This window comes from Aldersonia kunmingensis, from assembly GCF_001646865.1.
In the GTDB taxonomy this organism is placed as follows: Bacteria; Actinomycetota; Actinomycetes; order Mycobacteriales; family Mycobacteriaceae; genus Aldersonia; species Aldersonia kunmingensis.
Map to the genome: position 1 here is coordinate 1 of NZ_LRRB01000013.1, position 49,803 is coordinate 49,803.

At 66.0% G+C, this 49,803-nt stretch carries 44 protein-coding genes and 1 pseudogene; 25 read left to right on the forward strand and 20 right to left on the reverse strand.

All coding sequences use genetic code 11. The annotated features are described in order from the left end of the window. A partial coding sequence (locus tag A8G08_RS01380) for an FAD-dependent oxidoreductase (protein WP_157108353.1) occupies positions 1-616 on the reverse strand: 616 nt, incomplete at its 3' end. Between the two features lie 50 nt (positions 617-666). On the opposite strand from A8G08_RS01380, the gene A8G08_RS01385 reads away from it, so the two are divergent. Both A8G08_RS01385 and A8G08_RS01390 read left to right on the forward strand, forming a co-directional pair. Beyond that, positions 667-2,715 carry a PEP/pyruvate-binding domain-containing protein gene (locus tag A8G08_RS01385; protein ID WP_068269260.1) on the forward strand — a complete coding sequence of 683 codons (2,049 nt, stop codon included), beginning with the start codon at positions 667-669 and terminating at the stop codon, positions 2,713-2,715. Positions 2,716-2,738: 23 nt separating this feature from the next. Continuing rightward, the gene (locus A8G08_RS01390) at positions 2,739-3,164 is read left to right on the forward strand and encodes a limonene-1,2-epoxide hydrolase family protein (RefSeq protein WP_068269261.1); all 426 of its coding nucleotides are present in this window, start codon (positions 2,739-2,741) and stop codon (positions 3,162-3,164) included. A gap of 4 nt (positions 3,165-3,168) precedes the next feature. On the opposite strand, the gene A8G08_RS01395 is transcribed toward A8G08_RS01390, so the two are convergent. Next, positions 3,169-4,230: an NAD(P)H-dependent amine dehydrogenase family protein gene (locus A8G08_RS01395; protein WP_068269329.1), complete on the reverse strand. Its 1,062-nt coding sequence runs from the start codon at positions 4,228-4,230 to the stop codon at positions 3,169-3,171. 199 nt (positions 4,231-4,429) lie between these two features. Here A8G08_RS01395 and A8G08_RS01400 point away from each other — a divergent pair, with 199 nt between their 5' ends. The 4 genes from A8G08_RS01400 to A8G08_RS01415 all read left to right on the forward strand — a co-directional run bounded on the left by A8G08_RS01400 (position 4,430) and on the right by A8G08_RS01415 (position 7,393). Then, a complete protein-coding gene (locus A8G08_RS01400; RefSeq protein WP_084435856.1) occupies positions 4,430-5,275 on the forward strand; it encodes a DNA/RNA non-specific endonuclease in 846 nt (281 codons plus the stop codon). Between the two features lie 18 nt (positions 5,276-5,293). Then, positions 5,294-5,767, forward strand: a complete 474-nt coding sequence (locus A8G08_RS01405) for an SRPBCC family protein (RefSeq protein WP_068269263.1) — start codon at positions 5,294-5,296, stop codon at positions 5,765-5,767. 142 nt (positions 5,768-5,909) lie between these two features. Next, positions 5,910-7,124, forward strand: a complete 1,215-nt coding sequence (locus A8G08_RS01410; RefSeq protein ID WP_068269265.1) for a S8 family peptidase — start codon at positions 5,910-5,912, stop codon at positions 7,122-7,124. A 26-nt stretch (positions 7,125-7,150) separates the two neighbouring features. Next, positions 7,151-7,393, forward strand: a complete 243-nt coding sequence (locus A8G08_RS01415; RefSeq protein ID WP_068269267.1) for a hypothetical protein — start codon at positions 7,151-7,153, stop codon at positions 7,391-7,393. A 3-nt stretch (positions 7,394-7,396) separates the two neighbouring features. On the opposite strand, the gene A8G08_RS01420 is transcribed toward A8G08_RS01415, so the two are convergent. The 5 genes from A8G08_RS01420 to A8G08_RS01440 form a co-directional block, all read right to left on the reverse strand. After that, entirely contained in the window at positions 7,397-8,326 is a 930-nt protein-coding gene (locus A8G08_RS01420; RefSeq protein ID WP_068269269.1) for an LLM class F420-dependent oxidoreductase, read from the reverse strand. 68 nt (positions 8,327-8,394) lie between these two features. Beyond that, entirely contained in the window at positions 8,395-9,366 is a 972-nt protein-coding gene (locus A8G08_RS01425) for an Acg family FMN-binding oxidoreductase (protein WP_068269331.1), read from the reverse strand. Between the two features lie 102 nt (positions 9,367-9,468). Next, on the reverse strand, positions 9,469-10,827 hold the full coding sequence (locus A8G08_RS01430; protein ID WP_068269271.1) for a TrpB-like pyridoxal phosphate-dependent enzyme: 1,359 nt from the start codon (positions 10,825-10,827) through the stop codon (positions 9,469-9,471). A 13-nt stretch (positions 10,828-10,840) separates the two neighbouring features. Beyond that, positions 10,841-11,320, reverse strand: coding sequence for a peroxynitrite isomerase (locus A8G08_RS01435; RefSeq protein ID WP_068269273.1), 480 nt, complete (start codon positions 11,318-11,320; stop codon positions 10,841-10,843). A gap of 38 nt (positions 11,321-11,358) precedes the next feature. Further along, positions 11,359-12,420: an NAD(P)H-dependent amine dehydrogenase family protein gene (locus A8G08_RS01440; RefSeq protein ID WP_068269275.1), complete on the reverse strand. Its 1,062-nt coding sequence runs from the start codon at positions 12,418-12,420 to the stop codon at positions 11,359-11,361. A gap of 128 nt (positions 12,421-12,548) precedes the next feature. On the opposite strand from A8G08_RS01440, the gene A8G08_RS01445 reads away from it, so the two are divergent. The 3 genes from A8G08_RS01445 to A8G08_RS01455 are packed head-to-tail and all read left to right on the forward strand — an operon-like array spanning position 12,549 to position 14,731. Beyond that, positions 12,549-13,154: a TetR/AcrR family transcriptional regulator gene (locus A8G08_RS01445; RefSeq protein WP_169823247.1), complete on the forward strand. Its 606-nt coding sequence runs from the start codon at positions 12,549-12,551 to the stop codon at positions 13,152-13,154. Continuing rightward, complete coding sequence (locus A8G08_RS01450) at positions 13,151-13,912, forward strand: maleylpyruvate isomerase family mycothiol-dependent enzyme (RefSeq protein WP_068269279.1); 762 nt, start codon at positions 13,151-13,153, stop codon at positions 13,910-13,912. Before A8G08_RS01445 ends, A8G08_RS01450 begins: the two co-directional genes overlap by 4 nt. A 15-nt stretch (positions 13,913-13,927) precedes the next feature. Continuing rightward, positions 13,928-14,731 carry an oxygen-binding di-iron domain-containing protein gene (locus A8G08_RS01455; RefSeq protein WP_068269281.1) on the forward strand — a complete coding sequence of 268 codons (804 nt, stop codon included), beginning with the start codon at positions 13,928-13,930 and terminating at the stop codon, positions 14,729-14,731. 128 nt (positions 14,732-14,859) lie between these two features. Here the strand turns inward: A8G08_RS01455 and A8G08_RS27740 are convergent, their stop codons facing one another. The 3 genes from A8G08_RS27740 to A8G08_RS01470 form a co-directional block, all read right to left on the reverse strand. Next, complete coding sequence (locus tag A8G08_RS27740; protein ID WP_245672560.1) at positions 14,860-15,492, reverse strand: SHOCT domain-containing protein; 633 nt, start codon at positions 15,490-15,492, stop codon at positions 14,860-14,862. A gap of 392 nt (positions 15,493-15,884) precedes the next feature. Then, positions 15,885-17,234: a permease prefix domain 1-containing protein gene (locus tag A8G08_RS01465; RefSeq protein ID WP_068269284.1), complete on the reverse strand. Its 1,350-nt coding sequence runs from the start codon at positions 17,232-17,234 to the stop codon at positions 15,885-15,887. After that, positions 17,234-17,596, reverse strand: coding sequence for a PadR family transcriptional regulator (locus tag A8G08_RS01470; protein WP_068269286.1), 363 nt, complete (start codon positions 17,594-17,596; stop codon positions 17,234-17,236). The genes A8G08_RS01465 and A8G08_RS01470 overlap by 1 nt, the downstream gene beginning before the upstream one ends. Before the next feature lie 215 nt (positions 17,597-17,811). On the opposite strand from A8G08_RS01470, the gene A8G08_RS01475 reads away from it, so the two are divergent. Beyond that, positions 17,812-19,194 (forward strand): DUF2252 domain-containing protein, encoded by a 1,383-nt coding sequence (locus A8G08_RS01475; protein ID WP_068269288.1) that lies wholly within the window; start codon positions 17,812-17,814, stop codon positions 19,192-19,194. An 88-nt stretch (positions 19,195-19,282) separates the two neighbouring features. Then, positions 19,283-19,906: a VOC family protein gene (locus tag A8G08_RS01480; protein WP_068269289.1), complete on the forward strand. Its 624-nt coding sequence runs from the start codon at positions 19,283-19,285 to the stop codon at positions 19,904-19,906. A 63-nt stretch (positions 19,907-19,969) separates the two neighbouring features. On the opposite strand, the gene A8G08_RS01485 is transcribed toward A8G08_RS01480, so the two are convergent. Beyond that, positions 19,970-20,617: a fasciclin domain-containing protein gene (locus A8G08_RS01485; RefSeq protein WP_084435859.1), complete on the reverse strand. Its 648-nt coding sequence runs from the start codon at positions 20,615-20,617 to the stop codon at positions 19,970-19,972. Between the two features lie 208 nt (positions 20,618-20,825). On the opposite strand from A8G08_RS01485, the gene A8G08_RS01490 reads away from it, so the two are divergent. The 5 genes from A8G08_RS01490 to lon all read left to right on the forward strand — a co-directional run bounded on the left by A8G08_RS01490 (position 20,826) and on the right by lon (position 27,458). After that, positions 20,826-22,400, forward strand: a complete 1,575-nt coding sequence (locus tag A8G08_RS01490) for a molybdopterin-dependent oxidoreductase (RefSeq protein ID WP_068269292.1) — start codon at positions 20,826-20,828, stop codon at positions 22,398-22,400. A gap of 73 nt (positions 22,401-22,473) precedes the next feature. Next, a complete protein-coding gene (locus tag A8G08_RS01495) occupies positions 22,474-23,487 on the forward strand; it encodes a phosphotransferase family protein (protein WP_068269294.1) in 1,014 nt (337 codons plus the stop codon). A gap of 24 nt (positions 23,488-23,511) precedes the next feature. Next, positions 23,512-24,342 carry an alpha/beta hydrolase gene (locus A8G08_RS01500; protein WP_068269296.1) on the forward strand — a complete coding sequence of 277 codons (831 nt, stop codon included), beginning with the start codon at positions 23,512-23,514 and terminating at the stop codon, positions 24,340-24,342. Between the two features lie 110 nt (positions 24,343-24,452). After that, positions 24,453-25,007, forward strand: coding sequence for a DUF6578 domain-containing protein (locus tag A8G08_RS01505; protein WP_245672552.1), 555 nt, complete (start codon positions 24,453-24,455; stop codon positions 25,005-25,007). Positions 25,008-25,103: 96 nt separating this feature from the next. Then, entirely contained in the window at positions 25,104-27,458 is a 2,355-nt protein-coding gene (gene lon / locus A8G08_RS01510) for an endopeptidase La (protein WP_157108354.1), read from the forward strand. 80 nt (positions 27,459-27,538) lie between these two features. Here lon and A8G08_RS01515 read toward each other — a convergent pair whose 3' ends face one another. Then, positions 27,539-27,904: a hypothetical protein gene (locus A8G08_RS01515; protein ID WP_245672554.1), complete on the reverse strand. Its 366-nt coding sequence runs from the start codon at positions 27,902-27,904 to the stop codon at positions 27,539-27,541. Between the two features lie 123 nt (positions 27,905-28,027). Here A8G08_RS01515 and A8G08_RS01520 point away from each other — a divergent pair, with 123 nt between their 5' ends. Together A8G08_RS01520 and A8G08_RS01525 are read left to right on the forward strand one after the other, a co-directional pair. Then, positions 28,028-29,296: a sensor histidine kinase gene (locus A8G08_RS01520; protein ID WP_245672556.1), complete on the forward strand. Its 1,269-nt coding sequence runs from the start codon at positions 28,028-28,030 to the stop codon at positions 29,294-29,296. Beyond that, positions 29,293-29,994 carry a response regulator transcription factor gene (locus A8G08_RS01525; protein WP_068269298.1) on the forward strand — a complete coding sequence of 234 codons (702 nt, stop codon included), beginning with the start codon at positions 29,293-29,295 and terminating at the stop codon, positions 29,992-29,994. Before A8G08_RS01520 ends, A8G08_RS01525 begins: the two co-directional genes overlap by 4 nt. On the opposite strand, the gene A8G08_RS01530 is transcribed toward A8G08_RS01525, so the two are convergent. Beyond that, a complete protein-coding gene (locus tag A8G08_RS01530) occupies positions 29,995-30,852 on the reverse strand; it encodes an SGNH/GDSL hydrolase family protein (protein ID WP_068269300.1) in 858 nt (285 codons plus the stop codon). A 140-nt stretch (positions 30,853-30,992) separates the two neighbouring features. Here A8G08_RS01530 and A8G08_RS01535 point away from each other — a divergent pair, with 140 nt between their 5' ends. Further along, positions 30,993-31,988, forward strand: coding sequence for an oxidoreductase (locus tag A8G08_RS01535; protein WP_068269301.1), 996 nt, complete (start codon positions 30,993-30,995; stop codon positions 31,986-31,988). Positions 31,989-32,014: 26 nt separating this feature from the next. Here the strand turns inward: A8G08_RS01535 and A8G08_RS01540 are convergent, their stop codons facing one another. Continuing rightward, the gene (locus A8G08_RS01540; protein ID WP_068269303.1) at positions 32,015-33,910 is read right to left on the reverse strand and encodes an ABC transporter ATP-binding protein; all 1,896 of its coding nucleotides are present in this window, start codon (positions 33,908-33,910) and stop codon (positions 32,015-32,017) included. 99 nt (positions 33,911-34,009) lie between these two features. Between A8G08_RS01540 and A8G08_RS01545 the strand changes: the two genes are divergently transcribed. From A8G08_RS01545 to A8G08_RS01560, 4 genes are all read left to right on the forward strand, one after another. After that, positions 34,010-36,772: an FAD-binding and (Fe-S)-binding domain-containing protein gene (locus A8G08_RS01545; protein WP_068269305.1), complete on the forward strand. Its 2,763-nt coding sequence runs from the start codon at positions 34,010-34,012 to the stop codon at positions 36,770-36,772. A 308-nt stretch (positions 36,773-37,080) separates the two neighbouring features. Next, on the forward strand, positions 37,081-38,076 hold the full coding sequence (locus A8G08_RS01550) for a pirin family protein (RefSeq protein WP_068269308.1): 996 nt from the start codon (positions 37,081-37,083) through the stop codon (positions 38,074-38,076). A 21-nt stretch (positions 38,077-38,097) separates the two neighbouring features. After that, entirely contained in the window at positions 38,098-39,060 is a 963-nt protein-coding gene (locus tag A8G08_RS01555) for a DUF389 domain-containing protein (protein ID WP_068269311.1), read from the forward strand. Positions 39,061-39,073: 13 nt separating this feature from the next. Then, the gene (locus tag A8G08_RS01560; RefSeq protein ID WP_068269313.1) at positions 39,074-40,009 is read left to right on the forward strand and encodes a DNA-3-methyladenine glycosylase family protein; all 936 of its coding nucleotides are present in this window, start codon (positions 39,074-39,076) and stop codon (positions 40,007-40,009) included. A gap of 40 nt (positions 40,010-40,049) precedes the next feature. Here A8G08_RS01560 and A8G08_RS01565 read toward each other — a convergent pair whose 3' ends face one another. Continuing rightward, positions 40,050-40,811 carry an SDR family oxidoreductase gene (locus A8G08_RS01565; RefSeq protein ID WP_068269315.1) on the reverse strand — a complete coding sequence of 254 codons (762 nt, stop codon included), beginning with the start codon at positions 40,809-40,811 and terminating at the stop codon, positions 40,050-40,052. Positions 40,812-40,902: 91 nt separating this feature from the next. After that, a complete protein-coding gene (locus A8G08_RS01570) occupies positions 40,903-43,095 on the reverse strand; it encodes a serine/threonine-protein kinase (protein ID WP_068269316.1) in 2,193 nt (730 codons plus the stop codon). Positions 43,096-43,533: 438 nt separating this feature from the next. Between A8G08_RS01570 and A8G08_RS01575 the strand changes: the two genes are divergently transcribed. Beyond that, positions 43,534-44,760, forward strand: coding sequence for a S1 family peptidase (locus A8G08_RS01575; RefSeq protein WP_084435861.1), 1,227 nt, complete (start codon positions 43,534-43,536; stop codon positions 44,758-44,760). A gap of 40 nt (positions 44,761-44,800) precedes the next feature. Here A8G08_RS01575 and A8G08_RS01580 read toward each other — a convergent pair whose 3' ends face one another. Further along, the gene (locus tag A8G08_RS01580; protein WP_068269320.1) at positions 44,801-45,622 is read right to left on the reverse strand and encodes a serine/threonine-protein kinase; all 822 of its coding nucleotides are present in this window, start codon (positions 45,620-45,622) and stop codon (positions 44,801-44,803) included. A gap of 82 nt (positions 45,623-45,704) precedes the next feature. On the opposite strand from A8G08_RS01580, the gene A8G08_RS01585 reads away from it, so the two are divergent. Further along, positions 45,705-47,768 carry a cation:proton antiporter gene (locus A8G08_RS01585; protein ID WP_068269321.1) on the forward strand — a complete coding sequence of 688 codons (2,064 nt, stop codon included), beginning with the start codon at positions 45,705-45,707 and terminating at the stop codon, positions 47,766-47,768. On the opposite strand, the gene A8G08_RS01590 is transcribed toward A8G08_RS01585, so the two are convergent. The 3 genes and pseudogenes from A8G08_RS01590 to A8G08_RS01600 form a co-directional block, all read right to left on the reverse strand. After that, the gene (locus A8G08_RS01590; protein WP_245672558.1) at positions 47,710-48,870 is read right to left on the reverse strand and encodes an FHA domain-containing protein; all 1,161 of its coding nucleotides are present in this window, start codon (positions 48,868-48,870) and stop codon (positions 47,710-47,712) included. The genes A8G08_RS01585 and A8G08_RS01590 overlap by 59 nt on opposite strands. A gap of 8 nt (positions 48,871-48,878) precedes the next feature. Next, positions 48,879-49,322, reverse strand: coding sequence for a hypothetical protein (locus tag A8G08_RS01595; protein ID WP_068269325.1), 444 nt, complete (start codon positions 49,320-49,322; stop codon positions 48,879-48,881). Position 49,323: 1 nt separating this feature from the next. Further along, positions 49,324-49,803 (reverse strand): annotated as a pseudogene (locus A8G08_RS01600) (hypothetical protein); the annotation flags it as partial.

Sequence of the window (49,803 nt, forward strand, 5' to 3'; positions counted from 1 at the left end):
AGCCGATCGGCCTGCAGCCCACGCAGACCACCAGTTGCTTCGCCTGCCACGAGCCCGTCGGGCCGGACACCTCCACCCGGTCCCCGGTCTCGGCAATCGCGGTGACCTCGCTGTGCAGCGCTATCTGCCCGCCCGCCGCGGTCACCTGCTCAGCCAACCTGTCGGTAATCCCCCGGTAGTCGACGATCCCGGTGCTCGGCACGAACAGTGCGCCCAGGCCGGCCACCGCGGGTTCGCGGCGCGCCAGCTCGGCACGATCGACAACCTCGACGTCGAGCTGGTTGTGCTTCGAGCGCTCGTACAGCGCCGTCATCCGCTCCATCTCGATCGGGCTGGTTGCCACCAGCAGCTTCCCGCACTCCTCGAAGGGGATGCCGTGCTCGGCCGCGAACTCCTTGGTAGCCGCGGCACCGCGCCGACAGAGCTCGGCCTTGAGGCTGCCCGGCTGGTAGTAGATGCCCGAGTGGATGACGCCGCTGTTGTGACCGGTCTGCTGCCTGCCGAGCGCGTCGCCCTTCTCCAGCAGCACCAGCGCTGCGCCGGGCCGCTCCGCGAGGATGCGTACGGCGGTCGCGACGCCCACAATCCCGCCGCCGATCACGCAGTAGTCATACATTCGCATCATCCTGCCAGCGCGCCTAGGCATACCCGTGCAACGATCACGTCATGCTCACGACCGATTCGGGCGAGATCATCCAGCGCATCGATACCCGGGCAGAGTTCGATGCGCTGTTCCAAACGGGAGCGACCGTCACTGCCGGAGCGCTCACCGAACTCAAGTTCTTGATCGATCGCACCGAGAAACAGCTGTACTTCCTCCCCCCGGAGTTCGCGTTCCACTTCGACTTCTATCAGCGAGCCCTGAACGGTCCGCTCGACAACGCCGAGTTCAACCAGCGCGCCTACAACCGGCCCGATCGGGATTTCATCCCCGGCACGGTGACCTCTTACGACAGCTTCGTTGACCCGGCCACCGGGAAACGCGGCCAGATCTGCTTCAGCTACTGGCCGACGGACAAGTTCGACGTCACGCTTCTTTCCCAGACCCGCGACATCCTGCGCGGCGGACTGGCGTTCCTCCCGCCCGGCAGCGATCTCGCGTTCCGGCCGGGTGGCCCGATCCAGCAACGGATTGTCAACGAGCTGCGCGCTCAGATCGTCGCGGCCGGGCTGACCGTGCGCACCAACCTGGAGATCTCGCGCGGGCTCGGCTATATCGCACTGTCCGTGGGGACCGCCGTCGGCAAACTCGTCATCGTCGAACCCGGTGCCGCGGTACCAGTGCTGTCGCGTACCGAGGCTGTCGCATTCCTCGGCGATGTCCCCGCCGACGCACCTCCGGTCGCGGCTATCTTCACGACCACCGTGCAGACCTACAACTCACATCTCGGGATCAAGTATCGCCAGGACGACACCCCGTACTTCTACAAGTCCTTCACGGCGGCCGAGCTCGATTCGCTGCGCGGGTTGGCCGGCAAGTTCGTCTCGGTGGTCACCGACGTCAAGGACGCCAGTGTCGTGGAGGCGACCTCGGAGCAGGCAAAGGAATACATCGATCGCGTCAAGCCGAAAGGCCGGGTTCGCTTGTCTCCCAACCTCGGTGAGAACAGCGCACGCGGCTACGCCGATCTCGCCGAGCGCGTCGTCGGGCCCGAAGGCGGGTGGGAAGCCGCCGCTCTCGCCGCATATGGCCGCAAGACGTGTGGCGTGGTCGAGCTGTCTCGGTTGCATCTTGCAGGCACCTTCGCACTCACCGAACCCGGTGCGCCGCAAGTGATAGCACCCGCCGAGACGATCGGCATTCCGGCGAACTGGTACGTCCGGTTCATGCGCAAAGCCGTCGACGGCAAGGGCCGCAAGTTCGCCGATCGCGCCCACGACATGATCGGAGACTCGCGTTTCAACGACCCGGTCTGGCGGACCCGCGCGCTGGCCAAGCTTCGCAAGGCCATGGTCGAGGCGGAGCTGCCCAAGAGCCTCCGAAAGAACCTGCTCGAGCAGGTCGTGCGCCCCTATCTCGACCTGCACCCGTACGCACGCAGCGCGCGGCTGCGCTCCTCGTCGCCCGTGGTGGAGGATTCCGGCGGTGCCTTACCTAACATGGCCGGCGCATTCGACTCGGACACCGCGCGCTGGAAGCCCGGAACGAAGGCGGATAAGACGGCAGAGAACTGCCTATCGGCCATCGCGGCTTCGCTTCAGTACGTCTGGGCATCGGTGTGGAACGACCGCGCACTGGCCGAATTGACCTGGCACAATGTCGATCTCGATGTCGGTTCAGTGACGATGGCCGTGCTTGTCACGCCGAACGAGGACAACGAACTCGCCAACGGAGTGGTGCGGGTCAACCGTGATCTCGCAGGATTCTTCTCGATCACCGGCGAGACCCAGTTCGGCGAGAACCTGGTGACCAATCCGGAGGCAGGCGCGACGCCGGATACCTGGATCGACGGCAACTACGACGTTCTCGACGGCGTCGAACGGCAGGACATCTCCTACGAGCGGGAGAGCAACCTGCATCCGGGCGACCCAAAGCGCCCGCATGCCTTCACCGACAACGAGATTCGCGCGGTGTACGAGGCAATGCGCAAACTCCGGCCCCATTTCGCCGAACTCGACGGCCGTGCGCCCGAGGATTACCTCGATGAATGCGAAGTGAAGATCACGTCCGCCGGCCGGGTTCTGATCAAGCAGGAAAGATGTTGGGTCGATTGACCTTTCGGATGTGAGGTGCACACATGAGTGAATCGGTCGATCTACCGCAGGATTCGATCACCGTTGTCCGCGAGTTCCTACACGCGCTGGAGATGGGCGAGATCGACGAGGCGCTCGAACTCGTCGATCCCGACCTGGTGTGGCGCAACACCGGCTGGCCGGTGATCCGCGGCCGCGAGCGGGTGCGCTGGCTGCTCACCCGGCAGTTTGCACTGCAAGTCCAGCTGTCCGCGCGAATCACCCACATCGCCGAAGACGTCGGGTCGGTGCTCGTGGAGCGGATCGACGACCTGCGCTTCCGGCGCATCGAGGCGTCGTTCTTCGTGTGGGCCCGGTTCGACATCGTCGACGGCCGGATCGTCGGGTGGCATGACCGCTACAGCATCGGCTCGGTGCTGGTGAACGTCGTCATCGGCGCGGCGCGGTCACTTCTGAAGCCGCGCCGCTGACCGGTCACGCCTTCCCGGAGAGCTTCTTGTCCGCCCGCCCGCTCATGACCGGCAAATCGAGGTAGCTCTTGATACCCGGCTCCGCCTCGCAGACGTAGGGGACGGAGTTCACCAGGTGGTTCGCGGTAGCCACGATGCCCGGATTTCGGATAAGGCCCTCTTCGGGCGTCTCCGGCTGCAATCCCTTGATACGCACCGAGATCGACGGATCACCGTGCAGCTCCACTTCGAAGCGCTCGCCCTCTGCGCCGAGCTCCCACGGCGGGTCGAGGTGTTCCTCACCCATCAGCCAGTTGACGGCAACGCTCGCGACAATATCGTCGCCGACCACGGCATCCCACTGGAACCGTTGCGCCGCAACCTGTCCCGGTTTGATCGGACCGATCGGCGAATCGATATCGGCAGTCGCGACCGCGACCTGAAGGTTCGGCCGGATCTCCGCGTTCGGGTCGAAACCGAGCGCCTCGACAATCATCCGGAGCGACTGGGCGAAGCCGGCGCCGAGCAACCCGAGCATCGGGCCCGACATCGCCTCATCGGGCGTCGCACCGAACTGCATGATCGAGCGCACCACGTCCGGCGCGTTGTAGCTGCGGATATCGGAGAATTCCTCGGCCCGCACGAACGTCACCGACGAGGACAGCGACGAGAAGACCATCGGGATGAGGTCGGTGATTCCGCCGGGGTCGAGCCCGGTGCCGTGCAGGGACACCCCTGCCTCGACGGCTGTCGCCTCGATTCGGGCATCTCGCTCGCTGGGCAGGAACCAGCCGAGCGGTGTGACGACGTTCTTCCCCGACGCCAGCAGCGCCGCGACTTCCTTCTTGTCCGCAACGAGCGGGGAGTAGACGACGCAATCCGCGTCGAGACTCAGCAACTCGTCGGTGTCCTTGGTCGCGGCGACGCCGAGCGGCCCGATGCCGACGATCTCGCCGACATCGCGGCCCGCCTTGTCATCGCTGTAGACCTTGCAGCCGACGAGCTCGAGCTCCGGATGCGCCACGATGGCACGTACGGCGGCCTGCCCGACCCCTCCGGTTGCCCACTGAATGACTCGATAGACCACCACTGACCTCCTCGTCGGCAGGCGCCACCCGCTAGCGCCATGCTAGAACACGTTCTAGTCGCAAAGGTGTGATCGGCACAACCCCCAGGTAGCGCCCGGATGCGCCGCGCGATTTCGAGTAGTGCGCTACTCACGCCCCGCGCGACGGCGGCTCGCACACTTTTCCTACCCGATACGCACGCCAACCGGGAGGAACGCCATGACCACCGTCGACATCGCCGCGATCTCGATCGATCCGGACTACTCCACGCGCGCCGGCTACGACCCGAAGTTCCTCGCCGTGACACTGCCGCTACCCGCCCCCGCGGCGTCATTGTCCGGGTTTGTTTCCGCCGAGCTGCGCTACCACCACTTCAGCGTCGTCATGCACCGCAAACGCCGGATGGCGCTGTTCACGGCGGTGAACATCGACGGCGGCCAAGCGCAGCAGCTCGCCCGCGAGCCGGACCGCTGGATCCGCGACCCACGCATCGCGGCGGACGAACAAACCGACGAAGCGCTCTACCGGCAAAACGACCTGGATCGAGGCCATCTGGTGCGTCGGCTCGACCCGGCCTGGGGACCGGCCGCGAAGGCTGCGAACGACGACACCTTCCACTTCACCAACTGCACTCCGCAGCATCACGAATTCAACGCCGGAGCCACGCTGTGGGTCGGCCTGGAAGATTACGTACTGCGGAACACCGATACCCACGATCTGAAGGTCAGCGTGCTGACAGGGCCAGTGCTCGCCGACGGCGATGTGCCCTATCGCGGCATCGAATTGCCCCGCCAGTTCTGGAAGGTGGTGTCGGTGGTCAAGGAGGACGGCACCCTGTCCTCGACCGGCTATCTGCTCAGCCAGGAAGCACTGCTCGACGAATTCACAATGGGCCCAGCGGAATTCACCTTCGGCGCGTACCACACTTACCAGGTACCTGTGCGCCGGATTGCAGAGCTGACCCACCTCGATCTCGGCGTCCATATCTCAGCCGACCCGCTCGAAACAATCGCGTTCAGCGGCTCCGCGCGCGAATTGTTGCGCGAGCAGGACGTATTCGTCTGACGGGTCTACCATCGGGACATGGCCTCGCCCCGAACCCTCGAAGAGTCGCGCGCCATTTCGCTTCCGCTCGCTGACGCGTACCACGGCACTATCGTTTTCCCGCTACCGGAATTGTTTCGGCACCGAAGCGGGCCGATTCCGCCGATCAAGGAGATCCGCGACCAGGACGGCGAATGGGGCACGGTCGGCCAAACCCGGACGATCCTGCTGCAGGGTGGCGGAAGCGTACGCGAGGAGTTGACGAGCGTCGACGCGCCGAACTCGTTCGGTTACCGCCTCGCCGAGGTCAAGGGCCCGATGTCGTTGCTGTTCACCGCTGTCGACGGGCTCTGGAGTTTCGCGCCAGACGGCACCGGAACCAACGTGAGCTGGCAGTGGACGGTACACCCGCGCGCTGCCGTTCCCGGCTTTGTGATTTCGGCGTTCGCGCACTACTGGCACGATTTCGCCGGCAAGTCGCTCGCCGAACTGTCCACTCGCCTGGCCGTCTAACTGCGCACCTGCGCAGGCAGGTATTCGCGTATCGAATGAGTACCCGGACAACGCTATTCGGGTAGTGAACTACGCCTGCTTTTCGGCTCCGCGGAACTCACAGTGGTAATTGTCCGCGACGGCATCCGAAAGGCAGAGAACAATGATCTTCGACGACGACAACACCGGCGTAAGTCCGCTCGGCGCCGGCGAACAAACCACGGGACGGTTCGTGGTGGTGTTCGCCGAAGGCGCCGACTTCAACACCCAAGCTCGCGAGCTGCGCAGTGTCGCAGGGATTTCCGAGGTCGCCTCGGCAAGCGAGCTGCGTTCGCGCGCCGGCGGTACGGACGAGCTCTCCACCTCGCCCGCAACCGTTTTCGACCGGCTACGCATCGCGGTTGTCGATGCCGATCCACGGCAGACGGTCGCATTGCAAGCGGCCCAGGAGACCGACAGCCCCATCCTCTCCGTCGAACCGGAACTGATTCACCATCCGCTCGCTGCACCCGTGCTGAGCCAGGTGTGGGCCGATTCCGATGCGCACGCCTGGGGACTCGCGGCGACAGCTGTCCTCGGCTCGTCCGTGGACGGCACCGGCGTCAAGGTGGCCGTGCTCGACACCGGATTCGACCTGAAGCATCCCGACTTCGCCGGACGCAAGATCACCAGCCGGTCGTTCGTGCCGGGCGAAGACGTGCAGGACGCGAACGGCCACGGCACACACTGCATCGGCACCTCCTGCGGAGCGAAGCAGCCTCAGGGAGTGCGTCGCTACGGCGTTGCCCATGCCGCGGAGATATTTGCCGGAAAGGTGCTCTCCAACAGCGGATCCGGTAGCGATGCCAACATCCTCGCTGCGATCGAGTGGGCGATCGACAACGACTGCGACGTCATCTCGATGTCTCTCGGTGCCGATGTGCGGCGGAAGTCGATGGCCTACGAGGCGGTCGGTCGGCGCGCACTCGACGCAGGCACGCTGATCATCGCGGCGGCAGGCAACAATGCTCGACGACCCGGCGACCCCGGATTCGTCGGTATCCCCGCCAATAGCTCGACGATCATGGCGGTGGCCGCGATCGATCCCACCGAACTGGTGGCGGCGTTCTCCTCAGGCAGCAGCGACGTGGAGGGCGGCCAGATCGACATCGCGGCGCCGGGTGTCAACGTGTTCTCGTCGTGGCCCCTGCCGAAACGTCACCGCGCGATCAACGGCACCTCGATGGCGACTCCACACGTCTCCGGAATCGCCGCGCTATGGTGCCAGCAGTCCGGCAAACGTGGCCGCGACCTATGGACCCTGCTCACGCAGAATGCCCGCAGGCTCCCGCTGCCGTCGTCCGATGTTGGTGCCGGGTTGGTTCAGGCACCACGCTGACTCGCGACAGGGAGGTCACACCACCCATGACGAGTCCGATCGGGGTGACCATCACGATCGACGATGCCGCGCTCGGCGATGTCCATGACATCGCCGAGCAGGCGCGTGCGGCGGGACTGACGGTGTCGTCGGTGCTTGACACCTTGGGCATCATCACCGGGTCCGTGGACCGCGAGGCGATTGCGGCGTTGGCTCGCATTCCGGGGGTGAGCGCCGTTGAGCCCGAGGCCGGGATCGGCATCGCGCCGCCGGATTCGCCCATCCAGTGAGTCCTAGTCGAGCTGAGGCATGACCTCGGACGCCACGAGTTCCAGGTGCTCGATGTCGGACAGGTCGAGGGTCTGCAGGTAGATGCGGGTGGAGCCCAGGTCGCCGTAGTTGCCGAGCTTGTCGACGACCTCGGCGGGCGTGCCCGCGGCACCATTCGCGCGCAACTCATCGACCTCACGGCCTATGGCAGCAGCGCGCCGGGCGATCTCCTCCTCGGTGCGGCCGCAGCACAGCACCAGCGCATTGGAATAGACCAGTTCGTCGGCGGACCGTCCGACGGCAGCGCATGCCTCGCGCACACGGCCGAACTGCTCGCGGGTGGTCTCCAACGGGACGAACGGCATGTTGAACTCGTCGGCATAACGTGCCGCAAGCGCCGGCGTGCGCTTCTTGCCCATCCCGCCGATGATGATCGGCGGCCGCGGACGCTGCACCGGTTTCGGCAGCGCAGGCGAGCCGGTCACCGGGAAGTGCTTGCCGTCGTACGAAAAACTCTGTCCTACTGGGGTTTCCCACTTTCCGGTGATCACCGCGAGTGATTCCTCCAGGCGATCGAACCGCTCGCCCAGCGACGGGAATGGGATGCCGTATGCCTTGTGTTCGGCCTCGAACCAGCCCGCCCCGATACCGAGTTCGACCCGGCCGTCGCTCATCGCGTCGACCTGCGCCACCGCGACCGCGAGCGGTCCCGGGTAGCGGAAGGTCGCGGAGGTGACAAGGGTGCCGAGCCGGATGCTCGACGTCTCCCGGGCAAGCCCCGCGAGCGTGATCCAGGCGTCCGTCGGGCCGGGCAGGCCCTCGACGTTCATCGCCAGGTAGTGATCGGACCGGAAGAACGCACCGTATCCGAGTTGCTCTGCTGCCTGCGCTACGCGGAGCAGATCGTCGTAGGTCGCGCCCTGTTGTGGTTCGGTGAAGACCCGCAGTTCCATGCGACCAACTCTGCCAAAAATCACTGCCCGCGGCAGCCGAGGCCGTCGCGGGCAGGGGGGAGCCGAGTTCAGCCGCTCATGAGTACGTCCGCAACCCGGCGACGCGGTGTCGGCTCGACCTCACCCGCGGGCGCATACCCGACGCGCAAGACCATCTGCGGGTAGGCCTTGTCGTCCAGCAGCTCTCGGCGGATATCGGCGCGAATGTCGAGGCATTCCAGCGGTTCTGTCACCGGGCAGGTCGCCAGGCCCAGCCGGGTGGCCTCGAGCATCGCTGCGCTCATCGCCTCGCCGGCACGCAGCCGCGCGGTGGGGTCGTCGGACTCGGTTGTGATCACGATGAGCGACGCGTAATCCATCGGCGCGGATTCGTCGTCTGCAGCCGCACCCTGCACGAAAACCCTCGCGGGCAGTGGTGCATTCCCCTGCGGTGCAACGCAGTTCGATGCCGGCACGCCGTCGGAGGTGCACTCCTGACCACTCCACATGACGAGTTCGAGTCGATAGTCGGGATCGCCTGCGTGCCGCCGTGCCGCGGCGCGCTGCGCAGCGCCGAGGTAGATGCCTTCGATCGGCGACATCTCCCTGGCGAGCGCGCCCGTTCCGGTCGCGGCGGCCAGCACGGCCTGCAACTGATCGGGCGGAACGGGATGCGCGTCGTATGGGCGGCGGTCGGTGCGCCGCTGCACAATCGCATCCGCCAGCGACAACTCGTCGGAAGTGGGGCGATGTTCGGTGAGGCGGATGGTCGCCAGATGCGTCGGATGGAACAGCCGCGGCATACGTTCCACCTCGGTCGCCCATCCCGCGGCGGCGCAGGCGGTGCGCAGGTGGTGCAACGCAGCGCCGCAGCTGAGCAGCAGCTCGCGGCCGTCGCTGTCCGCGGCCGACAGCATGAGGCTGTCGTCGGCGAAGAGATCGATCCGGTCGTCGACCAGGCGCCATCGCCACGGCTGGGTGTTATGTACCGAGGGGGCGCGGGTGGCGAGGGTGATCGCCTGCTCGAGCGTTCCTGGGTCGGCTTGTGTGTGCCGTGTCATCGTGCTCATCTCCGATGGAAGAAGTCACATTCGACAATGGCACCGCGCCAGCTCGGCGGGTAGGGACCTTCGGCACCGATCCGAGGGCCAACTGGATGCGCGTCAGGCCACCTCGGGAACCCCCGCCAGCGCCGCCCGAAGCTCATCCTCGGAAAGCGGGTCGTCGGCGAGCGTCCCGCTCAGGTACTGCTCGTAGGCGCCGAGCTCGAGCAGGCCGTGGCCGGACAGGCCGATGACGATGACCTTCTCCGTTCCGGCCTCCTTCGCCGCGATCGCCTCCCGGCGCGCCTGGGCCAGCGCGTGCGAGGATTCCGGCGCCGGAACGATGCCCTGGGTGCGTGCGAACTCGAGACCAGCCTGGAAGCACTCGGTCTGGTGCAGCGCGACCGCCTCGATGTAGCCCTCGTGGACGGCATGCGAGACCAGCGGCGCCATGCCGTGATAGCGCAGGCCACCGGCGTGGATCGGCGATGGCACGAAGTCGTGGCCGAGGGTGTACATCATCATCAGCGGCGTCATGCCCGCCGTGTCACCGAAGTCGTAGCGGAATTCGCCGCGCGTGATCGTCGGGCAGGACGACGGCTCGACCGCGAGGATGCGCGTGCTCGCCCCGTTCACCAGGTTCTCTCGAAGGAACGGGAAGGACAGCCCAGCGAAGTTCGATCCGCCACCGGCACAACCGAGCAGGACGTCGACCTTCTCCTCGCCGGCCTTGGCGAGCTGCTTCAACGCCTCTTCGCCGATAACCGTCTGGTGCAGCAGTACGTGATTGAGGACGGACCCGAGCGCGTACTTCGCGGCCGGATCCTGCGCGGCGACCTCTACGGCCTCCGAGATCGCGATGCCGAGCGAACCGGTGTGTCCCTCCGGGTAGGACTTGCCCGCCTCGGTCAGCCGCGACGGCGAGCGGTGCACGGTACCGCCGAAAACCTCTATGAGCGTGCGGCGTTGGGGCTTTGTGTCGTACGAGACGCCGACCTGCCAAACCTCACATTCGACGCCGAAGAGAGCGCTCGCGTACGCGAGGGCTGTGCCCCACTGCCCGGCGCCGGTCTCGGTGGTGAGCCGATTGATGCCGTTGATCTTGTTGTAGTAGACCTGCGGCACCGCGGTATTGACCTTGTGCGAGCCGGCCGGAGAAACACCCTCGTACTTGAAGTAGATGCGCGCCGGGGTGTCGAGTGCCTTCTCCCAGCGCCGCGCGCGATACAGCGGTGACGGACGGTACTGACGGTAGACGTCGAGGACTGGACCGGGGATGTCGATATAGCGCTCACTGCTGACTTCCTGCGCGATCAACTCCGGTGGGAAGAGCGGTGCGAGATCGTCCGGACCGACCGGCTGATGCGTGCCGGGGTGCAGCGGCGGCGGCGGAGGCGTCGGGAGGTCCGCGATGATGTTGTACCACTGGGTGATCTCGTCATCCGGGCCGAGCGTGTACACGACCTGCTCGTCGCTCATCCGTGCTCCTTCTCTACTGCCGGCGCAGGGTCGCCGACAAATGGTGTTGCAGCGGCTGTCCGACCGCAGCCATCTCCACGGTGTACGTCATCTCGTCACCTACGACACGAAACGAACGGGTCAGCGCGTCCACTTCTTTCGCAGTCGCGGTGAGCCCGATTTGTGCGCTGACGAGGTCGAGCGCGATCGTGCCCCCTTCGACGGTGAACGTGCCTTCCTGGATCTCGGTCACCCCGGTCGGATGCACGAAAACCCACTCGACGCGGCCGGGCGTGGGCATCCGCAGATAGCCGGTCTCGGCATGCAACGGACGGCCATCGTCGGCAGCCTTCGTGCGCTGGCCGTAGGCGAGAAACGGCTTGCCGACGTGACCGAAGGTGATCTCCTCGAGGTATTCGAACGAATCGATGGTCGGGTACTCGCCGCTTCCGGTACCCGCCCAGGTGCCGAGCAGCGGGGCGAGCGGGGCGACGTCGGGATGCAGATCCGGCACCGCACCGACGTTACGCCCGGGGTGCGGTGCCGTCGGGACTAATCGACTGGGACGACGCCGCGCGGGAGGACGAGCGACAGGTCGGTGTAGGTGACGATGCCGGACTCGGCGGCGACAACTCCGGGGATCGCGTTGATCGGCGGCATCGCCGTCATGATGTGGCCGATCACCATGAAGTCCTCGAGCGTCTCGGCCTGGAAGTCCGGTGGCGGCAGGAAGCTGACGACGTTGCGCACGGTCGGGCGGCCGTCGACCTGAAGTACCCAGCCGTCCTGATCGATCTTCCAATCCGGTTCCAGCGTCTGGCCTTTGCGCCACCGGACAGTCAGTTCGACGATTGTCTTGCCGTTCCGGATTCCCTTCCAGCTCGCATAGACGCCCGCGACGCAGCCTGCCGGGATCGTCCACGAGCCCAGATCGAGATCGGCCGTGGTCTGCGCATACTCGGCGTCGCAGCGCACCTCGTCGAGTTCGACGTCGAGCGCATCGGCGATCATCCGGACCGCCTCGCCGAACACACCGGTACCGTGTGCCGTCATCGCGGCCAGGTCCGGGTGGTCGATCGGCTGTCCGAAGCCCACCGGCTTCTCGGTCGCGGGCGAGTCGTAGAACGTCGTGTCGGCCGCCTCGCTGACGGTGACCTTGTCAACCCGGTCGCAGATGCCCGCCGAGACGATCGCCAACAGGTTGATGAAGCCGGGGCTGATGCCGGAACCGAACATGGTCGACCCACCGGTCTTGCACGCCTCCGCGATCTTGTCGCGGCCCGCGCCCTGGTTGTGCCCGGTGATGAAGGACGCCGTGGATACGACGTTCACTCCCGCGGACAGGATGCGCGCGAGCTCGTCGACGTCGATCCACATCGGGTTGTAGACGACGACGTCGGGACGCAGCCCGAGCAGCGCGTCGACATCGTCGGTCGCCGTCACTCCAAGCGGCTCGATACCCGCGAGTTCGCCGACATCGCGCCCGACTTTGTCCTTCGACCAGGCGTAACAGCCGACTAGTTCCAGGCTCGGGTTCGCAGCGATCGCTGCCACCGAGCTCTTACCAACGTTGCCCGTCGTCCACTGAACGACCCGGTACGGCGTGTTCGTCATGGCCAGAGAATAGGCCCGTTAGGCGAGAGTGAGAAGGCCTCTCTCCACAATTGAGAAGGGTATTTCTCGACTATTCGAGTCCCTCGAACCCCTTGACAGGCCTAGTGATGGGGATCACACTCCTAACCATGACAGTTTTGCCTAATCGGGATAGGCGTGCCGAACGACGTGAGGCCACCCGACGGGAGATAGTCGATACGGCGTGGGATATCGCCCGATCCGAAGGACTCGCCGCGGTGACACTGCGCGAGATCGCGAACCGGATCGGGATGCGTCCCCCGTCGCTCTATACGCACTTCGAATCGAAGAACGCCGTGTTCGACGCGATGTTCACCGATGCGTATACGCAACTGGGCGAGGCCTTTGCCGCCATGTCACTGCCCGACGATCCGCGCGCCGCATTGCTCATGAGCACGGAGGTGTACTTCGACTTCGCCACCGCGGACGCAGCGAGGTATCAGCTGATGAACCAGCCTGCCTTGCCCGACTTCCAACCGAGCGAGACCGCCTACGCCGCATCCCTGAGCCAGTACGAACGACTGCGGTCGATCATGGCGACGGTCGGGGTGACCAGCCAGGAAGACCTCGACCTCTGGACCGGTGTCACCAGTGGATTCGTCAACCAACAACTCGCCAACGATCCCGGTGGGAATCGCTGGCGGGACCAACTTCCCAGGCTCGTGGACCTGTTCTGCCACGCAGTGGGAATCGAACCGAGGGGCGCCGAGGAATGACCACCACCGACCCCGATCGCACCGCGCCGCGTACCCCGAATCTGGATCGGGACGTGGCAATGACATTGGCTGCCAACGAATACCAACGGGTGCTCGACCTGCTGCGATCGCTACAGCCGGAACAGTGGGCGGCCACCACCGAGTGTCCGGCCTGGACCGTGCGCGACCTCGCTGCGCACATGCTGGGAATGGTCGAAATGTCGGCGAGCCTCCGGGAACAACGCCGCCAGATGCGCGAAGCGGGCCGGCGTTCGACGGGGGTCTTCATCGACGCACTCACCGGGCTCCAGGTCAACGAGCGCTCCGGCATGCCGCCCGCCGAAATCGTCGCGCGGTTCGCCACGCGCGCACCGAAAGCCGCCCGCAGCCGACGGCGCGCGCCCGGACTCATCCGGCGGCGCCAGTTTCTGATGCCTGGCGAGTTCTGTGGCGTGGCGGAGTCGTGGACGATCGGATTCCTCAATGACATCGTGCTGACCCGCGATCCCTGGATGCACCGCATCGACATCACCCGCGCCACCGGCGCCGAACTCGTCCTCACCCCCGAGCACGACGGCGTCCTCGTCGCCGACGTCGTGTCCGAGTGGGCTTCTCGGCACGGCAAGCCCTACACCCTGCACCTCACCGGCCCCGCCGGCGGCCAGTGGTCCCGCGGTGGCGATGGACCCGAAATCGAGCTCGACGCAATCGAATTCACCCGAATTCTGTCCGGGCGCGAGCCCGGAACCGGTCTCCTATCCACCCCAGTCCCCTTCTGATGCAAAGGAACTCCCATGAACATTCATCGCCTCGGCAACGACGTCACTGTGCTCAACGACCAATTCGAGATACCCGCCCTCGGCCACCTCCCGATCAACGCGTTCGTGCTGCACGCCGAACAGCCCGTCGTCGTCGACACCGGCGTGGGCACGCCCGACCGCGACTTCCTCAGCACCCTTTCGTCGGTGATCGACCCCGCCGACGTGAAGTGGATCTACCTCACCCACCCCGATCGCGACCACACCGGCGGGCTGTACGACCTGCTCGAGGCCGCCCCCGAGGCACGGGTGATCACCACCTTCCTCGGCGTCGGAATCCTGTCCTGTGAGAATCCGCTACCGATGGATCGGGTCTACCTGCTCAATCCAGGCCAGCGCATCGACGTCGGCGACCGCAGCCTTGCCGCCTTCCGGCCTCCGCTGTTCGACAGCCCGGCGACGACTGGCTTCTTCGATACGCGTACCGGCGTCTGCTTCTCCTCGGACTGCTTCGGCGCCGTGATGGAGAGTCCGGACCATGCCGCCGTATCCGATCTCGCGCACATGCCGCAAGCGGAACTCAAAGGGCGCCAGCAACTATGGGCCACCGTCGACAGCCCATGGGTGCACAACGTGGACCCGAAGCGGTTTGCGGGAGCACTGTCCGAGTTGCTCCGCTCGGACCCGACGTTGGTTCTCAGCTCACACCTGCCGCCGACGCGTTCGGTCACGACCTTGCTCGACAACCTCGTCGACGTTCCCCTGGCCGACCCATTCGTCGGTCCGGATCAAGCAGCACTCGAGGCGATGCTGGCGGAGTTCGAACCCATCTCTGCCTGAGCGGGCACCTGTGCTGATCTGAACGTCCGTGCCCACTTTTCGACCATTCACGCAAGATCCCATCCCTGACAACGAAAAATGGGCGCGGACGCTCAAGGCACCGGAGTCAGGTTCGGCGCTGATATCTCTCACACTCGAGCGAGAAGCTCGGCCTTCTTCTGAGCGAACTCGTCCTCGGTCAAGATGCCCGAGTCACGTAGCTCGCCCAGCCGCGTTATCTGTGCAATAACGTCTGTCTCCACGGCAGCCGGGCGGGCCGGCTGCGCCGGGGCCGTATGCACTGGCGCCACGGGCGCGGCGTTGGATGTGACGTGGCGAGTGTTCGCCAGCGTGTGCGCAACGTAGCGCGCCTGCGCGGCAGCCTCGTTGATGACGTTCACAGCCTCTCGCGGATTCGGCACATCATTCAGAACAACAACCTCCACGCCGGTCGCGCGCTGTACGTGCACTACCACGTCGCCGACATTCCGAGCCTTCTGCGTGATCGTCTGCCGCAGATCGATGTCGAACAATTGATTCGTGGGTACCTGCTGGGCATTTGTCGTCAGAGTGCCACTTTCGAAGAACAGTGTCGTGGAGGTCAGTCGGTAACGGCCACCGCCAATCCCAGTAAGTGGCTGGCCTTTGGCTGACCAAAGAACATCGGGTGAGCCATCGAGTGCAGCCGACTCGGCAGACGCTCGTCGTGCGAAGTCCTCGGTCGCCGTCTTGACCCGACTGGCGATTCCTGCAAGCCCCGATGTTGCCTGATCGTCCACCACCAATTGCCAACCCTCAGGTGCTGGAGGCCATGAAGGATCGGGGGCCCAGCCCGCGTACGGAAGCCAGCCATCCGGCGCGCTCGGCCATCCGGGTGGGGGGTTGAACCTCTGTGCCATATTGCTCCTTCGTCGTGAACTGCGGCTCACTGAATATCAAGCGAGGACGACAGTTCCTGTTCGACCGTCCGATCCCGTGCAATTCCGCCGTATCCGATGTGAGTTCACAGGTCTTTCGTATGACCGGCGAAGGTTCGTTACGGAAAGCACGTGCACAAGGGCCGGCTTTTTCGATTCGCGCACCGGGATCTGCTTCTCCTCCGACTGCTTCGGCGCCGTTATCAGAGTCCCGAGGCGATGCTGGCGGAGTTCGAACCCATCTCTGCCTGAGCGGGCTATTCGAAACCGAACAGCGGCGGCAACACGGCGATCATCAGGAACGCCCAGGCGCCGAAGACCGGTAGATAGCGCGTCTGCCAGCGTTCTGTCGCGGCGAAACCACTTCGGCCCCGGATGAATCCGAGGACAAGCCACGCCGACCACGACAGGTTCACCAACAACACCAGGTTCAGCCCGAGCGCGGCCGTCTTGTTCGGCGTGAATCCGAACTCCGCGATCCGGGAAAGCATCGCGATCAGCATCAACACATCGACCGCCAAGGCGCTGACCACAAGCAACAGCTGCAATCGGTCGAACGCATCTGGCGGCAACTGCGGGTCGCGGGCCGAGATGGCGTACAGCAGCAGTCCGAGGACGACCACGAGAATGAGGTCCATCAGGATCAGCAGATTCCGGTCGACGTCGACAAGGCTGCCGGCCGTCGCGAACGCGACGAGCAGCACCAGCAACATCAAGGTGGTCAGCGGCGTGAACACCCGGGTGAGGACGGGTGCGATGTTCTCCACCACATTCTGTTTCGCCTCCACCAGCCATGCGGCCACGATCACCGCACCGGCGGCGCCGAAGGGCACCACCCAGTCCTCGACCACCCATTCGGCATCGGTCCCGAGAGCGTCGAACGCGCCGATCGTCAGGCCGATGAGGACGCCGCCACCGAGAGCGAGCAGCGTGAGGTAGACGATCCATTCGCCGGTGAACCGGATGAAATCCATTCGCCGACGGTCGGATTGCCATTCGCCACCGACGTAGGCGAGGCCGACCGCGAACCACAGCGCGATCGGCGCGTGGATGGCCGCGACCACCTCCGTCGTGCCGTCCGACGCGAACGGATATACGTTCAGCAGCACCGCCGCAACGGCGAAGTACAGCAGCAGCAGCAGAGCCGCGACCCGCATGCTTACCCGGCGTTTCCAGGCGAAATATCCGGTGAGGAACGGCAGCACGAAAAGGCCGACGTTGCGCGCGAATCCGTTATCGCCCAGTGCTTCGAACCCCACCTTCACCGCGACGCCGGCACCGAAGGCGAATGCGAGGACGACGAGCAGTTCCCGCGTGGGCCTGCGCTTATCCGCGTCGGAGCCGGCGGGCATGAGGACAAGCTGCTTCCACAGCCGGTCGGAGTGCTCGCGCGCGAACTCCCTGGAGATGGAGTCGACGCTGCCCATCCGTTTGACGGCGACGAGGAAGGCTTCGTCCGAGGAGAGGCCTACAGCGGAGAGGTCCGAAATCTGGTTGCGCAGATGGTCTTCCATCTCGTCGGTATCCGCACGCGAGATGACCTGGCGCCGTTCGACGTAACCGCGCCACTGCCCGATCTGGGATTCCAGCTGCGCCTCGGTCTCCATCACAGTCCCCCTTCGGCGACCACAGGTGGAAGCTTGGCGACGCGCCACACCTGATCGAGCGCCGCGGCGACCACCTCCCATTGACTGCGCCGCTCCGCGAGCATCGCGCTCCCCGCAGCGGTGATCGCGTAATGCTTGCGGCGACGGCCGGTCTCGGAGACGCCCCAGGACGCAGACACGTACCCGAGCCGTTCCAGCCGATGCAGTAGGGGGTACAACATGCCGTCGGTCCACTGGATACGCCCGCCCGACAGGTCGTTGACGCGCTTCAGGATCGCGTAACCGTAGGACTCACCATCGGCGAGGATGCCGAGCACGAGCGGAGTGGCCGAGGCCGCCACCAGGTCTTTTTCGATATGCATCGCGGCTCCTATACATAGAGCTGTTAGTTATGAGCCTAGCAGCTCTAGGTATGCGGTTTGTGGTGCTTCGCCGGATGCTTCTGAACATGCGCGCCCACTTTTCGCGCCTTCGAGCGGCATCCCGCGCGCGGCGCCGAAAAGTGGGCGCGGGCGCTCAATCCGGACACCTCCGGCCGCGCTCGGCGGGGTCGCGGCGTGAGGTCTACTGTGCCTGCATGACACAGCACCGCGCACGGGTCGACCTGCGCAACCGCGTCGGCGGTGACGCCGTGTTCGCCCGCGGGTCCACGTTGCGTGCGACCGTCCCGGCCGGCGCGCACGATCACCCTGCCGAGGGCGCCGAGCGGCCCGAGGTCATGGCGTTCATCGAGGCAAGCAATGAGGGCCGACTGCCTGACTTGATCCCGCTGCGCATCGGCCGAATGATCGAATCGCCCTTCGCGTTCTTCCGCGGCGCGGCAGGCCTGATGGCGGCCGACCTCGCCGACTCCCCGGCGAACGGGCTGATCGCGCAACTGTGCGGCGACGCGCATGCGGCGAACTTCGGCCTCTACGGCACACCGGATGGCGAAATCGTCATGGACATCAACGATTTCGATGAAACCGCACCGGGACCGTGGGAATGGGACCTCAAACGGCTCGCGGCGAGCCTGGTACTCGCCGGCCGGGAGGGCGGGGTGACGGAGGCCGGGTGCATCGACGCCGCCGAAGACGCGGTGAAGTCGTACCGGCGCACGATTCGCGCGCTCGCCGACCTGCCGTTCATGGGGTCCTGGAATGCGTTGCCAGATAAATCGGTCGTCGAACGAGTCCGAGCGGACGCGCTGCTCGATGACTTCGAGAAGGCCTCGGAGAAGGCGAGGCGCAACACCAGCGCAAAAGTCGCGGCGAAATGGACCGAACACCTCGACGATCACGCAACCGGTATTCGGCAGCGCCGGTTCATCGAGGACCCGCCCATCCTGCGCCGCGTCGACAGCGCCGCAGCGGACGCGGTGATCGACGGCCTCGAAGGCTACGTCGAAACCCTGCGGGAATCCCGCCGAAACTTGATCACCCGATTCTCGGTAGCGGACATCGCGTTTCGCATCGTCGGGACCGGCAGTGTCGGCCTACGCAGCTATGTCGCACTGCTCCTTGGCAACGCGGACGAGGTGCTGGTGCTGCAGTTGAAACAGGCGCAGCCGTCGGCCCTCGCGCCATTTCTGCAGCACGACGCGCCGAAGCACGAGGGCAAGCGCATCGTTCAGGGCGCCCGGTTGGTGCAGGCAGAAACCGACATCCTGCTCGGCTGGACCACAATCGACGGCAAGCCATACACCGTTCGGCAGTTCCGCAATCTGAAGGGCGATATCGACCCGACGCGTCTCGCACGCGATCATCTCGACGATTACGGCCGACTGGCCGGCGCGCTGCTCGCGCGGGCGCACACCCGTTCGCTCGACCCGCGGCTGCTCGCCGGATATTTCGAAGGCGATGAGGACCTGGACGAGTCAATCGGTCGATTCGCTGTGCGGTATGCCGATCGCACCGAAGCCGATCACGCCGAACTGGTTGCCGCGGTGAAGTCCGGGCAGATCGCGGCCGAGGTGGGCTGAGTCCTTGGCCGGCGCTTCCTGAACATGTCCGACACATCGATCAGGAATCAAGAAGCAACGCGCTTCCGACCCTCCTACCGTTGAAACCATGACAACGACAATCGATCACATCACCCTCGAAGTGCCGGACGTCGAGGCAGCTAAGCGGTTCTACGACAGCGCTTTCGGGCTGGGCGATCGAGTCCGGTTCCGGCAGTCGACTGCTGATACGGCCGGGTTCCGCGGCTTCGTGGTCTCCCTCGTCGTCGCCGACTCTGCGGTCGTCGATTCCTTCATGGAACCCGCGATTGAGGCCGGGGCGAAGGTCATCAAGCCTGCGAAGAAGTCCTTCTGGGGTTACGGTGGCGTCGTCGAGGGCCCGGACGGAAGCCTGTGGAAGATCGCCTCGTCGAAGAAGAAGCCCACTGGCGCGCCCCTGCGCACCACCGATGACCTGGTGATTCTTCTCGGCGCCGACGACGTGGCCGCGAGCAAGCAGTTCTACGTCGACCACGGTCTCGAGGTGGCAAAGGCCTACGGCCGCAAGTACGTGCAGTTCACCCAGCCCGCTCAGGGGATCACGCTTGGCCTCTACGGGCGAAAGGGTCTCGCGAAGGATGCCGGTGTCGACATCGAAGGAAGCGGCTCGCACCGAGTCGTGATCGGCGGCGGGGATTCAGCCGTCACCGATCCCGACGGATTCGGTTGGGAAGCAGCAACTTCAGCGAACTGAATCGGGGGTTCCGCGCACGCGGCCGGCCCGCTCCGTTTCCGGAGCGGGCCAACCACCCGAGGGTCACTGCGCCGGAGGCATCAGCACCGTATCGATCAGGTACACAGTCGCATTCGCGGTCTTGACTCCACCGCAGATAACATTGGCGTCGTTGACCTTCATCTCGTCACCGGAACCGGTCACCGTGAGCTGCGCACCCTGGGCGGTCGGATGCTGGCCCGCCACCTGGTCGGGAGCAAGCTGACCGGGCACGACGTGGTAGGTCAGGATGCTGGTCAGGGTCGCGGAATCAGTCTTCAGAGATTCGATCGTCGCCGGGTCGATCTTCGCGAACGCCGCGTCCACCGGGGCGAATACGGTGAACTGGCCGCCGTTGAGCGTGTCGACAAGGTTCACCTGCGGATTGAGCTGTCCGGATACCGCGGCGGTGAGCGTCGTCAGCTGCGGATTGTTCGATGCCGCCACGGCGACCGGATCCTGCGCCATACCCTCGACCGATCCGGCGCCGGTCGGCACTGCCTGCGCGTACTCATCGCAGCCCGGCCCGACGAGATTCGCCGCCGGTTCGGCCGTCATACCCGTATCCGAGGACATCTCCGAGGTCATGCCGGACGCCGGTGTCGGATCGGCGGACGAGTCAGAGTCGTCGGAGGAACAGGCCGACAGCCCCAGGACTGCGATCGCCGACAGGCTGACGGCGGCAGCCGTCATTCGTCGCTTCTGCATTGGATTTCACCACTTTCGGCTGGGACGGCCGGTTTGCCGTCACCTTTCTGATCGGTCAGCAGTCATTCGGTGCGCTCGACATGCCGGATGGGCGCGATTCGAAAAATGCTGCGCGGCAGCGAAGTCATCGGCCGCACCCATCCGCTGGCAACCCCCGCACCGAATACGGGAAAAGTCGGCGGAAGGTGCCACCATGACGCACACAATTGACGAAACATCTTCTGCGACAACCAGTCCGAGGCGTCGTCGGCATGTGGTCGCACGCGCCACGGCCGGAGTGCTCGCGGGCCTTACCATCCTCGGCGTCGGCCAATTGGTGTCCGTACTAATTGCGCCCGCGTCTGCCCCGCTGCTCGCGATCGGCGCGACAGCAGTCGACCGCGCCCCGGCTTGGGCGCGTCAGTTCGCCATCGACACGTTCGGCACGAACGACAAACTCGCGCTGTTCGTCGGCATGGGAGCGGCGACTGTCCTGGTCGCGGCCGTTGCCGGCGTCCTCGAGCGTTCCAACCGGCCGTTCGGCAGCATCATCTTCGCCATCCTCGGCCTTGTCGCCGCCGGTGCCGCCCTGCAGCGCCCTGGCGCGACCTGGCTCTATGCACTACCGACCCTGGTCGGAGTCGTCGCGGGCATCACGGTTTTGCGGCTGCTCACCGCGTCCGCCCGGCCACCCGTGGCGGAGGCAGCCCCGGACTTCTCCCGCCGCCGGTTTCTCGTACTGGCGACGACTGCCGCGGCGGTTGCCGCAGGCAGCGCCGCGACCGGCCGGTTCCTTGCCCAGCAACTGAACAATGCCATCGAGAACCGCCGCAATTTCCGGCTCCCGTTCATAGCCGCGCGCGACCGTGCGGCCGCGATCGCGGCCGGTACCGACGTGGCAGTCCCAGGCGTCAGCACCTTCGTCACACCGAACGCCAGCTTCTACCGGATTGACACCGCACTGCAGGTGCCGCGGCTGACGACCGACGAATGGCAGTTGCGCATTCACGGCATGGTCGATCGGGAACTAACGCTGAGCTGGGACGACCTCACCGCTCGAACTCCGATCGAGCGCGTCATCACGCTCACCTGCGTGTCCAACGAGGTGGGTGGCCCCCTGGCGGGCAACGCCACCTGGACCGGATATCCGATCGCATCCATCCTCGAGCAGGTCGGCATTTCACCCGATGCCGACATGCTCCTCTCCAAGAGTTCGGACGGCTTCACAGCGGGCACTCCGCTGGCGGTGCTGCGGGACGGGCGCGACGCATTGCTCGCGGTGACGATGAACGGCGAACCGCTGCCGTTCGAACACGGGTATCCGGTCCGGCAGGTAGTGCCCGGTCTGTACGGCTTCGTGTCTGCGACGAAATGGGTGGTGGACTGGGAGATCACCCGATTCGACCGTGCCGAGGCGTACTGGACGAAACGAGGCTGGGGCGCGCAGGCACCGATCAAGACCGCGTCTCGCATCGAGGTACCGGCAGCCCTCGCGCCGGTCGCGGCGGGTTCGGTTCTGGTCGCCGGCACGGCATGGGCTCAACACCGCGGAATCGCCAAGGTCGAGGTGCGTGTCGACAACGGCCCCTGGAATCTCGCTACCTTGGCGCCGCAGTACTCGATCGACACCTGGCGTCAGTGGACGTGGCAATGGCAGGCGACGCCCGGCCTGCACACACTGCAGGTCCGCGCCACCGATCTCGACGGAAACGTGCAAGTCGAGGAGCGCACCCCGCCCATTCCTGGCGGCGCGACGGGCTGGCACAACCGCTCGATCACCGTCGCCTAGCGCCGAGGCCCTTTCGCCGGCGGTCGGACGGGGTATAGGTTCCGCACACCACGTCGAGCTGAGCGGAGTTCGTATGTCGAATGCGGTCGAGGTTCCTGGAATCGACCATGCGTCGGTGACGGCCTGGTTCACCGAACACGTCGACGACGTCACGGCGCCATTGCAATTCGAGTTGATCGCCGGCGGCCGCTCCAATCTCACCTATCACGTCCGCGACGCTGCGAGCGGGCACTGGGTCTTGCGACGACCTCCGACTGGGCATCTGCTCTCGACCGCGCACGACGTTGTGCGGGAGTGGCGGGTGCTCGACGCCATCGCAGACACGCCGGTGCCGGTACCACCGGTGGTCGGCAGTTGCACCGACCCGGCGGTCACTGGCGCCGACTTCTATGTCATGCGCTACGTCGACGGCGTCATTCTCGACGGCGACGACACTGTGGCCGGAATCGAGCCGTCTGCAAGGCAATTCGCGTCGATCGACATCGTCGACACCCTCGCGGCGATCCATGCGGTGGACACGGACACCGGCCCGCTCGCCGAATTCCGCAGGCCCGGAAGTTATCTGGAACGGCAGCTGCGGCGCTGGCACCGTCAACTCGAGGCCGGTGGCATCACGTCGGGGCCTCTCATCGAACTTCATGACGCGCTCACCCGAGCCATCCCTGCCGAGCGCTGGACCGGTCTGGTGCACGGCGACTACCGCCCGGGAAACCTCATCATCGGTCCCGACGGACACGTTCGTGCGGTGCTGGACTGGGAAATGTGGACAGTCGGCGATGTCATGGCCGACGTGGGCTGGCTGGCCGCGTGGGGTGTGCCCGGCGCCGGCGGCTGGGTTCCCGATCCGGCCGATGGCTTCCTCGACATCGACGCGGTGTGCGCTCGCTACGCGGAGACGACCGGGCGCGACCTGAGCGATCTGAACTACTACCACGCGTTCGCGCTGTGGCGGCTCGCTGCGATCGCCGAGGGCGTTTACCAGCGCTTCCGCGATGGCGCGATGGGTGACCAGGACGTCGACATCGAGGAATTGGCCGAGCGGCCGGTGCTGCTCGCCGAGCGGAGCTTCCAGATCTTGTCGGAGTGAACTGCCTGGCCGCAGTATGAAGTCATGTCGGCTTCGGCGCTCGGGCGGATCTTCCTGATCATGCTCTGCGTCGTCGCGCTGCTGCTGGTCGCAGCGTGGGCTTTCCAGCGACGGTTGATCTACCTCCCCGACCGCACACCGCCGCCCCCCGCGCACACCGTGCTCGAGAACGCTCGAGACGTCCGACTGCTCACCACCGACGGCCTCGAACTCGGCGGCTGGTACGTCCCGGCGATCGGCGGCTCGGGCATCACCGTCCTCGTCGCCAATGGCAATGCGGGCAACCGGTTGGATCGTGCGGCGTTGGCCGAAGGGCTCTCCGCGGCCGGGTTCGCCGTCCTGTTGTTCGATTACCGCGGATACGGCGGAAATCCCGGCAGTCCCAGCGAGGACGGACTCGCCCTCGATGTCCGTGCAGCGCACCGGTATCTCGTCGAAGAGCGACAGGTGCCGTCGTCCCGTCTGCTGTATTTCGGTGAGAGCCTCGGCGCTGGTGTCGTGGCCGAGCTGGCGACCGACCACCCGCCCGCAGGACTGCTGTTGCGCTCTCCGTTCGCAGACCTTGCTGGGGTCGGACGGGAGCACTACCCGTTCCTGCCCGTCGGGCTGCTACTGAAGGACCGGTTTCAGGTGGTGGATCACATTGCACGCGTGAGTGTTCCGACGACGGTCGTCTACGGCACGGCCGACACCATCGTCCCGGCCAGCCACAGCGAGCGGGTGGCGGCCGCGGCAGGGGGTCCCGTCGAGCGGGTCGTACTGCCTCGCGTAGGCCACAACGACGCCGAGATGTTCGGGCCCCGGATCGTCGACGCGGTCGAAGCGCTCGCGGTCAGGGCGATCGCGGATCGCTGAGTTGTCTGCAGTGCGCACGAGATGACTTCAGCTCTCGAATATTCGGTCGTTGACACGGCACCCGCCGCCCGACCATTGTGATTCCAGGTAACCCTGGGTCCGCGGCTGTCGTGCCACGGTTCGTCGAATACCCGGGGCAGAAGATGCACAGGTTCACCGAACCGACTCCCATCCCCTCGACCGTCAGCATCATCGCCGTGTTCGTCGAAGGCTGGGAGATCGAATGCTGCGGCACTCCTCCCGTGGTCGGACAAGACACCACGTGGATGCTGACCTTCGTGGAAGCGGACGCGGAGCCAGACATGGCGCTGCCGGCCGGTGCTCGCTGGGATCGGGACAGCAGGATCGTGACTGCCGGGGGTGTCCAGGCGTACTGGCTCAACCCTGACAACACGCCGCCGGCGAACGCGCGCGGCTACTTCTCGGGGACACGCCACGGCGGGATTGCGCCCGCAGATATCAGGGCTACCACCGGCCGTGTACTCGGTCTGCAACTCGAGAGCTGGCAATACCGGCTGATCGACCAGATGTGGCAGCCGGTTCCGAGCACCCGGATCCTGCGGCGTGTTCCGCGCAGTCCGAAGTGGTTTGCCAGGGATCTCGATACCACGGGACGAGTCGAGTCCGGTGTCCTGATGGAGGTGGCGGTGCTGACACCGCAATGAGAATTCGCTCATCGCTCACAGCGAACAGCGCCGCGGAACAATCCGTACCCCACCGGGGTTGAGTAGGTGACGCTCAACTTTTGGAGGGCAACAAACGTGACTTCAACACTGCGCTTACCAGTGCTTTTCCTGACCGACCCGATCGTGCTGCCGGGCATGGTGGTGCCGATCGAACTCGACGAGTCCGCCCAAGCGGCTGTCGATGCTGCCCGGACCGGCAGCGACAGCAAGGTGCTCATCGCGCCTCGCCTCGACGAGGGCTACGCGTCGTACGGCGTTATCGCGTCGATCGAGCAGGTGGGCCGGATGCGCGGCGGCACCCCGGCCGCGGTGCTCAAGGCCGAGGAACGCGCCAAGATCGGGCACGGTGTCACCGGGCCCGGCGCTGCGCTGTGGGTGGAGGCGGAACCCGTCGCCTCGCCCGCACCCGACGGGCGCACCACCGATCTCGCCGCCGAGTACAAGAAACTGGTTGTCTCGGTCCTACAGCGCCGTGAGGCGTGGCAGATCATCGACGCGGTCAACCGGCTGACAGATCCATCGGCAATCGCCGATACCGCGGGCTATGCGCCGTACCTCAGCGACGAGCAGAAGCGTCAACTGCTCGAAACCCCGGATGTAGCGGCGCGTTTGACGGTACTCATCGATTGGACCAAGGCTCACATCGCCGAATCCGAGGTCACCGAGAAGATCGGTGCCGACGTGCGCGAGGGGATGGAGAAGCAGCAGAAGGAGTTTCTGCTGCGCCAGCAGTTGGCCGCGATCCGTAAGGAACTCGGCGAGGGCGAACCCGACGGTGCGGACGATTACCGCACCCGCGTCGAGGCCGCCGACCTGCCGGACAACGTCCGCGAGGCCGCGCTACGCGAGGTCGATCGGCTCGAACGGTCCAGCGACCAGAGTCCGGAGACCGGCTGGATCCGAACCTGGCTCGACACCGTGCTGGACTTGCCGTGGGCGGTGAAAACCACTGACAAAACCGATGTTTCGGCCGCACGGGCCGTTCTCGACGCCGATCATCACGGCCTGGACGAGGTGAAGGACCGCATGGTCGAGTACCTCGCGGTGCGGTCCCGGCGGGCCCAGCGCGGGCTCGACGTCATCGGTGGCCGCGGCTCGGGTGCCGTCATGGTGCTCGTCGGACCGCCCGGTGTCGGCAAGACCTCGCTCGGCGAAAGCGTGGCAAGGGCGTTGGACCGCAAGTTCGTTCGCGTCGCGCTCGGTGGCGTCCGGGACGAGGCGGAGATCCGCGGGCATCGGCGTACCTATGTCGGCGCGCTGCCGGGACGCATCGTCCGTGCCGTCAAGGAGGCCGGTTCGATGAACCCGGTCATCCTGCTCGACGAGATCGACAAGGTCGGGTCCGACTACCGCGGTGACCCCGCGGCAGCCCTGCTCGAGGTGCTGGATCCGGCGCAGAACCACACGTTCCGCGACCACTACCTCGATCTGGACCTCGACCTGTCCGACGTGCTGTTCATCGCGACCGCCAACGTCATGGAGACCATCCCCGGCCCGTTGCTGGATCGGATGGAACTGATCACGGTGGACGGCTACACCGAGGACGACAAGGTGGCCATCGCTCGCGACTTCCTGCTGCCCCGGCAGTTGGAGCGGGCGGCGCTCACCGCGGACGAGGTGTCGCTCACCGATGAGGCGCTGCGCGAGATCGCGGCGAACTACACCCGTGAGGCCGGCGTGCGGCAGATGGAACGGTTGCTCGCCAAGGCATTGCGCAAGGCGGCAACCAAGTTGGCCGATGAGCAGGATCCCGAAGCTGTGGTCATCGACCGTGTGGACCTGAAGGAGTTCCTCGGCCGGCCGCGGTTCACCCCCGAATCGGTGGAACGCACTGCGGTGCCCGGTGTTTCGACCGGACTCGCAGTGACGGGCCTGGGTGGCGACGTGCTCTTCATCGAGGCCAATAGCGCCGACGGGGGCGAGCGAAGCGACGGGGGATATCGCGGCGATCGGTCGTTGACTCTGACCGGTCAACTGGGTGACGTGATGAAGGAGTCGGCACAAATCGCGCTGACCTACGTCCGGTCACACCTGGCCGAGCTTGGTGTCGATGCGAGCGCGCTGGACAAGAACATTCACGTGCACGTTCCGGCGGGCGCTGTACCGAAGGATGGCCCGTCCGCGGGCGTCACCATGGTCACTGCGTTGGTGTCGCTGGCCCTTGCCCGCCCGGTCCGTTCGGATGTCGGGATGACCGGCGAGGTGACGCTGAACGGCCGCGTCCTGCCGATCGGCGGGGTGAAGCAGAAGTTGCTGGCCGCGCAGCGAGCCGGACTGAAGACCGTCTTCATTCCGGCCCGCAACGAGCCGGATCTCGATGACGTTCCAGCCGACGTGCTCGAGGCGCTGGACGTGCGGCCGGTGGCGGACGTTGCGGAGATTCTGGCGTTCGCGATTGCGGATAGCGGGGTTGCTGCAGCAGCGGCCTGAGCCTGATCGCCCACAATTCGGCCTCACGCGCGGAATCCCCCATGTGAGGCCGAATTGTGGGCACCCCCGTTCCCCCGGAATCACGCGTAGACGGGCACCCGCTCCCGCCGTACGACCTGCCACCTGTCCAGCACGGCCCGCAGGGCGGGCTGTTCGGCTGCCAGCTCGCGCGCGACCTGCTGTGGGTCGGCCCATTCCGACTCGTCGTGCAGGTCCATCCGGGCCTGCATGTGGTTGCGCCACCGGTACTGCAACATCAGCAGCACGCCTTGGACGCCACCGAACAGCCGGTCCAGTTCGGGCAGATCCCGGAAGAGATCCGGGTCTTCGGGGTTGCGCGCAGCACGCGCCAACACCTCGTCGATGATTTCGTTGCGCCTGTGCAGATCGGTCCACGACATCTCGATCACCCCTCGCATGGGTTCGGCGAATTCCGTTACACCCACGCTATGGACGGCGCAGCGGCCGCGCGCCGTGCCGTGGTCGCGACTTTTTCTCCTACCAGGGGTGGAGCCGGAGACCGCTTGGAGAACGATGCGCCGGTCCTATGTCCGACCTACGCTGGGTTGATGAATATCGCCGCACCTGTGCGCGCCAGGACCGAGCGGGTCCTGCAGTCACGGATGATGCCGGCGAAGATCGTCGACTACATCTACCGGCGCATGGCCGCGATGCCGCACGAATATCCGCCGATCGTCGTCATCGTGTCCGACGTGGCGATGATCGTCGTGACCATCGTCGCGGTGGGTCAACGCGGCTGGCCCCCGCCCGTTGTCACGCTGGTCGGCGGCGTAGTCGCGCTCGCACCGCTCGTCGCCATGCTGGCCCGCAAGAATTTCGTGCCAACCAAGGCGCGAATGCTCGTGACACTGACTGCCGCGGCGATCCTCGGCGCCTCGCTGATCATGGTCGAACCCGCGCAGGCCGACGTCACGCCCTTCATCCTCGTCCTCATCGCAGGTGAGGTCTCGGCGATGGCACGTCCGCGCGTGAGCCTCGCGGTGGGCGCGGTCGCGATCCTCGCTGTGGTGATTCCCGCGTCACTCGGCCGGCTCGAATACGCGCCGGTCTACATCATGATGGTTGCGACCGGCTGGTTCGTCGGGTTCATCCTGCAGACCCAACTTCGACTGCTCGAGCAGGAACGCGCCACCCAGAAGGCCCGCGCCGAACAGGCGGCCAGCGACGAGCGGCAACGCATCGCGCGCGAGGTGCACGATGTGGTGGCGCACTCGCTGAGCGTCACCCTGCTGCACCTGACGGGAGCTCGGCGGGCACTGCAGGAGGACGGTGACATCGAAGAGGCGATCGACGCTCTCAAGGACGCCGAACAGCTCGGGCGGCAATCGATGAGTGATATCCGGCGAACGGTCGGGCTGCTCGACAATGCGCCGTCGAAGCACACTCCCGAGCCGGGCGTAGCCGATATCGATGCCCTGGTTTCGGATTTCGTCCGGGCCGGCATGCCTGTCGCGTATTTCGTCCGCGGCGATGCGACGGCGGTTTCCGCCGCGACCGGGCTGTGCCTCTATCGCATCATGCAGGAATCGCTCGCCAACGTCGCCAAACACGCACCTGGCGCGAAAGTTCATGCAGCACTGCGGATCACCAGCGTCATTGCCACAATGACTGTCACCAATGACCTGCCTCGTCGCGCGACACACAAGGAACTACGCGGCGGATCCGGCATACGCGGGATGCAACACCGCGCCGAGGCGCTCGGCGGGCAGTTGACCGCCGAGCCAACCAAGCACGGCTGGTGTGTCACCGCCGAAATACCGTTTGCCCCACACGATCCCGACTATGCGAATTGCTGGCTGTTTGGAGGTCAGGAGTGACTGCGCCCGGGATCGACGTGCTGCTCGTTGACGATCAGGACCTGGTCCGCTCCGGCCTGCGGCGCATCTTGCGGCGCAAGGATGGATTCGCGATCGTCGCCGAATGTGCCGACGGCTCCGAAGTTCCCGAGGCGATCGCGACGCATTCCCCGGATGTGGTGGTCATGGATCTGCGGATGAAGAATGTCGGTGGCATCGAGGCGACCGAGCAGATCACCCGGAGCGAAAACCCGGTTCCCGTCCTCGTGCTCACCACGTTCGACGACGACGAGCTGCTCTCCGGCGCGCTGCGTGCCGGCGCAGCAGGGTTTCTGCTGAAGGATTCTCCGGCCGAGGAACTGATCCGCGCGGTTCGCATGGTCGCCGGCGGCTCGTCGTGGCTCGACCCGGCGGTGACCGCTCGCGTGCTGTCCACGTATCGCAGCGCGCCGGTTTCCCGTGCCCGCACCGCCATAGCGGTGGACGAACTCACCTCGCGCGAGCGGGATGTCCTCGGGCTGATCGGGCGCGGCCGCAGCAACGCCGAGATCGCCGCCGATCTGCATATCTCCGAGGTGACCGTGAAAAGCCATGTCGGACATATCTTCGGCAAGCTCGACCTGCGTGACCGTGCTGCGGCAATCGTGTACGCGTTCGATCATGGCATTGTGTCGCCACGCGACGGCGGAATCGTTTCCCCGCGTGACGTTCGAGCCTGATCAGCTCGGCAGTGCATCGAGCGCGGCGGCGAACTTCGCTGCTAGTAGGTCGAATCCGCGACCCGTCGGATGCAGTTCGTTGGCCCAGTACTCGCGATAGTCCTCGCCGGTGGGCAGGGTGCCGAGCAGATCCACATATTTGACGTGTGACGCGGATGGACGCTGGACGAACTCGGTCAGCATCGCGTTGTAGCTGTCCACGATCACGGCGGCGATGCGCTTCTTCTCATTGAGATCGGTGAAATCCTTCGCCTCGAGGCTCGGCGACAGCCACGGGCCGGGTAGCGGACCCCAACCGCCAAGGAAGCCGCGGCCGTCCGGAACGGGATAGTCGTAGCCGTGCACCACGATTGGGATGGTGACGCCGAACAGGCTCTCGCACGCGCGGGTGATGGCGGCAACGAGATGAGCGAGCGCGGACTGCATTCGGCAGCCGATGAAGTCGGCCAGGATCGCATCATCCACACCAGGCCGCTGACTGTTCTTGTTTCCGATGAACACTCCGAACTCCGGGCCGGCGAAGTCATTGCCGCCGGCCGACAGCAGGATCGCCGCCGGAACCTCGTTGCGGCTGAGCGCCCATTCGAGTTGCCGCATCAACCCGGTGAGTTGGGCGTCGCTGTAGGACATCGAATTGAGGGTGTCGCCGTAGTGCGCGACCGAGACAACCTCCCACGAATCCTCGTCCTGCAGCACCTCGAGGATGTCGCGACCCGGGTAGTCGAACCACGAGTCGCCCTCCGCGACGAGAAGCCCGCGCCGGTCGTCACGCGCTGCGAACCTCTGGCGCTGGGCGAGGATGCGCTCGGCGGTAGCGGTGCCCGCCGCGGTTTCCTCATCGATCGGACAGTCCGCCATGGCCGCCTCCTCCGCCGGGCGAGGCGCGTCGGCGCGTCCCGCATGGTGAGAATTCTCCGCTCCCGCGCCGCCGTGAACGGAAGATTCGTTGCGTTAGACGGAGTGAACGCTTCCGTTCACTCCGGTCGTATATTCAGGCCATGACGTTCTCCGCGATGGTGGCCCGGGAATCCGACGACAAGATCGTGCTCGCCGCAGAGCAGGTCGAGGAGGATTTCCTCCCGGCCGGCGAAGTGACGATCAAAGTGCACTACTCGAGCGTGAACTACAAGGACGCGCTCGCGGTCACCCCGAAGGGTGGCGTGGTGCGCGAGTACCCGATCATTCCCGGCATCGATATTGCCGGTGAAGTTGTTGCGTCCGAGGATGATTCGTTCGCCGTCGGCGACCAGGTGGTTGCCCACGGTTACGACATCGGCACGGCCCGCCACGGCGGTTACGCCGAGCTCGCCCGCGTCCCGGCCGGGTGGGTGGTGAAGCTCGACGGGCTCACCACGCGCGAGGCCGCGGCAATCGGCACCGCCGGGTTCACCGCCGCGCTCAGCGTGCAGGCGCTGCTCGACCGCGGCCTCACTCCCGACGCAGGTCCGGTGCTGGTCACGGGCGCGAGCGGTGGTGTCGGCAGCGTGAGCGTCGACCTGCTCGCGGCGAACGGTTTCGAGGTCATTGCATCGAGCGGCAAGGCCGACGCGAAGGACCTGCTGAGCAGCCTCGGTGCCGCATCGGTGATCGGCCGCCTGCCCGAGGATCCGGACGCCAAGCCTCGGCCGCTGGGCAAGTCGCAGTGGGCGGGCGCCGTGGATTGCGTCGGCGGCGCGACCCTCGCATATGTCATCAGCACGCTGAACTGGGGTGCGGCGGTCGCTGCGAGCGGCAACACCGGCGGTATCGGCCTGTCCACCACGGTGCTCCCGTTCATCCTCCGTGGCGTCGACCTGATCGGCATCGACTCGGTGCAGTTGCCGATGGAAATCCGGCGTCGCACCTGGGCGAGCCTCGCCGCCGACCTCAAGCCACGCCATCTCGGCGACCTCGAGCGCCTCGTCGCGGTTCGCGACGTGCCCGGCGTGCTCGACGAGATCAGGCGCGGGGAGCGCACCGGGCGTGCCGTCGTGGACGTCCACAGCGGATTCTGACGCGTGCAGTGGCGCGCTAGCGGGTTTTAGCTCGCGTTGACGAACTCTGCGCCGTTCGCCCCGTCCTCCTGGAACTGCGTGCGGTAGAGCTGCTCGTAGCGCCCCCGCGCTGCGAGCAGCTCGGAGTGCGTTCCGTTTTCGATCACTCGGCCGTCCTCAATCACGAGGATCGCGTCGGCGGCACGAATTGTGGACAGCCGGTGCGCGATCACCAGCGCGGTCCGTCCAGCCAGCGCCTCGCTGAGCGCCTCCTGCACCGCGGCCTCGGATGTGGAGTCCAACGATGCCGTGGCCTCGTCCAGGATCACCACCCGCGGCTGCTTGAGCAGCAACCGCGCGATGGTCAGTCGTTGCCGCTCGCCTCCGGACAGTCGATAACCACGTTCGCCGACGACCGTGGCCAGACCATCCGGCAGCGAAGCCACCAGATCCCCTAGCCGCGCACGCTCCAGCGCCTCCCACAGCTCGGCGTCGGTCGCTTCGGGCCGCGCAAGCTGCAGGTTCCCGCGGATCGTGTCGTGGAAAAGGTGCCCGTCCTGGGTCACCATGCCGACGGTTTCCTGGATTGCCTGCGCGGACAGATCCCGGACATCGACACCGGATAGCCGGACTGCGCCGGAGTCGACGTCGTAGAGGCGCGAAATCAATTGCGCGATAGTCGACTTACCAGCACCCGACGAACCGACCAATGCGATTACCTGGCCCGGCTCGGCATGCAACGAAATCCCGTGCAGCACTTCGTCTCCGCCGCGACTGTCCAGCGTTGCCACCTCCTCGAGCGAGGCAAGCGACACCTTGTCGGCGGCCGGGTAGGCGAACCGGACGTTGTCGAGTTCCACTGAGACCGGGCCTACGGGCACCTTCCGCGCATCGGGCTTGTCGGTGATCAACGGATTCAGGTCGAGCACCTCGAATACCCGCTCGAAGCTGACCATTGCGCTCATTACCTCGACCCGTGCGCTCGCCAGCGCGGTGAGCGGTGCATACAGCCGGGTGAGCAACAGCGACAAGGCCACGACCGAGCCGGCGTCGAGTTGGCCCCGTAGTGCGTAGAAGCCGCCGAGTCCGTAGACGACGGCCACCGCGAGGGCCGACACCAGCGTGAGCGAGGTGACGAACACGGTCTGCACCATCGCGGTGCGCACACCGATATCGCGCACCCGGCTGGCCCGGGCGGCAAACTCGGCGGATTCCTGCCCCGGACGGCCGAACAGCTTGACCAGCGTGGCGCCGGGAGCCGAGAACCGCTCGGTCATCTGTGTGCTCATCGCGGCATTGTGGTCCGCAGCCTCCCGCTGGATGCCGGCCAGTCGGTTCCCCATCCGGCGCGCCGGCAGCACGAACACCGGGAGGAGCAGCAAGGCGAGCAGCGTGATCTGCCATGAGATACCGAGCATCACGACCAGCGTCAGGACGAGGGTGACGAGGTTCGCGACAACTCCGGACAGGGTGTCGCTGAATGCGCGCTGTGCACCGATGACGTCGTTGTTCAGCCTGCTCACCAGCGCGCCCGTCCGGGTACGGGTGAAGAAGGCGATCGGCATGCGCTGCACATGATCGAAAACCGCGGTACGCAGGTCGAGGATCAGGCCCTCGCCGATGCTCGCCGACAGCCACCGGGTGACCAGGCCGAGCGCTGCGTCGAACACCGCGATCAGGCCGATCAGCAATGCGAGCCGGACCACGACTTCCGGGGCGGCGCTTTCCGTGATCGCGTCCACGACCCGGCCGGCGAGGACTGGCGTTGCCACTGCGAGGATCGCGCTGACGACGCTGAGCACCAGGAATCCGGCGAGCATTCGCTTGTGCGGGCGCGCGAACCCGCCGATCCGCCGCAGCGTGGCCATCCGGAACGGCCTCCGCTCGTCGGGCGCGTTGGCCCGCCGGTACATCTGGTTCCACGCCACCGATTCGATACTCATCCCACACTCCCGTCGTGCCCTCGTAGTGAAGCACTGACCACCGACGGTAAAACCTCGACTTAACTTCAGGTCAAGCGCGGACCGCCCTACTCTTATTCCATGACGGCGGCGCGGATTGGCCTGCCCCTCGCTCACCTGCGGGCCCAGCTCGCGGGCGACGTCGACGACTCACCTCGACGCCGCGCGGAATACTCGTCCGATGCGTCGAACTATCGGGTCCCGCCGTTAGCGGTGGTGTTCCCACGCAGCGGGGACGATGTGGCGGCGACGCTGGACTTCGCTCGTTCGCACGGCGTAACACTGACCGGTCGCGGCGGCGGCACATCCGTCGCCGGAAACGCCATCGGTCCCGGGCTCGTCCTCGACTTCAGTCGCCATCTCGGTGCCGTGCTCGAACTCGATCCGGATGCCCGTCGCGCGATCGTGCAACCGGGCATCGTGCTCGCCGACCTGCAGCGCGCGGCAGGAGTGCATGGGCTGCGCTTCGGCCCGGATCCGTCCACCGCGTCACGCGCCACTGTCGGCGGGATGATCGGCAACAACGCCTGCGGGCCGCGTGCCGCCGCGTGGGGACGAACTTCGGACAATGTTGTCACCATTCGCATCCTGGACGGATCGGGCACCGAGCGCGTTCTCGGCCCCGGGCTCGACGGCATTCCCGGACTCGACCGGTTCGTCCAGCACAACCTTGCCGCCATCCGTACCGGGCTCGGCCATTTCGATCGGCAGGCCTCCGGCTATTCGCTGGAACACCTCCTACCCGAACGTGATCCGAATACCGCCCGCGCATTTGTCGGGACCGAGGGAACGTGCGGGCTGATTCTCGACGCGACCATCGACCTGGTGCCGATTCCGCGCGCGACGACCCTCGTGGTGCTCGGCTATCCCGACCTGGCCACCGCTGCCGAGGACACGGCGACGGTGCTCGAATTCGCTCCCACGGCGATCGAGGGACTCGATGCCCGACTGGTCGACGTCGTGCGCACCCATCGTGGCGCAGTACCCGACCTACCGCGCGGAGACTGCTGGTTGTTCGTCGAAGTCGCTGGGGAGTCACCTCACGAAAGCTCCTCTCATGCAGCTGGTTTGGCCGCAGCGGCCCATGCGCTCGACGCCCGGGCGGTGCACGACCGAGCCGAAGCCGCGACCCTCTGGCGGATCCGCGCGGACGGGGCAGGGCTGGCGGGACGCACCCCGGATGGCGCACCGGCGTGGCCGGGGTGGGAGGACGCCGCGGTGCCGCAGCGCAATCTCGCGGCGTACCTACGCGACTTCGCCGTTCTCACACATGACCACGGCGTGGACGGCCTGCTGTACGGGCACTTCGGCGACGGCTGCATCCACGTGCGACTCGACCTGCCGATTTCTCACGCACCTCAGCGGTTCCGCGAGTTCCTTGTCGACGCCGCGAAACTGGTTGCAGCGCATGGCGGCTCGCTGTCAGGAGAGCACGGCGACGGCCGTGCCCGGTCCGAACTGCTCCCATTGATGTACGCCCCGGAGGTGATTGCGGCATTCGAAGGCTTCAAAGGGATATTCGATCCCGACAACGTTTTGAATCCGGGGGTGCTGGTCACGCCTCGCCCAGTCGATGCCGATCTGCGGCTCGCAGCCATCGTCGGTAAGCACGACCCCGACCTCTCGGCTGCCGTGCACCGTTGCGTCGGCGTTGGCAAATGCCGCTCATCCACCGCAGACGGCGGGTTCATGTGTCCGTCCTACCGTGCGACTCGCGACGAACGCGACAGCACCCGCGGCCGGGCACGGGTGTTGCAGGAAGTCATCAACGGCTCGCTGCTCGCACCGGACTGGTCGTCGACAGCGGTCGAGGAATCCCTGGACCTATGCCTGTCCTGCAAGGCCTGCGCCGCCGATTGCCCGGCCGGTGTGGATATGGCCGCGTACAAGGCCGAGGTACTGCATCGTCGGTACCGCCGCCGGGTCCGCCCAGTCACGCACTACTCGCTCGGCTGGCTACCGCGGTGGCTGCGCGCTGCCAGGGCGGCCCCGCGTGCGGCCAATGTGCTGGCCAGGCGGGACGGACTACGCCGGCTCGCGGGCGTCGACCCGCGGCGGCCCGCACCCAGGCTGGCCGCCGAGCCGTTCCGCGCATGGTGGAAACACCATCGTGGCCACGTCGCCCAGGCCCCGGTGATGCTCTGGAGCGACACGTTCACCAACGCATTTCGTCCGGAGGTCGGTATCGCGGCCACAGAACTACTCGAATCGCTCGGCCATTCGGTCACCATTCCCGGACGGCAGGTGTGCTGTGGCCTGACCTGGATCAGTACCGGCCAGCTCGACGGCGCGCGCAGGCAACTGCGCCGGACACTGGACGCGCTGGCGGACCACGTCGACGCGGGTGGTGTGGTCATCGGCCTCGAGCCGTCGTGCACCGCGGTGCTGCGCTCGGAGCTGACTGTGCTGCTTCCGGACGATCCCCGTGTGGCTCGCGTGGCGGTAGCTACACGAACGCTGGCCGAGTTCCTCACCGACCAGTCGGGCTGGTCGCCGCCGCGTCTGGACGGCATGGAACTGGTGGTCCAGCCGCACTGCCACCAATATGCGGCACTTGGCTTCGGGCCCGACCGGGCACTACTCGAGCGCACCGGAGCGCGGGTTCAGCAGATCTCGGGGTGCTGCGGGCTGGCCGGGAACTTCGGGATGGAACGCGGCCACTACGAGGTGTCGGTCGCGGTCGCGGAGACCGGTCTGCTCCCGGCGATTCGCGGCGCCGGCACAGCGGCACTGCTGGTGGCGGACGGTTTCTCCTGCGCCACACAAGCCGAGCAATTAACTGGGTTCAGGGGTATGCATCTTGCCGAGTTATTTCGGGATACGCAGGCAAATGCTAGCGATTAGCCGAACCCGGACAAGAAAAAGCCCGGAGCATTCCGCCCCGGGCTTTCGTTGCGCGTCAGCTGCCGAAAGGCAAGACGCCGGGCGCGAGGTAGTAGCCACCGCTACCGGCGGACAGGTTGCCCCACTGACCCAGCAACCAGTTGATCGCATTCGTAATCGGGTACATTTCCTACCTTTCGTTAATCGGGTCACGTTGTTCGGCGACCCCATTTGCTCGCTATTCCGCAGCGCTGACCCCAAGCGCACTCCACCTACGGTACCTGAATTCGTAAAAGGCTCATGCGGACTCTGTGGCGCATGATTGAGACATGAGCAATCTCGAAGCGACAGCGGACGTGGTTACCTGCCCCGAGACGGACGGCACCGAGCATCCCAACGCCCCGGTTGAGGTGATCACTCCGCGTAGTGTGCCGCTCGGCGGACTGCGCGCGATGCCGGTCCGGCGCACCCTTCCGCAGCGGGCGCGCTCACTGATCGGAGCATGGTGTTTCGCCGATCACTACGGCCCCGACGACGTCGCGACCACCGGCGGAATGGTGGTGCCGCCGCATCCGCACACGGGATTGCAGACTGTTAGCTGGCTGTTCGAAGGCGAGATCGAGCATCGGGACAGCACCGGCGTCCACGCGATGGTTCATCCCGGCGAGCTCAACCTGATGACCGCCGGCCGCGGCATCGCGCACTCGGAGATTTCCACCGAGCGCACCACCGTCCTGCACGGCGCCCAACTCTGGCTCGCGCTGCCCGACGATGCCCGCGACACCGCGCCGGGCTTCCAGCACTACGCACCGACGCCGATCGAGGTGCCCGGGGCGCGGCTGAGCGTGTTCCTCGGGACGCTGGCCGGCGATACGTCGCCCGTGCAGACCTTCAGTCCACTTCTCGGCGCCGAGATCACCGTCGAGCCCGGTGCACGGGTGGCGCTCGATATCGATGAGCATTTCGAACACGGCGTGCTCGTCGACACCGGGGCGCTGCTGTTGGACGGAGCCCGGATCGAGCGCTCCGAGCTCGGCTATCTCGCTCCCGGGCGGCGGCAGGTTGTGCTGCGCAACCCCACCGCGGCGCCCACCCGCGCGTTGCTGCTCGGCGGCACACCGTTCGGCGAACAGATCATCATGTGGTGGAACTTCGTCGGTCGCGCCACCGAGGAGATCAAGTCCTACCGCCGGCAGTGGCAGGCCGAGATCGGTGATGCGGAGGCGGGTGCACCGGACGGGACGCGGTTCGGCCCGGTGTCTGGCGGCCGCAGCCCGATCCCCGCGCCCACGCTTCCGAACGTGTCGCTCAAGCCGCGCAGCTGAGTCACGGCCCAAACTGACAGGGTGCTGCATCTGCGCATCCTGTCGCCTGCTGCCTTGACCGACGAGGTAGTCGCCATCCTCGATTCCGACCCGGCCGTGAGCGGCCTGGCGATCGTGCGCGGTGCCGCTGTCCGCCCGGCTGGGGACGTGGTGCTGGCAGACCTCGCACGTGAGGCCGCCAACGACATCGTGGAACGGCTGCGGGCCACCAAGGTGCATCGGGAAGGCAGCATCGAGATCGACCCCGTGCCGACCTTCATTTCGCAGGCGGGCTTCGAAGCGGAACTGCGCACACCGGGCAGTAGCGCCGACGCGGTGGTGTGGGCCGAGGTCGCGCAACGCTCCTACGACGACAGCGAACTCAACTGGACGTTCCTGAGCTTCCTGACGCTGGCGACGATCATCGCGAGCATTGCGATCATCGTCGATTCGCAGATCCTGGTGATCGGCGCGATGGTGCTCGGACCCGAGTTCGGACCGATCGCCGCGCTGGGGGTCGCGCTCGTCAAGAAGAGGTTCGTGCTGTTCGGGCTCGCGGTACGCACGTTGGTGATCGGGTTCTTCGTCGCGATCAGCATGACCATCGTGCTGGCCCTGATCGGACGTGCGATCGGGTGGATCACCGTCGAGGACGTCACGGGACCACGACCGGAGACCGCGTTCATCTACACCCCGGACAAGTGGTCGTTCATCGTTGCGGTGATCGCCGCCGCGGCAGGCGTGCTGTCGCTGACCTCGTCCAAGGTCGGCGGTCTGACGGGTGTCTTCATCTCGGTGACCACCGTGCCCGCGGCGGGCAATATCGCGCTCGGCGCCGCGTTCGGTGTGGGCCACGAGGTGTGGGGCAGCATGGCGCAGCTCGGGGTGAACCTCACCGGTATGGCCGTCGCGGGCTGGGCGACGCTCGCCCTGCAGAACGCGCTGTGGTCGCGGGTGTCACCGCGCCGTCCGCGAGCCATGACCCGGCCGTACCGCATGCTCTAGGCTTCCCACCAGTATGTTTTCCCCGCAAGAGCAGGTCGGCGCACAGGAGCGGGTGCTGCACACCCCGATTCCGGTGAATCTGGCCGCGACACTCTCGCCGCTGAGCCGAGGACGCGGGGACCCGTGCCATCACGTCAGCACCGACCGCTCGATCTGGCGCACCTCCCGCATGCCGACCGGCCCGGTGACGTACCGACTGCGTCAACGCGGCAGGCATGAGGTGCGCGCCCAGGCCTGGGGGCCCGGCGGCGAGGAGCTTCTCGATCAGCTGCCGGACATGCTGTGCCTCGATGAGACACTCGACGACTTCGCGCCCGAACATCCGAAGATCATCGAGGCACACCGGCGCCACCCGGACCTGCGCATGCTGCGTACTCGACGGGTGTTCGAGGCATTGGTGCCCGCGATTCTGGAACAGAAGGTGCACGGAGTCGCGGCCCGCGCATCGTGGCGCCATCTGGTGCGGCGCTTCGGCGAGCACGCCCCGGGACCGGCACCCGAAGGGATGCGCGTACCGCCCAGCGCCGAGGACTGGCGGCGGGTCCCGTCGTGGGAGTTCCACCGCGCCAATGTCGATCCGCGCCGCGCCCGCACGATCGTGACCGCCGCGCGGCTCGCGGACCGGCTCGAACTGTTGGCCGGGCTTCCGCCGGCGCAGGCACAGCATCGGCTGCAGACCGTGCCGGGGATCGGGATCTGGACTGCTGCCGAGGTGGCCCAGCGCGCCTTCGGCGACGCCGATGCGTTGTCGGTCGGCGATTTTCATCTCGCGTCGATGGTCGGCTGGACACTGCTGGGCCGCCCGATCGATGACGACGAGATGGTCGAGTACCTGAAACCGCTACAGCCGCACCGCTATCGCGCGGTGCGGCTGCTCGAGATCAGCGGGCAGGTGGTGCTGCCGAGGTTCGGCCCGCGGACGCCGGTAACCGACCACCGCGGGCACTGACCCTGCACGTACGAACTAGTCCCACGGTGCCGGAGGCACCTCAGTCCCGCGGGCCACCGGCGACGTAGATGACCTGACCGGAGACGAAGCCCGAGCCCTCGCTGACCAGGTAGGACGCGGTATGTGCGATGTCCTCCGGGTAGCCGACGCGCGCGACCGGCGTGGCCGAGGCGTTCATCTTGATGAAGTCGTCGAACTCGACGCCGACGCGCTCCGCGGTCGCCTTGGTCATCTCGGTGACGATGAAGCCGGGCGCGATCGCGTTTGCGGTGACACCGAACTTGCCGAGCTCGAAGGCGAGCGTCTTGGTGAAGCCCTGCATGCCGGCCTTCGCCGCCGAGTAGTTCACCTGGCCGCGGTTGCCCTGCGCGGACACGCTCGAGAGGTTGACGATGCGGCCCCACTTCGCGTCGACCATGTACTTCTGCGCCGCGCGGGTCAGCAGGAACGCGCCGCGCAGGTGTACGGCCATGACCGCGTCCCAGTCCGAGACCGGCATCTTGAACAGCAGGTTGTCGCGGGTGATTCCGGCGTTGTTGATGACGACGGTCGGTCCGCCGAGCTCCTCGGCGAGCTTGTTGATCGCGGCCTCGACCGATGCCTCGTCGGAGACGTCCGCGCCGAGCGCGACAGCCGTGCCGCCCGCCGCCTTGATCGCGTCGACGGTCGTGGCACACGCGCTCTCGTCGAGGTCGAGCACGCCCACGGCGAGTCCGTCCGCGGCGAGCCGGGTAGCGATCGCGGCTCCGATGCCCCGGGCTGCACCCGAGACCACGGCAACTCGTGGCGTCGATTCGGTCATGTCTGCTCCTTGTGTCCTTCTCGGCTGGCGGATCGTGCCCCGAGGTGACAATACGAGCCGCGCCGAACGCCGACCTCCGACCCCCGCCGACTCACTGTGCCGGGCGTGCCGACTCGGCCAGCACCAAGGCCATCGAGCGGCGGATCGTTTCGCACACGACGGCGGTGTTCGGGTCCGGAGCCTGGCTCGCCATCGTCGTCCAGGTGTCGATCTCGGCTCGCGCCAGACCGATCAGGGCGATCGACCCGGTGCCGCCGGTGGTGGACGGGTGAGCGCCGACCCGTTGCTCGAGCAACTGCTTTGCCATGTCGAGGTAGTGGCCATTCAACTGGGTGAGGCCGCCGCTGATGATCGCCAGAGCCCGCAGTTCGTTCACTGCATGCATCATTGGCAGCCGCCGAAACGCCGCTATCCGCTCTTCCACCCAGCGCCGATCCGGTGCGGCGACATTGGGTTCGTTCGCAATTCGATGCAGCGACTGCAGGATTCGCGCAACCGTGTGCAGCCGAGCCGGTGCGAGGTACAGCGTTTCCATCGATTCGCGCAATTGCTTCATCCCGGTCAGGATGCGCAGCGTGCTCACCACATCCTTGGCGGTGCAACCCGAGTCCAGTGCGTCGCACAACTGCTGGACCATCGGGATGCCCAGGTAGCCGACCAGCCAGGCGTGACCATAGCGCGGTATTCCATAGGAATTGATGCGCTTCGACGTGTCATCCTCCAATGCCCGCCGGCGAGCGTTCGAAGACCGGCCGGCGAGTAGGCGAATCCACTCCGCCTGCTCCGGGCCGACCTCCCCAACCCGGGCCATCGCGGCGATTTCAACGATCAGACCGCACTGCACGAAACCCGGATTCCGGCCGCCGAATGCCTGTGTGAGGTTCGGCGGCAGACGGTCGAATCCTCTACTGGCGCAGAATAACCCGACCGCCGGCAAGACCAGATCGAAGGGATCATCGGGCGGGTTGAAGAACTTTGAGAGTGTCTCCCATTCAACGTAGTCGAGTTGGCCAGGACCGAACACGAACACCGGGGCGTCGTAATCGGGAACCAGCGGCGGGCGATCGGTGTCGAAGTCGTTCGTCCCCGTCAGCAGTGGCTGGTCGATGAGATCGAAGGAGCGCAGTGGCGCGAGGTCCACGCCGACGTCGAGGCGGGTGAGCCGGCGGGGACCGAACTCGACCGTGTCGTAGTGATCGGCGGTCACGGTGATCGGGAAGGGTTCGCCGGTAACCGGGACTCCCTGCACCTGAAACCTTCGCGCCCAGTGGTAGCGCACCGGCACATTGGTCGGCCGATGCACACCGAGTACGCGCGACCCCAGTAGGGCATCAACCAGTGCCCGACGCTCCGGTCGCGGACGCCCCACCAGGGCGATCGTGAACTTCCGCTTGAGACTTGCCTGCAACTCGGCGATCGAGCCTCCCGAGACCGATCCGAGGCGACTCTTTGACTCCTTCAGGACGCGGGTCAGTTCGTCGAAGAGATCGACCGGGGGTGTCGGCCCCTGGCCACGCAATCGCAAGGCTTTGGTCGCCGCGTCCGCGAGCGCGCCGCACGTGTCGTAACGCCGTTCCGGGGCGCTGGACATCGCCTTCTTGATCACCGCCGCGAACGCCCCTGTTGGTTCGAGCGCCCCACTCGCATTCGGCGGATCTCCGGTCAGGAGGTAGTGGAACGTCGCACCGAGGGCGAAGACGTCGGCACGCTCATCGACCTCCAGAGCCGGGTTGTACTGCTCCGGTGCGGAATAGCCCGGCGAGACCAGCAACATTGTCTGCGGCGTACCCATCGCCTTCGCGATCCCGAAGTCGGCGAGTAGGACGCGTTCCGCCTCGCCGTGCTCGGCACGGCGGATGAGGATATTCGCGGGCTTCACATCGCGGTGCACGATGCCGTGTCGGTGCGCGTGATCGAGCGCTTCGGCAACCTCGCGCAGCACTCGCACGGCCCGCGGCGGCGGCATCGGTCCGTGGCCGATCACCTCGTCACGGGCGCTCACACCGGCAACGAATTGCATGGAAATCCACAGGCAGCCGTTCTCGTTCCCCCGGTCGTGGACCGTCACGATGTTGGGATGATCGAGCAGCGCGACATGGTCGGCTTCTTCCTCGAACTTGTGCCGTGCGTGCTCCTCGGAATTCCGCAGTAGCTTCAATGCGACCGATTTCGGCAGATTCGGATGACGGGCGCGATAGACCACACCGAATCCGCCCTCGCCAAGACGCTCCTCGATTAGATAGCCGGCGAAGGCGTCTCCTGGGTTGAGGTCGAACGGGCCCACGCCACCTCCTGCACGTGGAGTCCGGCGGCCACGCTCGGCACGGCTACCGCTCGGCCACCGGGTGTACGCGCTATCAGGGAATGAATTTTAGCGTTCATGCTGCGTTATGCGCCGATCGCGCCCAGAATTGAAATTACTCACGCTGCGCCGAGGTTACTGCCTAATCGCCGGTGGGGTGTGGGCCGATTCGTGCTGATCTTGTTTTCTGCGCCGTGGAGGCGACGATCGGTGGAGTCCACTCGCGATCCGAAGTGCCGGAGGCAATTGCCCCCGCCATTTCTGCTGCCCCAGCACCTCGGTTCGGATCAATTGCTGAGCCGTCGCGGTGCGCCGCCGTCGGCGCGTGTTTGCGAATGGTTCGCTCACGACAGTCGACCATCCTCTGTTACTCGCCGACGCGGCGCCGCATAGGTGACGTTGCGAAGGAAAGGTAAATCCATGAACCGACCATTCTGCGTATTGGCGGCGATTTCACTGGCCGGTACGGCATTGTTCGGGGGTGCACCGGTTGCGTGGGCACAGGATCAGCCTTCGTTCGATGCCGCCGCGGTGGAAAAGTCCCTGCTCGTCATGCAGACCGAATGGCACGGCTACGTGCGGGTGCCTGCTACGGCGACGACCGGCGGCGAACCGGCCTGGCGCGAGACCACCGCCTACTCGTTGTGCTCTGGATTCTTCGTCTCCGACCAGGGCCACATCGCATCGGCTGGGCATTGCGTTGACCCGGAGTCCGGAAAGGACGCCCTGGTCGAGGCACTGTTCGAGGAAGACGAAGTCGACAACCCGCAGTTACTCGCGGAGGCTCAGGTCGACTGGACTGTCGAGGGGCGCGAGACCGGCGGGCCGATCGACCGGGCAGTCACCGTCAACCAGAGCAAAATGGAGGGCACGGTAATCGACTCGTTCGTCCCGGCCCAGGTGGTCGACTTCCAAGGGTTCGACAACGGTGACAACGCGCTGCTCAAGGTCAACAACACAAGTGCCCCCTCGGTCCCGCTGGTCATCGCGGAAACAGACCCGGAACCACGCGATCAACTCACCGCGGTTGGTTTTCCCGCCGGTGTACGCGACGTTTCCGACGTCGCCCCCGACCAGATCAACCCGCCGAGTTTCAAGACCGGCACGGTCAGCTCGCAACAAACCACCAACGGCGTTCCGAAGACCGAGGTGGATGCTCCGATTAGCCCTGGGATGTCCGGCGGTCCCTCGCTGGACGACGCAGGCTTGGTAATCGGTGTGAACAGTTCCGGGCTCCAGGGCGAGGAAAACTTCAACTTCATCACCGACACAACGGAACTGCGCGATTTCATGACCTCGCACAGTGTTCCACTCGCCGCGCCGCCGACGAGCGACGACGGGTTCCCGTGGCAGTGGGTGATCATCGGCGGAATTGTGGTGGCAGTGATCATCGTGGTCGTCGTCACGACACTGATCATGCGTAGGCGCCGCGCGAAGCCGGCCGCCCCACCGACAGGGCCGTTCCAGGGGTTCGGCTACCCGACCAACACCGGGGGACCCCAGCAGCCGGGGCCCTATCCGCAGAACAACCCCTACCCGCAGAACAACCCCTACCCGCAGAACAACCCCTACCCGCCGGGTAACCCACAGCAGCAACCAGGGTCGGGCCCACCGGTGGACTGGGGCGACGACACCAAGAAGTACTGAGAAGCCCCCGAAGGGGTCGATCCGCCGACGGATTCGGGCTTCAACCGTCCTGAAGCGCGGCGAGCCGATCGGCGACGATTGCGGCAGTCGGTAGACGGGTCTCGACCGGAGCCAGGCAGGCTCGGACCAAATCCGCCACATCTGGTTCGAGCCGTTCCGAGACCTGCGCTGCGCCCGCCTGCACGGCCCGGATCGCCAGAATGGGCTGGTTCACCGGCAGATCGCCATAGAGTCCCTCACCGCTGAGCGCGCGATTTATCGTGGCGCCGAGGGCATAGATATCGCTCTCCCGCGAGGGCACGCCGCCGTAGAACAAATCCCGGTCAATGAATTCGACCGAAGTGGCGGGCGCCATCCCGGTGACGGTGCTTTCCGAGTTGAGCACCCGAACCAGGCCGAGATCGGACAGTTTTCCGCCGCCCTCGTCGAGCATGATGTTCGCTGGCTTGATATCGCCGTGCACCAGACCGGCGTCGTGGAGATCGTGCACGGCGCGTGCCGCGTGTTCGAGCGCCCGGAGCACCTCGGCCCGGCTCAATGGACGCTGCGGGCGGCCGAGCGAGCCCATCGGAAAGTACTGCATCGAATACAGAAAGCCCTGCTCGAGCACCGCGTCGTAGATACGCACCAGGTACGGAGATTCGACGGCGGCGAATGCCCGCAATTCGCGGACCCCGCGCCGATAAGTGTCCTCGCTTATTTCGCCGGAGAACACCTTCACCGCAACCAGAGGTGCGCTGATTCCGAGACGCTGGGGTGTCTGCGCGAGATAAAACTTGCCGTGATTACCCTCACCGAGGAATCCCACTATTCGGTAGTCGGCGATCGCCGACGGTGTCTCGCCGTTCGGTTCACCTGGCATCGAATTTCGCCCTCTCGCTGCAACGAATCCGGAGCGTCCGTTTAACGTAATCCCCTGCCGCGAGCGTGATGCACTTGTTGTCGTGAACCACAGCACAACCGAGATATTTGCCTACGTTCTCCTCGATATCGCAGTGATCATCGTGATCGCCCGGGTGTTCGGCCGCGCTGCCCGGGCGCTTGGCCAGCCTGCTGTGGTCGGTGAGATCGTTGCGGGCATTGCCTTGGGCCCCAGCCTGCTTGGTGCGCTGCCCGGAGATCTCGACAGTCGGCTGTTTCCGGCCGACGTGGTCCCATACTTGCAAATCCTGGCACAGCTGGGCCTGGTGCTGTTCATGTTCATCGTAGGGCTGGAACTTGATATTGCGCTCATTCGCGGTCGCGGACGACTTGCCGGCGGGGTGTCGCTGGCATCCATCGTCGCGCCGTTCGCGCTGGGTGCGGGCGCCACCCTGATCCTGCATCCGCTGCACGACGAGGTCGATGGCGAACCGGTGCCGCTATTCGAACTGATGCTGTTCATGGGCGTGGCGATGTCCATCACCGCATTTCCGGTGCTGGCGCGCATCCTCACCGACCGAGGTATGCATCGCACCACGATCGGCGTGCTCGCACTGGCCGCTGCGGCGGTGGACGACGTCGTGGCTTGGACCTTGCTCGCGTTCGTGGTGGCGGTGGTGGAGGGCGGGAGTCCGCTCGAAGTCGTTCGGATCGTCGCGCTGACCGCAGCGTTCGCTGCGGTGGTGCTGCTTATCGTCCGGCCACTGCTGCGCCGCCTGCTCGACGTGTATCGCCGCGTCGGCCGGCTGACTCCGGATATCCTCGCGGTCATCCTGGTCGGTGTCCTGGTCTCGGCCTACATCACCGAGCAGATCGGCATCCACGCCATTTTCGGCGCGTTCCTGTTCGGCACCGCACTGCCGCGCGCCGGCGCCGAGGCGATGACGCAGGAAATTCTGGAGCGCCTGGAACAGGTCAGCATGCTGTTGCTGTTGCCAATCTTCTTCGTGGTCACCGGTTTCGGCGTGGATATCCTCGGGTTGTCCGGATCCGGCTGGTTGCAACTGCTGCTCGTGCTCGCCGTGGCTGTCGTGGGAAAGTTCGGCGGCGCATTCGTCGGCGCTCGCGCACAGCGACTACCCCGCCAGTCCAGCGCTGCTCTCGGTGTGTTGATGAATACCCGCGGCCTCACCGAATTGGTGATCCTGACCATCGGCGTGAAACTCGGCATCCTTGATCAGGAACTGTTCACGATGATGGTGCTGATGGCGTTGATCACCACCGCGATGGCCGCGCCGCTACTGCGAGTAATTTACCCCGACAAGGCAATCGAGCGAGATATCGAGCTGGCGGCACGATCCGAGCTTGGCAGCGAAGCGGCGTTCCGCGTATTCCTCGTACTCGATGGGCCTCCCGACCCGAATACCGAAGCGCTGCTGCGTATTGCGCGACTCGCGGCGGGGGGCGCGGCGACAAGCGAGATCGTGTTGACCCGCTTCCTGCCGGCGCCCGATGCCGATCCACGCGGCGTTGAACTCGGGGCAGGCCCACTGCCCGATCTCGCCGCAATGGCGCGCGCGGTCGAAGAGTTGGAGCATTATGCCCGAGCGGGACCGTCCGGCCCGGGACGAGTGCGCGTGATGTGCCGGTTCAGTGCCTCGCAGGCCTTGGATCTGCAGCGTCAGGTGCACGCTGCGGCGGCTGATGTTGTTGTCACCGAACGTGATTGGGCCGAGCGGTACCGCCAGGAACTGGCCGGGTTCGAAGGCGTGGTCATACTGGTACTTGCCCAGGGTCGGGCCGACCCGGCATCCGGTGCAGCGGTGGCCGTGGACGAGCAGTCGATCTATGTGTGCGACGACGGGTCGGCAGACGGGAGCCGCGCGGTGTTGCTCGGCGTTCGGGCCGCACTCGCCTCGGGAAAGCGGTTGGTCGCCGTGCCGATCGGTTCCAGCCGGATCGGGCGTCGGCTCAGCTACGCCCTCCAGGGTTTGCGTCGGTACGACGTCGATATCAGTTTCGCGCCGGATTCCCCGTCGCTGCCCTCGCCATGTGCACGGGTGTCGGACCAACTCGCGGGATCCGAGGTCAACCTCCGAGAGGAGGTCGACCGACTGGCAACCGACCATGCGGGGAGTCGAAAATGATCAGCCGACGCCCGACTGCGACCTCCGAACCGGGCGCCAGGATCGCCGGCTGTCCGGGCAGCAGGCGGAACCAGTCGAATGTGCCGGGCGCACGCACGAAGGTCCCGTTCGTCGATTCCCGATCAATGACAAGCACGTCCCATTCGTGCAACCGGATTTCCACGTGGGCGCGGGACATACCGCCGGAATTGTCGCTCAGCCGAATCGAACGCATGCCCTGGCGCGCCGCATCTGATCGCTCCGGATCACGTCCAATGACGCAGTCGGTGTCGAGCACGATCGTGAAGCCGTCGTCGACCACGAGGAGACCGAGCGGCGGCCGCACCCCCTCTTGGAGGATCCCGGTGCGCTGATCCATGCGGATTCCACACACACTGCAGAACGAAACCCGCGGATCGTTGAGGTGGTGCCGGGCACAGTAGTAGCCCCGAACCCGACTGCGTCCGGGGGTGCTCGCGGTGCCTGCTCCTGCGGCGCGAATCGGCAGCGGCGCACGCTCGGCCAGAGTCGAATCCGCGGCTCCGTCGATGCGGGCCGAGACCGCCGGTGGCGGTAGCTCCTCCGCTTCACCGGCGGACAGGGTCGCCGCGCCGCCCGGCTCGAACACGAACCGGATGACCGCCCCGCCGCCGACGGCCACGCCGTCGACCAGATCGCCGACACCCCGGATTGCGGGGACGGCCGGTTCGGTCCCTGGTTCGTCGACAAAGATGCCGGCGGCCACGCGCGGCACCGCGAGTACCCGGTTGACCGCACTGCCATCGCCTTGTCCGCCGATCCGCTCGACGACGCCGGCCCCATTGTCCGCCACCAGCGTGAGCGCGCCGGAAAGGTGCACGCCCAGTCCACTTTCCGTGGCCAGCGCGACGCCGAATTCGGACGGGTTGTCGATCTCGGAGAGTCGCCCGCCAACCAACCGTGCGAACGTCTGCCACGGCGCGCCGGGCTCCTCCTCGGCCGCCTCGTAGACCAGCCCGCGCAGCAGCGCAAGGGTGTGCATTGCCGGGGAATCCGCGGTCACCGGCGCGCCGCCCGGATGCGCGACGACGATGATCGCCGACCCGGTCCGCGCAATCACGTGGGCGCCTGGCAGGACTTCCACTTGCGCGATCACAGGAACCGGCCTCCCGAGAAGCGCCACCGATGGAAGACGATCCGGATCGGCCCATTGACGAGCAGCCAGAATCCCAGCCAGGTCGCCAGGAACTGGATCAGGAAGGCGCCGGTGGACGGCGTCAGCCGTTGCGGTACGACCACGCCCGTGTGTTCCACAAGTACCCACATCAACGCGCCTTCGTTGACGACCGTGATCAACCCGAACAGGGTGGGCCAGTCCTTCTCCCAACGAAATTGCTGAAGCAGGTGGTAGACGAACTCCCAGCCGATCCCCACGATGACGGTCGCCACCAGCACGCTGAACGTGACCAGGTATCCGTCGGCGAGGGACGAGCCCGATGGCCGAATGAATGGCGTAATAATCAGTGCGACAACAAGTCCCACGAACCCGAGCACGAAGATTCGAGTCTGGATGCGTCCGTTCAGGGTGGGCAGCACGTCAGATCTTTTTGTTCCGGGCCCATAGCCACCATTGGCGCGTCGAACGCGCCGGACCCATGCGCCGACAGAAGCCGATCCCCGCGAGGTCGTCGGCGATCTCCTGGGCCGCGATCTGCAACCCGAGAAACGTGTCGACGCCCGGGAAATACCCGCCGAGCGTGGCGCTTCCGGAGGCGTACATGCGGCCGGTGCCGCTGCGGGTGCCGATCAGTTCGAAGTTCCGGTCGACGTCGAGCCGGCCGAGCGGGTTGCGGCCGGCCCCGGTGTGGTCGAGCAGATCGGCGAGCAGTCGGTGCTCGCGGATATCCGCCTCCAAGCCGGTGCAGTCGATGACGTAGTCGACCCGGACATCGAAAGGATCCCGAGGCGGCGGAAACGGTAGCGGCGCATCGGGGTCCGGCACGATGGTCGTGACTATGCCCTGGCCATCGGGCGCCGGATGCATGTCCCGCGCGCTGCCTGCCATCACCTGGTACCA

What these genes read in the sequence shown, in the direction of transcription:
- A8G08_RS01455 (WP_068269281.1), top strand. Translation starts at nt 13,928, where the DNA reads ATGAACATTCATCGCCTCGGCAACGACGTCACTGTGCTCAACGACCAA.
- A8G08_RS01545 (WP_068269305.1), top strand. Translation starts at nt 34,010, where the DNA reads ATGACGGCGGCGCGGATTGGCCTGCCCCTCGCTCACCTGCGGGCCCAG.
- A8G08_RS01450 (WP_068269279.1), top strand. Translation starts at nt 13,151, where the DNA reads ATGACCACCACCGACCCCGATCGCACCGCGCCGCGTACCCCGAATCTG.
- A8G08_RS01425 (WP_068269331.1), bottom strand. Translation starts at nt 9,366, where the DNA reads ATGACACGGCACACACAAGCCGACCCAGGAACGCTCGAGCAGGCGATC.
- A8G08_RS01560 (WP_068269313.1), top strand. Translation starts at nt 39,074, where the DNA reads ATGTTTTCCCCGCAAGAGCAGGTCGGCGCACAGGAGCGGGTGCTGCAC.
- A8G08_RS01520 (WP_245672556.1), top strand. Translation starts at nt 28,028, where the DNA reads ATGAATATCGCCGCACCTGTGCGCGCCAGGACCGAGCGGGTCCTGCAG.
- A8G08_RS01385 (WP_068269260.1), top strand. Translation starts at nt 667, where the DNA reads ATGCTCACGACCGATTCGGGCGAGATCATCCAGCGCATCGATACCCGG.
- A8G08_RS01580 (WP_068269320.1), bottom strand. Translation starts at nt 45,622, where the DNA reads ATGCCAGGTGAACCGAACGGCGAGACACCGTCGGCGATCGCCGACTAC.
- A8G08_RS01430 (WP_068269271.1), bottom strand. Translation starts at nt 10,827, where the DNA reads ATGAGCGACGAGCAGGTCGTGTACACGCTCGGCCCGGATGACGAGATC.
- A8G08_RS01410 (WP_068269265.1), top strand. Translation starts at nt 5,910, where the DNA reads ATGATCTTCGACGACGACAACACCGGCGTAAGTCCGCTCGGCGCCGGC.
- A8G08_RS01565 (WP_068269315.1), bottom strand. Translation starts at nt 40,811, where the DNA reads ATGACCGAATCGACGCCACGAGTTGCCGTGGTCTCGGGTGCAGCCCGG.
- A8G08_RS01485 (WP_084435859.1), bottom strand. Translation starts at nt 20,617, where the DNA reads ATGACGGCTGCCGCCGTCAGCCTGTCGGCGATCGCAGTCCTGGGGCTG.
- A8G08_RS01575 (WP_084435861.1), top strand. Translation starts at nt 43,534, where the DNA reads ATGAACCGACCATTCTGCGTATTGGCGGCGATTTCACTGGCCGGTACG.
- A8G08_RS01535 (WP_068269301.1), top strand. Translation starts at nt 30,993, where the DNA reads ATGACGTTCTCCGCGATGGTGGCCCGGGAATCCGACGACAAGATCGTG.
- A8G08_RS01490 (WP_068269292.1), top strand. Translation starts at nt 20,826, where the DNA reads ATGACGCACACAATTGACGAAACATCTTCTGCGACAACCAGTCCGAGG.
- A8G08_RS01540 (WP_068269303.1), bottom strand. Translation starts at nt 33,910, where the DNA reads ATGAGTATCGAATCGGTGGCGTGGAACCAGATGTACCGGCGGGCCAAC.
- A8G08_RS01400 (WP_084435856.1), top strand. Translation starts at nt 4,430, where the DNA reads ATGACCACCGTCGACATCGCCGCGATCTCGATCGATCCGGACTACTCC.
- A8G08_RS01495 (WP_068269294.1), top strand. Translation starts at nt 22,474, where the DNA reads ATGTCGAATGCGGTCGAGGTTCCTGGAATCGACCATGCGTCGGTGACG.
- A8G08_RS01550 (WP_068269308.1), top strand. Translation starts at nt 37,081, where the DNA reads ATGAGCAATCTCGAAGCGACAGCGGACGTGGTTACCTGCCCCGAGACG.
- A8G08_RS01470 (WP_068269286.1), bottom strand. Translation starts at nt 17,596, where the DNA reads ATGCATATCGAAAAAGACCTGGTGGCGGCCTCGGCCACTCCGCTCGTG.
- A8G08_RS01445 (WP_169823247.1), top strand. Translation starts at nt 12,549, where the DNA reads ATGACAGTTTTGCCTAATCGGGATAGGCGTGCCGAACGACGTGAGGCC.
- A8G08_RS01440 (WP_068269275.1), bottom strand. Translation starts at nt 12,420, where the DNA reads ATGACGAACACGCCGTACCGGGTCGTTCAGTGGACGACGGGCAACGTT.
- A8G08_RS01415 (WP_068269267.1), top strand. Translation starts at nt 7,151, where the DNA reads ATGACGAGTCCGATCGGGGTGACCATCACGATCGACGATGCCGCGCTC.
- A8G08_RS01390 (WP_068269261.1), top strand. Translation starts at nt 2,739, where the DNA reads ATGAGTGAATCGGTCGATCTACCGCAGGATTCGATCACCGTTGTCCGC.
- A8G08_RS01530 (WP_068269300.1), bottom strand. Translation starts at nt 30,852, where the DNA reads ATGGCGGACTGTCCGATCGATGAGGAAACCGCGGCGGGCACCGCTACC.
- A8G08_RS01405 (WP_068269263.1), top strand. Translation starts at nt 5,294, where the DNA reads ATGGCCTCGCCCCGAACCCTCGAAGAGTCGCGCGCCATTTCGCTTCCG.
- A8G08_RS01420 (WP_068269269.1), bottom strand. Translation starts at nt 8,326, where the DNA reads ATGGAACTGCGGGTCTTCACCGAACCACAACAGGGCGCGACCTACGAC.
- A8G08_RS01500 (WP_068269296.1), top strand. Translation starts at nt 23,512, where the DNA reads ATGTCGGCTTCGGCGCTCGGGCGGATCTTCCTGATCATGCTCTGCGTC.
- A8G08_RS01480 (WP_068269289.1), top strand. Translation starts at nt 19,283, where the DNA reads ATGACAACGACAATCGATCACATCACCCTCGAAGTGCCGGACGTCGAG.
- A8G08_RS01465 (WP_068269284.1), bottom strand. Translation starts at nt 17,234, where the DNA reads ATGGAGACCGAGGCGCAGCTGGAATCCCAGATCGGGCAGTGGCGCGGT.
- A8G08_RS01475 (WP_068269288.1), top strand. Translation starts at nt 17,812, where the DNA reads ATGACACAGCACCGCGCACGGGTCGACCTGCGCAACCGCGTCGGCGGT.